Origin of the sequence: Streptomyces sp. NPDC048197, assembly GCF_043202395.1 — a bacterium.
GTDB classification, from domain to species: Bacteria; Actinomycetota; Actinomycetes; order Streptomycetales; family Streptomycetaceae; genus Streptomyces; species Streptomyces siderophoricus.
On sequence record NZ_JBIDAJ010000006.1, the window covers coordinates 283,266 to 338,946 of the forward strand.

A 55,681-nucleotide genomic window follows, 5' to 3' on the forward strand; every position below is an offset into this window, starting at 1 on the left:
GTCGGCGACCGGCCACCGGCGCCGGATCTCCTTCTTCACCCGGACCAGCACCTCCTCTACCTCCTCGCTGTCCAGACCGCCGACGAGGTCGATCCGGGCCGCGACCAGCGTCGACCGGGTGCCCAGCCGCATGGTCAGCAGGGTCGTCACCGCGTCGATCTCCGGCTGCCGGTCCAGGAAGCGCGCGAGCGCCTGGCGCAGCGCCGGATCGGCGGCCTCACCGATGATCCGGCCGCGGGACTCCTTGGCGAGCTGGTAGGCGACGTACATCAGCAGCGCCCCGATGACCACCGACGCCCAGCCCTCCCACGCCACCTCGCCGGTGAGCAGGTGCAGCCCCACCCCGGCCATCGCGACCAGCACGCCGAAGCAGGCGGTGGCGTCCTCGGCCAGCACCGTCCGCAACGCCGGGTCGTCGCCCGCGCGGATCGCGGCCGGCATGCTCCGGCCGGTCTCCCGCGCCTGACCGCGGACCTGCGCCAGCGCACGCAGCAGCGACGAGCCCTCGGCGAGCAGCGCGACCACCAGGACGACCAGCCCGACCGTGTAGCCCGTGCGGCTCTCCGAACCGCCCGAGCGCAGCGCCTCGACGCCCTGGAAGAACGAGAAGCAGCCGCCCATCACGAAGATCCCGACGGCGGCGAGCAGCGACCAGAAGTACCGTTCCTTGCCGTAGCCGAACGGGTGCCGGGAGTCCGGGGCGCGGGTGCTGCGCTTGACGGAGGCGAGCAGGAAGAGCTCGTTGAGGCTGTCGGCGACCGAGTGCGCGGCCTCGGAGAGCAGCGCGGGCGAGCCGGCGATCAGCCCGCCGGCCACCTTGGCCAGGGCGATCACCAGGTTGGCGCCGAGCGCCACGAACACGGTGACCGCGGTCCTGGCGTCCGCCCCGTCCTGCGCCGGACCGTCCTGCGACGGCCCGTGGTGCGTCTCGTCCTGAGTCCCGTTCGACACCATGTGCCTCCGGTGGTCGCGTCGGCCGGCCGACGCGAAGGGTAGCCGCCCGCGGCGCGGCGCGCACCCGGGCCGACCGGTTGGTTCCGACCCGGGGGAGGGGGCAGCCTGGAAGCGGAGGAGACCCGCACCCCGACGACGTCAGGAGCCGGCCATGGGCGGTACATCCGACCGGGCCCTTGCCCGTACGCTGCTGGAACGGCACGGCACGACCTATGCCCAGGAGAGCGGCATCCGGCTGCGCAACACCCCGCAGCCGCTCTACCAGGTGCTGGTGCTGGCCCATCTGCTCAGCGCCCGGATCCGGGCCTCCGTGGCGGTGGCCTCGGCGCGTGCGCTGTTCGAGGCCGGTCTGCGCACGCCGCGGCGGATGGCCGACGCGACCTGGCAGCAGCGGGTCGACGCGCTGGGGGAGGGCGGCTACCGGCGCTACGACGAGCGGACCGCCACCCAGCTCGGGGACGCGGCGGAGGTGCTGCTGGACGAGTACGGCGGGGATCTGCGGCGGATGCGGGACGCGGCGGACGGCGACGTGACCGAGTTGCGCGGCGCGCTGCGCAAGGTGCCCGGCCTCGGGCCCGCGGGCTGTGACATCTTCCTGCGCGAGGTGCAGGGCGTCTGGCCCGAACTCGCCCCCCGCGTGGACGGCAAGGCCCTGCAGGGCGCCGGGCGGCTGGGCCTCCCGGAGGACGGCCGCAGGCTGGCCCGGCTGGTGGGCGAGGACGAACTGGCGGCGTTCGCCTCGGCGCTGGTGCGGGCCGCGCTGGACAGGTCCGTGGTGGACGACGTGCGCGGGGCGGCGGACGGCTGAGGCGGCGGACGGCCGAGGCGGCCGGGAGCCTCCGGCGGCCGGTGACCGCCGGCAGCCGTCAGGCGATCAGGGCGCCCAGCAGGGTGACGCCCGCGAGGAACCAGGCGATGTAGTCGCCGACATGACCGGAGTGCACCCGGCGCAGCAAAACGGTCCAGCGGGCCGGCTCGTCGCCCACCGGCCGCCGCACGGTCCACAGCGCGAGGCCCGCGGCCAGCGCGGTGGCCACCAGACCCCACAGCACCCCGGAGGCGGTCCAGTGCGGCGGGGGAGTGGGCACCGGCTCCGCCGCCCGGCCGTGCAGCACCGCCGCGAGGTAGCCGGTGTGGTCGGTGAAGGCGTCCGCGGCCTGCCCGATGCCGGTCCGCAGGCCGGGGACCAGCCCCACCGCCAGGGCCGCGGCCAGCAGCACCGCCGGCACGGTGAGCATGGTGTCCGGGATCCGGGAGAGCAGACCGCCCCGGGTCTCCGGCTCCTCCTCACCGGTCGTCTCGTCGGCCGGGTGCTCACCGGCGTCGGCCGGCCGGGTGCCCAGACCGAGGAACACCCGGGCCCCGGCCCGCAGCACCGCGCCCCCGGTGACCGCCGACACCAGGACGAACAGCGCGGTCGCCCAGCCGCCCACGGCCTCCTCGGTGACCGCCTTGCCCAGCGCGGTGCCGAACGGCGGCAGCCCGGCCAGCGCCAGACCGCCGGCTCCGAACAGCGCGCCCACCCACGGCAGTTCGCGACCCCGGCCGTGCAGCTGGCGCTCGTCGACGCTGGCGAACCGGTCCAGCAGGATGCCCACGCACGCGAACAGCGCCGCCTTCACCCCGGCGTGCCCCAGGACGTACACCGCGACGCCGCCGACCCCCTCCGGGCTGAGCACCGCGAGACCCACCAGGAACAGTCCGGCGTGCGCCACCGTGGAGTAGGCGAGCAGCCGCTTGAGGTGGCGCTGCTGCCAGCACATCAGCGCGCCCAGGACGGCGGTCAGCACGCCCAGGGCCAGCAGCGCCCGGTGGACGTCCGGCGCCGGCAGCCCGCCCGGACCGGCGAACACCGTCCAGTAGACCCGGGCCGTGCCGTACAGCCCCAGCTCGACCATCACCCCCGACATCAGCATGCACACCGGTGTCGGGGCCACCGCATGGGCGTCGGCCAGCCAGAAGTGGAACGGCACTGCCGCCGCCTTGACCAGCAGTCCGGTCACGACCAGGGTGAAGGCGGCGATCAGCAGCGCGTCCGGGGCGCCGCCGGGCGACCCGGCCAGGGCGTTGCCGATCTGTGCGAAGCCCAGCTCGCCGGTGTGCGCGTAGAGCAGGCCGATGCCCAGCAACGTGGCGTATCCGCCGAGGGAGTTGACCACGCCGAAGACCAGGGCGCCCTGGACGGCCCGGGCCTCCTCCACCCGGTAGCCGGTCAGCGCGTACGCGACCACGCCCATCAGCTCGAAGAACACGAAGGCGTTGAAGAGGTCGCCGGTGAGCGTGAAGCCGCACATGCCGGCCTGGAAGAGCAGCACCAGCGCCGGGAACGAACCGGCGTGCCGGCGCGGCGGCTCGTCGAAGTACCGCCAGGCGTACGCGAGCGCCGCCAGCACCAGCAGCGAGACCAGGGTGGCCAGCCCGAGGCCGGTCCGGTCGCCGACCAGCACGATGCCCACGCTCACCCCGCCGTGCGGCCGCCAGCCGCCCACCCACTCGGCGGGCTGCCCGGCCGACGACCCGGTGGCCGCCAGCGCGAGCAGGGCGAGCACCGCGGCACCGGCCGCGAACAGGCAGCCCAGCGTCTCGGCGGCGTATCGGGGCAGCCGGCGGCCCGCCCCCACCAGCAGCGCCGCACCGAACATCGGGGTGACCACGATCAGCGGCAGGGTCTGTGCGACGCTCACCCCCGCAGCTCCGACAGCTCGTCCGGGTCCACCGTGCGGTGGCGCTTGGCGACCTGGATGACCAGGGAGAGCAGCAGCGCGGTCACGGTCGCGCCGATGACGATGTCGGTCAGCGTGAGCGCCTGCACGACCGGATCGACGACCGGGCGCGAGCCCGGGGCGATGTCGGAGAACACCGGCGCGGTGGCGCCGGAGCGGTAGCCGACGGCCAGCAGCAGGACATAGGTCGACGACTGGCAGACCGCCAGACAGCCCACCGCGTGGATGAGGTTGCGGCTGGTCGCGATCCCGTAACACCCCATCAGGAACAGCCAGCCCGCGACCACGTACGGTGCTGCGCTCATGCCCGGTCCTCCGCCTCCTCGTCCGTACTCGCGATCTCCACCGCCTGGTCCAGGAACCGGGCCAGCAGCACCACCACCCCGGCGGCGACCTCCACGCCGATGGCGGCGTTGAGCAGCGGGACGGTGCCTCCCGAGGAGAGGGTGTTGAAGGTGCCGTAGGGCAGGAAGTTGCCGAGGAACGCCCAGCCCGCCAGCAGCGCCGCCGCGCCCACCAGGACGTACGCCGCCTCGCCCGCGGCGTCCGCGACCTCGTACAGCCCGAGCGGCCGGATCCGTTCCAGCGCCCGGTAGTCCACCGCGATGTAGAGCAGGTGCAGCGAGGTCGCCACCACCACCCCGCCCTGGAAACCGCCGCCGGGGCTGAGCTGGCCGTGCGCGACGATGTACAGCCCGATCAGCAGGGTGACCGGCAGCGCGAACAGCGCGTAGCGGCGCACCGACGGTGCGACCCGGGCCGGCTCCGGCTGCTGCCGGTCCTCGTCCCGGGTCTGCCGCAGCAGCACGACGGTGCCCAGCACCGAACCGAAGAGGATGGACTCCTCGCCGAGGGTGTCCAGGGCCCGCTGGTCGAAGTTGACCGAGGAGATGGTGTTGGCGGTGTGCCGGGCGAGCGCGGCCCGCACCGCCCGGTCGCCGTACGGGTGCCGGTCACCGCCGAACGACGGCAGATCGAGGCAGGCCAGGACGTACAGCACCGCCGCGCCCAGTCCGCCCAGGGCCAGCACCCACATCCGCAGCCGCATGGTCATTCCCGCTCCTCCCGGCGCTCGCTGCGGGCCTTGCGGCGCACCTTGCGCACGGACAGCAGCACCATCAGCGGCGTCAGCGCGGAGCCGACCGCGAGCTGGGAGAGCGCGACGTCGGGCGCCTGCAGCAGCAGGAAGAGGGTGGCCAGCGACAGCCCGAGCAGGGACAGCAGGAAGGACTGGCGGACGGGATCGCGCACCAGGACCGCCCCGGTCCCGGCGGCGGCGACCAGGAGCAGGCCCAGCAGCACCGGCAGTTCACCGGTCATCGGACATCCCCTCCGCGGGCGCGCCCCGCCCGTGCCCCATGGCCGCCGCGGCCTGCACGGCCCGGGTCGCCACCCGGCAGCCCAGCGCCAGCAGCACCCCGATGACCAGCAGCTTCACCATCGCCCGGCCGGGCCCGGTGGCGACGCAGAGCGGCAGGACCACGGCGGCCACCGCGACGTAGTTCACCGCCGTCAGCCCGCGCAGCCACCGCTGCCCGGGCGGATGGTCCGCCAACTGGTCGGCGAGCAGCCGCACGAAGAGCAGCGTCCCGGCCGGGCCCAGCACCGAGAGCATCAGCGCGGTGTCGACGTAGGCCGGCCGGGCGAAGCCCTGCGACAGCAGCAGGAAGACCAGGCTGAGGAACGTGGTCGCCACGTTCTGCGCGGGCACCCGCCGCCGGGCCCGCCCGGTGGCCACACCGCAGGCGGCCGGGGCGAAGCCGCACAGCAGCAGCGCGGTGCCCGCGGCGGTCCAGCCGTTCACCGGTCGCCGACCGCACGCCGGGCCCCGCGGGCCGCCGCGGCGGCGACCAGTCCGGCGCCCGCACCGACCACCCATTCCAGGGTGTCGACGGGACCGATCAGCATGATCCACAACAGGGTCAACGCCGCCCACCAGCCCAGGAGTTCACCCCCGGCCGCCAGCGCTCGCACCATCCGCCACACACCTCCCTGCCGACCGGGTACCCGGGCCTCAGGCTCACATGCGGCGCCCCGGCCGCCCCGTCACCGCGCCGCGCATTACTCCGTCGGGGCGCGGGGCGCGGGGCGCGGGGCGCGCGGCGCGGGTACGGGCGTGAGGCGCGGGCGCCGGGCGGCCCGTCGGCCGGCCGGCCGGTCAGCCGGTCACCCGGACCAGGTCCAGTCGGCGACCTCGGGCAGATCGGTGCCGTGCTCCCGGATCCAGGTGTGGTGACGGGTGCGGACGTCCGCCATCGCCTGGCGCAGCGCGACGGCGCGTACGCCGAGGCCGGGCACCCGGTCGATGACGTCCATCACCAGCCGGTAGCGGTCGAGGTCGTTGCGGACGACCATGTCGAAGGGCGTGGTGGTGGTGCCCTCCTCCTTGTAGCCGCGGACGTGCAGGTTCGGGTGGCCGGCCCGCCGGTAGCAGAGGCGGTGGATCAGCCACGGGTAGCCGTGGTACGCGAAGATGACCGGCTTGTCGCGGGTGAACAGCGCGTCGTACTCGGCGTCCGCCATGCCGTGCGGGTGTTCCCCCGCCGGCAGCAGCCGGGCCATGTCGACGACGTTGACCACCCGCACGGCCAGCTCCGGCAGATGACGGCGCAGCAGGTCGGCGGCGGCCAGCGTCTCCTGGGTGGGGACGTCGCCCGCGCAGCCCAGCACCACGTCGGGCTCGCGGCTGCCGTCCTCGGTGCCGGCCCACTCCCAGGCGCCGGCGCCGCGGGCGCAGTGCGCGCGGGCCTCGTCCAGGGACAGCCAGTCGAAGCTGGGCTGTTTGCCGGCCACGATCACATTGACGTAGTCCCGGCTGCGCAGCGCGTGGTCGGCCACCGACAGCAGGGTGTTGGCGTCCGGCGGCAGGTAGACCCGGACCACCTCGGGGCTCTTGTTGAGGATGTGGTCGACGAATCCGGGGTCCTGGTGCGAGAAGCCGTTGTGGTCCTGGCGCCAGACGTGCGAGGTCAGCAGGTAGTTCAGCGAGGCGATCGGGCGCCGCCAGGGCAGCCGGCGGGCCGTGCGCAGCCACTTGATGTGCTGGTTGACCATCGAGTCGACGATGTGCGCGAACGCCTCGTAGCTGGAGAACAGGCCGTGCCGCCCGGTGAGCAGATAGCCCTCCAGCCAGCCCTGGCACAGGTGCTCGGAGAGCACCTCCATGACCCGGCCGTCGTGCGCGAGGTGCTCGTCGGTGTCCAGCACCTCGGCCTGCCACGCCTTGCCGGTGACGTCGTAGAGCGCCTCCAGCCGGTTGGAGGCGGTCTCGTCCGGGCCCACCACCCGGAAGTCCCGGCGTTCGGCGGTGGCCGCCATGATCCCGGACAGCAGACCGCCCAGCACCCGGGTCGGCTCGTGCAGCACGGTGCCGCGCTTGTCGACCTCGACGGCGTACCGCTCCAGCGGCGGCACCGGCAGGTCCCGCAGCAGCAGCCCGCCGTTGGCGTGCGGGGTGGCGCCCAGCCGGCGCGGCCCCTCGGGGACGCAGGCCAGCACCTCCGCGGTGGGCCGGCCCTGCTCGTCGAAGAGCTCCTCGGGCCGGTACGAGCGCAGCCACTCCTCCAGCTGCCGCAGGTGCCCGGGGTGGTCGCGGACGCCGGCCAGCGGGACCTGGTGGGAGCGCCAGGTGTTCTCGACGGGCTTCCCGTCGACCTCGTGCGGGCCGGTCCAGCCCTTGGGCGTGCGCAGCACGATCATCGGCCAGCGCGGTCGGTCGGTGCGGCCGTCGCTGCGGGCCCGGCGCTGGATGTCAAAGATCCGGTCCAGGCAGCGGTCCATGGCGGCGGCCAGCGCCTGGTGCACCGCCGTCGGGTCGTCACCGGTGACGTGCACCGGCTCGTGTCCGTAGCCGCGCAGCAGCGAGTCCAGCTCCTCCTCGGGGAGCCGGGCGAGCACCGCGGGGTTGGCGATCTTGTAGCCGTTGAGGTGCAGGATCGGCAGGACGGCGCCGTCGTGCACCGGGTCGAGGAACTTGGTGGCGTGCCAGGACGCGGCGAGCGGGCCGGTCTCCGCCTCGCCGTCGCCGACGACGCAGGCGACCAGCAGACCGGGATTGTCGAAGGCCGCGCCGTAGGCATGGGTGAGGGAGTAGCCCAGCTCACCGCCTTCGTGGACGGACCCCGGTGTCTCCGGGGCGACATGGCTGGGGATCCCGCCGGGGAACGAGAACTGCCGGAACAGCCGGGCCATGCCCTCGCCGTCCCGGGTGACGTCCGGATACGTCTCCGCGTACGTACCGTCCAGCCAGGAGTTGGCCACCACGGCGGGGCCGCCGTGCCCCGGCCCCCAGATGCACAGCGCGTCCAGCTCACGGGCCTTGACGACCCGGTTCAGATGGGTGTGCACCAGGTTCAGTCCGGGGGAGGTGCCCCAGTGGCCCAGCAGCCGGGGCTTGATGTGCTCGGGGCGCAGCGGCGCTTCCAGCAGGGGGTTCGCCATCAGGTAGATCTGCCCGACGGAGAGGTAGTTGGCGGCCCGCCAGTGCGCGTCCAGGGTGCGCAGCTCGGCGGCGTCCAGCGGCCCCGGCGCCGCCGACTCCCCCCTTCCGGGCGCTGCCGGGGCGTGCGCGTCGGACATGCTCAGCTCCTCACGACGGTGGTGTGCAACGGACGCTCCCGGTCACAGGTTCCGCAGCGCGGGCAGCAGCTTGGTCTCCGCCCAGTCCAGGAACGGCTCCTGGTGGCCGCCGCCGATCTGCACCAGCGCGACCTCGGTGAAGCCCGCGTCCACGTACGGGCGCACCGCCTCGACGAACCGGCCCACGTCGTCGCCGCACGGAATGGCCTCGGCGACGTCCTCGGGCCTGATGTACTCGGTGGCCCCGGCGAAGCCGTGCGGCCCCGGCAGTTCGGAGTTGACCTGCCAGCCGCCGAGCATCCAGCGGAACTGGTCGTGCGCCCGGGCGACGGCCGCGTCGCGGTCGGCGTCGTAGCAGACCGGCAGCTGGCCGACCCGGGGTTTGCCGGTGCCGCCGTGCCGGTCGAAGGACGTCAGCAGTTCGGCCTTGGGCTCGGTGGCGATGACCAGGTCCCCCAGCTTCCCGGCGATCTCGCAGGACCGCTCGCCCGACACGGCCACGCCGATCGGCGGCGGCTCGTCGGGCAGGTCCCACAGCCGGGCGTGCACCACGTCGAAGTGGGTGCCGTGGTGGGTGACCTCACCGCCGCCGAAGAGCTTGCGGATGATCTCGATCGCCTCGGCCAGCTTGTCCAGCCGTACGGGTGACGCCGGCCAGCCCGCGCCCACCACGTGCTCGTTGAGGTTCTCGCCGGAGCCCAGCCCCAGCCGGAAGCGGCCGCCGGAGAGCAGCTGCATGGTCGCGGCCTTCTGGGCGACGACCGCGGGGTGGTAGCGGGTCGTCGGGCAGGTCACGTAGGTCATCAGCGGGATGCGGGTGGTGGCCTGCGCCGCGGCGCCCAGCACGCTCCAGGCGTACGGGGCGTGGCCCTGCGAGTCCAGCCACGGGAAGTAGTGGTCGGAGGTCACCGAGAAGTCGAAGCCGGCGCGTTCGGCACCGACGACATGACCGACCAGGGCCCGCGGGCCCGCCTGTTCGGTCATCATTGTGTATCCGATTTGCACCATTCAACACACCTTGCTGTCGCGAGACGGGGCCTGCAACCGGGGGCGTGACCAGGGCGGTGTCAGTCGGGCGGTTCGGGCGCGGGATGCTCTCCCGGCTCGGCGCCGGGCGGCTCGGCGGGGGCGGTGCCCGGCTCCTCCGGTTCCGGTTCCGGTTCGGCCGGCACCGGGTCCCGCGGCAGCGGTTCCGGCTCGCTCGGTACGGGCCCCGGCCCCTTGGGTGCGGGTTCAGTGCTCACATGGGTCATAGCGCTCTCCTTCCTCTCCATCCTGCGTCCCATGCGGGTACTCGGCCCGTTCGGGGCGGAAACCTCGTCCACGGAGGGAAGGCGGAGGAAAGGCAGTGGAAAGACAGCGGGAAGGCGGAGGAAGGGCAGCGGGAACCGTCAGTACACGTCCCGCACGTACCGCTTCTCGGCCGCGAGCTGTTTGACGTACCCGGTGGCGGCGTCCTCCGTCAGGCCGCCGTGGGCCACCGCGATCTCGCGGAGCGCGCGGTCGACGTCCTTGGCCATCCGCGAGGCGTCGCCGCACACATAGAAGTGCGCACCGTCCTGCAGCCAGGACCACAGCTGGGCGCCGTGTTCCCGCATCCGGTCCTGGACGTAGACCTTGGCGCGCTGATCGCGGGAGAAGGCGGTGTCCAGCCGGGTGAGCAGCCCGTCGTGGTGCAGCCGGCCGAGCTCCTCCTCGTAGTAGAAGTCCGTGGCGCGGCGCTGCTCGCCGAAGAACAGCCAGTTGGGGGCGCGGTGGCCGCGGGCCCGCCGCTCGTCGAGGAAGCCGAGGAAGGGCGCGACGCCGGTGCCGGGCCCGACCATCACCATCGGCGTGGCCGGGTCGGCCGGTGGCCGGAAGTGTGCGCTGCGCCGCACGAAGATCTCCACCGGGCTGCCGGGCTCGGCATCCGCCAGGAACGCGGAGGCCACGCCCTTGCGCGGGCGGCCCTGCCGGTTCTCGTAGCGGACCACGGAGACCGTCAGCCGGAGCAGCGCGGGGTCGGTCAGCGGGCTCGACGAGATGGAGTACAGCCGCGGCCGCAGCCGGGGCAGGAGCGCGGCCCAGTCCCGCGCGTCCGCCCGCACCCGGTGCTCGGCCACCACGTCGACGGCCTGCCGGCTCCAGGTCCACCGGTCCAGCTCGCCCTTGTTGCCGGGCCGCAGCAGTTTCCGCAGCGTCCGGTCCCCGGTCTGTTCCGCGGCCAGCCGGAGCAGCGCGGGGGTGATCCGGGTGATGTCGAGATGGCGGTGCAGCGCCTCGCCGAACGGCACCGTGCCCACCCCGTCGAGGGCGACCGGGGCCGCCGGGTCCAGACCGGTCAGATCCAGCCACTCCGCCACCAGCTCCGGGCAGTTCAGCGGCTGCACTCCGAGTGCGTCACCGGCCTCGTACGCCAGCGGCACCCCCTCGGCGTCCCGGGTGTCGAAGGTGAACCGGCGCACCTCCTTGGTGGCGCCGGACCGGCTGAGCAGATCGTTGCCGACGAGCCGGGCGGTGACGGTGGGGTCCTTGGCGGGGGCCGCGGGGGCGGCCGGGGCCGGTGGCGTCCCGGTGTGCCCGTCGGTCGCCGGTTCCGCCTGCCCGTCCTCCAGTGCGCGCAGCACCTGGTCGAGCCACTGCCCGGCCGGCTGTGCGTAGTCCGGCTCGCAGTCCGTGCGCGGCGCCAGCCGGATCGCGCCCAGCTCCGCCAGCCGGGCGTCCAGCCGCCGCCCGTGGCCGCAGAAGTCGTCGTACGAGGAGTCGCCCAGCGCCAGCACCGAGTAGCGCAGGCCCTCCAGCCGCGGGGTGTCCGGCGCGTTGAGCGTGTCCCAGAAGCCGGAGCCGTTGTCGGGGGCCTCGCCGTCGCCGAAGGTACTGGTCACGATGAGCAGGTCCGCGGTGCGCGGCAGGGTGGCCGGGGTGCTGTCGGCCATGCTCACCAGCGTCGCCTCCCGTCCGCTGCCCTTCAGCCGGCGGGCGGCGTCCGCGGCGACCTCCTCCGCGTTGCCGGTCTGCGAGGCCCACAGCACGATCACCGTACGGGCAGCGGAATCTGACGACTCGTCATCCGAATCCGAGGGGTCGTGCCGTGCCGCCTCCCCGGTCCGTTCGTCCGCGGTCCGCGAGAACATCCCGGCCAGCACGCCGTTCACCCACAGCGCGGTGTCCGCGCCGAACGGCGCCTGGGCGGGCAGCACCGGCGTACCGCCGGACGGACGGGACGCCAGCCCGGTGAGGAAGCCGGAAAGATAGCGGCGCTCGTGCTCGGCCAGGGCCGGCGGGGCGGGGTCGGTCAGCCGGAACAGATCGGTCAGGACCGCCACCGCGCCCCCTGCGGGCCCCCCTCCTGGGCCGCCCGCCGGACCGCCCCCCGCGCGGTCCGCCGGGCCGCCGGCTTCCGCGTCCGGGCCCGCCGCCGCGCCCGGGAGCGCCGCGCTCTCGCCGTGGCCGGCGCCTCCCGGCACCCTGGTCAGCGCGACCGCACACGCCTTGAACTCGGGCTGGAAGGAGACCGGATCGACCGCGTCATGGGTCACCGCGTTGACGCTCAGGTACTCACCGAAGAGGTCGTTCCAGTGGAACGGCGCGAAGCAGTTCCCGGGCCGTACCCGGTCGGTCACCACGGCCGGCAGCACCGCCCGCCCGCGCCGCGAGGCGACCTCCAGCGCATCGCCCTCCACCACGCCCAGCCGCTCGGCGTCCTCGGGATGGAGCTCCACGAACGGCCCCGGGTTCAGCCTGCCCAGCTTGGCGACCTTGCCGGTCTTGGTCAGGGTGTGCCACTGGTGCGGCAGCCGGCCGGTGTTGAGCAGGTACGGGAAGTCGTCGTCGGGCAGCTCGGCCGCCGGCAGGTGCGGACGGGCGAAGAACGCGGCCCGCCCGCTGGCGGTGGGGAAGACCAGCCGGGGGCGGCTGCCGTCCGGCCGTACGACCGGCTCCCGGCCGGCCCCGTCGTTCAGATAGCGCACCGGATTGCGGTCCGGTCCGTCGGCGGCCGCGCTCGGCCACTGCACGGGCGTCTCGCGCAGCCGCGGATAGCTCACTCCGCGCAGGTCGTACCCGGTCCGCGGGTTGCCCGCGCGCTTGAGCTCCTCGAATATCTCCTCCGCGCTGTCGTAGGAGAAGGCGTGCGCATAGCCCATCTCGCAGGCGATCCGCGCGATGATCCGCCAGTCCGGCCAGGCCTCGCCGGGCGGATCGGCGGCCCGGCCCACCAACGTGAGGTTGCGCTCCGAATTGACCATCACGCCCTCGGACTCGGACCACATGGCGGCCGGCAGCACCACATCGGCGTACGCGGTGGTCTCGGTCTCCGCGAACACGTCCTGCGCCACGACGAACTCCGCGGCCTCCAGGCCCTCGATGACGGTGCGGCGGTTGGCGACCGAGGCGACCGGGTTGGTGCAGATGATCCAGCAGGCCTTGATGTCCCCGTCCGCCATCCGCCGGAACATCTCGACGGTGCCCGCTCCGCCGTCGTCCGCCCGCAGCGTCCCCGGGGCCAGGCCCCACAACTCCTCGGTGAACGCGCGGTCCTCGGCGACCAGCGCGGACCGCTGGCCGGGCAGGCCCGGGCCCATGTAGCCCATCTCCCGGCCGCCCATCGCGTTGGGCTGGCCGGTCAGCGAGAACGGGCCGCTGCCCGGGCGGCCGATCGCGCCGGTCGCCAGGTGCAGGTTGATCAGCGCGTTGGTGTTCCAGGTGCCGTGGGTGCTCTGGTTCAGCCCCATCGTCCAGCAGCTCGTCCAGTCGCCCGCGGCACCGATCCACTCGGCCGCCCGGCGCAGCTCCGCCTCCGGTATTCCGGTGATCCCGGCGACCTTCGCGGGCGGGTAGTCCGCCAGGAACGCGGGCATCTCCGCCCACCCCTCGGTGTGCCCGTCGATGAACTCCTCGTCGATGTCGCCGTTCTCCACCAGCAGGTGCAGCAGCCCGTTCAGCAGCGCCAGATCCGTACCGGGCGCGATCTGCAGGAAGAGGTCCGCCTTGGCCGCGGTGGCGGTGCGCCGGGGATCGACCACGATCAGCTTGGCGCCGGCCTTGACCCGCTCCAGCAGCCGCAGGAAGAGCACCGGATGGCAGTCGGCCATGTTGGAGCCGATGACGAGGAACACGTCGGCGTGGTCGAGGTCCTCGTAGGAGCCGGGCGGGCCGTCCGCGCCCAGCGACAGCTTGTAGCCGCTGCCCGCACTCGCCATGCACAGCCGGGAGTTGGACTCGATGTGGGTGGTGCGCAGGAACCCCTTGGCGAGCTTGTTCGCCAGGTACTGCGCCTCCAGCGTCATCTGTCCCGAGACGTAGAGCGCGACGGCGTCCGGGCCGTGCGCATCGACGATCTCGCGCAGCCGGGCGGCGGTCTGCTTGACGGCGGTGTCCATCGCGGTGGGTACCGGTTCGTCGCCCCGGTCGCCGCGGACCAGGGCGCCGGTCAGCCGGCCGGGCGCGCTGAGCAGTTCGGCGCTGGTCGCGCCCTTGGTGCAGAGCCGGCCGTGGTTCGCCGGATGGGCCTTGTCCCCACTGGCCCGGCGCACGGTCCGCCGGCCGTCCCCGTCCGTCGCGACCTCCAGCACGATCCCGCAGCCGACACCGCAGTACTGGCACGCCGTGCGCACCTGCGTGAGGCGCTCTGCCGGTGTTTCCGCTGCGGTCACGGACGGTCCCCTTCGTGGTCGGAAGCTGGGCTCCGACCCTACGAAGGGCCCGTTAACCGCGTGTCACACGAGGCGATCATCCGTCGTTACGGCGACCACACACCCGGGACCGGGGCCGCGTGAGGCCCGTCCGGGAGACCCGCGCCGAAGGTGCAGCAACACGAAAAGTACAGTCGTTGTACTTTCGCATCCGATGTGCTTTTCTGTGGTCCATGCCTCCCACCACCCCTCCCCGCATCGCGATCATCGGAGCCGGCCCCGGCGGGCTGACCTGCGCCCGGGTCCTCCAGCGGCACGGCCTGCCGGTCACCGTCCTCGACCGGGACGCCTCCGCCGGGGCCCGGCCGCAGGGCGGCACCCTGGACCTGCACGCGGCCACCGGCCAGGCGGCGTTGCGCACGGCCGGTCTGTACGAGGAGTTCGCCGCCCTGGCCCGCCCCGAAGGGCAGGAGATGCGGCTCTACGACCGCGACGCCACCCTGCTCTTCCGGCACGCCCCGGCCGCGGACGTGACCGAGCGCCCCGAGATCGACCGGGGGGAGCTGCGCCGGCTGCTGCTGGACTCCCTCACGCCCGGCACCGTCCGCTGGGGCCACTACCTGCGCGCGCTGCACCCGCTGGGCGACGGCCGGCACAAGGCGGAATTCGACGACGGCCACACCGAGGAGTTCGACCTGGTCATCGGCGCCGACGGCGCCTGGTCGCGGGTCCGCCCGCTGCTCTCCGACGCCACCCCGCACTACTCCGGCGTCACCTTCGTCGAGTTCTCCTTCGACGACGCCGACACCCGCCACCCCGCAATCGCCCGCCTGGTCGGCGGCGGCAGCATGATGGCGTCCGCCGCCGACCGGGCGCTGATCGTCCAGCGCAACAGCCGCGGCCACCTCCGCGGTTACGCCGCCTTCCGGGGCTCGGAGGACTGGGCCCTGGAGGCCGGGGTGACGATGACGGACACCGGGGCGGTACGGGCCGCGCTGCTCGGCCGGTTCGCCGGCTGGGACGACCGGCTGCTGGCGCTGCTGACGGACAACGACGGCGGATTCGCCAACCGGCCGCTGTTCGCCCTGCCGGTGCCGCACACCTGGGCGCACACCCCGGGCGTGACACTGCTCGGCGACGCGGCCCACCTGATGACGCCGTTCTCCGGCATGGGCGCCAACCTCGCCATGCTCGACGGCAGCGACCTCGCCCTGGCCCTCGTCCGGCACCCCGACCGGGACGCGGCCCTGCGCGCCTACGAGGCCGTGCTGCTGCCCCGCTCCGCCGACGCCGCCGAGGCGGCCGCCCGCGGCCTGGCCAACGCCCTCGCCCCGGACGCCCCGGAGGGCTCGCTGCGTCACCTGCGGACGACGGCCGGCAACGCCTAGCGGCCCGACGCCCGCCGGTGCGCGGAGCTCCGGTTGCGGCCCCCGCCCGCCCGTCGGACGATCGGCAGCGTACGGACAGCGACCGGCACCGCACGGAGACGGAACCCACCGTGAAGATCACCGAGCCCACCCCCGGCGCGCCCTGCTGGGTGGAGCTGGGCACCTCGGACGTCGACGCCGCCAAGGTCTACTACCGCGAGGTCTTCGGCTGGCGCGCCGAAACGGACCTGCGCCCGGAGGCCGGCGGGTACACCGTCTTCCTGCTGGGCGCCGCCCCGGTCGCCGCGGTCACCCCGCTCTACGCCCCCGGTCAGCCGACCGCCTGGACCGTCTCGTTCGCGACCCGGGACGCCGATGCGCTGTCCGCGGCGGTCACCGGGGCCGGCGGGCGGCAGGTGATGGCGCCGATGGACGTCTTCCAGCAGGGCCGCTTCGCGGTGCTGGCGGACCCGGAGGGCGCGCTGTTCTCGGTCTGGCAGGCCCGGGACTTCCCCGGCGCGGCACTGCTCAACGCGCCAGGTTCGCTGGGCTGGGTGGAACTCGCCACCCGCGACGAGGAGGCCGCCAAGCACTTCTACACCCAGGTCTTCGGCTGGACCGTGGGCACCCACGAGGACTATCCGCAGTGGGGCATCGACGGCGCCGACTTCGGCGGGCTGAGCGCGCTGGACGAGTTCTACCCCGACGACGTCCGGGCGCACTGGCTGCCGTACTTCGCCGTCTCCGACGTCGACGGGACCGCGGCCCGGGCCGCGGAGTCCGGCGGGATGCTGCTGGTGCCTCCCACGGACGTGCCCGAGGGCCCGCGGATCGCGGTGGTCCGGGACCCGCAGGGGGCCTCCTTCGGCATCCACCGCGCGGGCACCGAAGGCTGACTGTCACACGATCGGCGGCCTGTTCGTCGTTTCACCACATTCTTGGGGTGGTTTGCGCGTAATGTCCACTTCGCACCAATGGGTGGCATCGCGCGTCAAGAACAGGAGACCCCCATGTCCACGACCGAATTCCTCGCGGTCCGCGGCAGGAAGCTCGCCGCCGGCGCGGGCGCACTGACCACGGCGCTCGCCCTCGGGGCGACGCTGTCCGCCATGGCCCCGGCCCAGGCGGCGCCCGGCCCGACCGCCAAACCGTACGGCGTCATCACCGCCAAGATGGGCCTGAGCGAGCGTCAGTACCCCAGCACCGACGCCTCGGTGAAGGGCTACCTCCGGCACCGCGCCCAGGTCAACCTGGTGTGCAAGGTCCGCACCCAGCCCGTCGGCGGCAACAGTGTCTGGTACCTGACCGGCGAGGGGCGCGCGACCTGGGTCGCGGCGAAGTACGTGACCAACACCGGCTCCGTCAAGTACTGCAAGGAAGTGCAGCGTGGCCGGATCGCGCCCCACAACAACGCGGCCAAGCACGCCGTGGGCTGATGGCGCCCGGCACCCAGGCCCGGTCCGGTACCCGCAGGTGCCGCACCGGGCCTTCGTGTGCCCGCCCGTCCGCGCCCTTCCGAATTTCTGCAACAAGTTCTACTGTGCCCCCGATCCGTGAACCGACGGCCCGTCAGTAACGGGCGGCCCGCCGGCCGGACGACCGGAATACCGGACGATCTGGAGGGGCCGTGCACCTCGAATACACCCCCGAGCAGCAGCAGTTGCGCGCCGAACTGCGCACCTACTTCGCCGAACTGGTGCCGAACGACGCCTCCGCCCGCTACGTGGATCCGGCCGGGCAGAAGCGGTTCTACCGCGAGACCGTCCGCCGGCTCGGCGCGGACGGCTGGCTCGGCGTGGGGTGGCCGAAGGAGTACGGCGGACGCGGCATGACGGCGATGGAACAGTTCATCTTCTTCGACGAGGCCGCCCAGGCCGGCGTCCCGCTGCCGCTGATGGCGCTCAACACCGTCGGACCGACGCTGATGCAGTTCGGCACCGAGGAGCAGAAGGCGTACTTCCTGCCGCGCATCCTCTCCGGCGAGATCGACTTCGCCATCGGCTACAGCGAGCCCGAAGCGGGCACGGACCTGGCCGCGCTGAAGACCAGGGCCGTACGCGACGGCGACACCTACGTCGTCAACGGCCAGAAGATCTGGACCACCAACGGCGACACCGCCGACTGGGTGTGGCTGGCCGTCCGTACCGATCCCGACGCGCCCGCGCACAAGGGCATCACCATGCTCCTCGTGCCGACCTCTGACCCCGGCTACTCCTGCACCCTGATCAACACGCTCGCCTCGCACGACACCACGGCGAGCTACTACGAGAACATCCGCGTCCCCCTCTCGCGCCGCGTCGGCGACGAGAACAAGGGCTGGCGGCTGATCACCAACCAGCTCAACCACGAACGTGTCACCCTCGCCGCCCACGGCACCATGGCCATCCGCGCCCTGCACGACGTACAGCGCTGGGCGACCGGGACCAAGCTCGCCGACGGCCGGCGCGTCGTGGACCTGCCCTGGGTCCGCCGCCGCCTCGCGCAGACCCACACCAAGCTGGACGCCATGAAACTCCTCAACTGGCGCATGGTGAACGCCCTCCAGGAAGGCACCCTCACCCCGCAGGACGCCTCCGCGGTCAAGGTCTACGGCTCCGAGGCGCGGCGGGACGCCTACGCCTGGCTCATGGAGGTCGTCGCCGCCGCGGGCGCCCTGAAGGAGGGCTCGGCGGGCGCCGTCCTCCACGGCGAACTGGAACGCGGCTACCGCTCCGCGGTGATCTTCACCTTCGGCGGCGGCAACAACGAGATCCAGCGCGAGATCATCGCCTGGATCGGCCTGGGGATGCCGCGGGTGCGCCGCTAGGGCAGCGTCCAGATCTGGGTCGTCACGAAGTAGAAGACGACGGCCCAGCAGGCCATCACCGCGGCGACGATGCCGAGGCCGACGAGGTTGGTTCTCGCCCGTGGTGCGTCCGGCGGCGGCCGCAGCCACCGCTTGAGCAGCCGGTTCACGTAGTGGGGCATCGTCAGGAAGCTCATGATGAAGCTCGACAGCAGGTTGCCCACCAGCAGCCCGAGCCAGAGCGGCATGCCCAGCGGCGCCAGGGCGAGCGTCAGCAGCACCACGGTCGGGTACAGGCCGACCCAGACCGCGACGGCGGACTTCGTTTCGGAGGGTGGTGGCGCTTGTCTGCCGTTCTCGTCGAAGGCGAACCAGCTGCCGAACGAGTTGTCGATCGTGCGCAGCCTGAAGTCGTTGAACCTGCTGCCCTCGGCGAGCACCTCCTGCCGCTCGGCCGACGTCAGCCAGGCATCGAGGTGCTCGGCGTTGTCGAAGCGGTACAGCGTGGTCCATTCGTCCTGGAGCCCCTCGACCGGACGGAAGAGCTCGGTTCCGCGGAAGCCTTCGAATGCGCTCTCCTCCTGGTCCATGCGGCGCTGCCAGTCGAGGAAGTCGTCCACCTGGCCCGGGTGGACGCGGTGGGTCACCACGACGGTCACCAGGGGGTCCGCCGGCCGGCTGCCGCCGCTGACGACCTGCTGGGTCGCGGGGCCGTCGAAGAACGTGCGGCCGGTGTCGAGGAAGCGCTGCCGGGTGGCGCTGTTGATCCAGGCCTGCAGATGGGCTATCGAATCGAAGCGGTAGACGACGGTCCAGTCCGGCTGTCGGGGCGTCGGCCGGGAGATCTCGGCGCCGAGGAAACCGGCGTAGTGGGCGGCAGCGGCGTTGACGTCCTCCTGCCACGCCTCGTACTCCCGCTCCCGTCCGGGCAGCACCTTCTGGCCGACGATCGCTGTCGCGGCTTCGTCGTCGAGCTTTTGCGTGGTCATCCGCTCAGCCCGTCCAGGTGCTCACGGTGCTCACGGTGCTCACGCCGCCGGTACCGACCGGCTCTCGCCGATCCGGCGGTAGATGCGTTCCGGAGTCAGCGGCAGCGCACGGAAACGGACGCCCGTGGCGTCGTGCAGCGCGTTCGCCAGGGCAGGGGCCACCGGGTTGATACAGCATTCCGCCATCCCCTTCGACCGCAGGGGCCCCACGGAATCCGACGACTCCACCAGCAGCACCTCGGTGCGGGGGACATCGGCGTAGGTGGGGATGCGGTAGTTGCGGAAATTCGGATTGACCATGACGCCGTGTGCGTCGACGTGGTGATTCTCGGTCAGCGCGAAGCCGATTCCCTGGGCGACGCCGCCCTCCACCTGCCCGCGGACCTGTGCGGGATTGATGACCACGGCGGCGTCGGTCGCCTGGACGCTGTGCAGGATCCGGATCTCGCCCGTCACCCGATGGACGGCGATGCGGAACCCCTGCGTATTGGAGGTGACGCTCCGGGGCGATCCGTAGGCCTTGCGGGCGGCGGTGAAGCGGATGCCGCGCGCCCGGGCCAGCGCGACGAGTTCGGCCAGCGACAGGCGCCGTTCGCCGCAGACGACCCCCTCGTCGTGCAACGAGCACAGCACGAGGTGGACGCCCGTGTGGGCGGCGGCGAACTCCAGGATGCGGTCGCGCACGGCATTGGCCGCCCGCAGGACCGCGTTGCCCGCCACGAAGAGCCCCGCACTCGCGAAGGCGCCGGTGTCGAATCCGGTGCGGTCGGTGTCGGATTGGACCAGGCGGATCCGTGACGGTGTCGTGCCCAGCTGGTTGGCCGCGATCTGGACGTGCGCGGTCGACGTGCCCTCGCCGAATTCGACGGTGCCGACGGCGAGTTCGTACACGAGGTCGTCGCCCAGCGTGACCCACGCCTCGGAGACGTGCTCCGTCGGCGGCGCGGTCTCGTGCAGGGAACTCGCGACGCCGGTCCCGACCAGCCACCCGGGGCCGGGGGAGGGCTCGTCGGCCGTCCGGGCCAGGGCGTCGCCCACCAGGTCGAGGCACTTCGCGAGGCCGTCTTCGCTGAACGACACGTCGTCCGGGCCCTCACTCATCGCGATGAGCGGATCACCGGGGCGCACGATGTTGCGGCGCCGCAGTGCGAGCGGATCGATGTGCACGGCGCGAGCCAGCTCGTCCATCGCCGACTCCACCGCGTACGCCGGCTGCGTCATCCCGTAACCCCGCAGTGCCCCGCTCGGGACGGTGTTGGTGTAGACGGAGTAGGCGTCGTACTTCTTGTTGGGGCAGCGGTAGATCATGACGGCGGCGCCGCCCGCATAGAGCGTTTCGCCGCCGTGGTTGCCGTAGGCACCCGTGTTGGACACATTGCGGACCTGGATCGCCGTGAGCGTTCCGTCCGCCTTCGCGCCGAGTTTGACCGTCAACGACATCGGATGCCGCGGGGACGCCGTGGTGAACTCCTCCTCGCGGGTGAATTCGAAGCAGACCGGGCGCCCGGTGTCCAGGGTGGCGAGCGCGGCCAGATCCTCCGAGATCACTTCCTGTTTGCCGCCGAAGCCGCCGCCCACGCGTGCGCAGAACACCCGGAGCTGGTCCGGGCGCAGCGCGAACAGATACCCCAGTTTGGCCTTCGCGATCGACGGCGACTGCGAACTGGTGCGGACGTTCAGCCGGCCGCCGGCCATCCAGGCGATCGAGCCGTGGGTCTCCAGATGCGCGTGCTGCACGCGCGGAGAGAAGTACGTGCCTTCGTGAATCACGTCGGCCGCGGCGAACCCGGCGTCGACATCGCCGACGTGCCCGTGCAGCTCCAAAAGGATGTTGTGGACGGGGTCGCGGACGAAGGGGTCGTGCGAGCCGTGCAGCTGGGGCGCCCCCTCCGCCATGGCCTCTTCCGGGTCGAACACCGCCGGCAGTGGCTCGTATTCGACGACGACCTTCCGGCAGCCCTCTTCGGCCGCCGCGACCGTGTCGGCCAGCACCGCGACGACGCGCTGGCCGACGAAGCGGACCGTGTCGTCGAGGATCCGGGTGTCGTCGGGATCGACGAGATGGTCGGTGTGGATCGCCGTGGTGAAGCGCCGGTTCGGCACGTCCTCCCAGGTGTAGACCCGGTGCACACCGGGGACGGCGAGTGCGGCGGTTTTGTCGATCGACACGATCCGGGCGTGCGCGTGGGGCGAGTGCACCACCTTGAGGTGCAGCATGCCGTCGAGGTGGGTGTCCATCGTGAACTCGGCGCGCCCGGCAACCACTTCGTTGCCCGCCGGCGCTCCGACGCTCGTCCCGACGGCCTTTCCCGGCGCGGCCGTCTCCAGACCGGTGACGCCCTTCACGGCGTCCTCGATCCCCCGGTACCCGGTGCAGCGGCAGAGGTTGCCCTTCAACGCCCTCGGCAGGTCCGCCTTCTGGGCCTCGGTGAAGGTCGCCGACGTCATGATCATCCCCGCGGTGCAGAAACCGCACTGGAAGCCGGGGGCATCGCGGAACTGCCGCTGCACCGGATGCAGATTGCCGGGTGATCCGAGCCCCTCGATCGTCGTCACCTCATGACCGTCCGCGCGGAAGGCCGGGGTGATGCAGCTGTGGACCGGAGCGCCGTCCAGCCACACCGTGCACGCACCGCAATCGCCCGCGTCGCAGCCCTTTTTGACGCCGTGGTGGCCGAGCGAGCGGAGGAACGTGCGCAGGCACTGGCCGGGAACCGGTTCCTCGGCGAAGCGCCGGCCGTTCACGGTGTACGTCATGCCGGGCCCCCAGCCATGAGTTCGCGACGAATCTCCTCGGCGAAGTGCCGTGTCAGATGGCGGCGGTGGTCGGGGGTCCCGTTCGGATCGGCGAACCAGACGTCGGCGGGAATGACGTCGATGCTCTGCTGCAGCGTCCGGGCATCGGGCACCGTGTCGAAGGCGAGGCGCACCGGACGGGTGGTGCCGGCCGTGACGGTGAGCAGCAGGTCGCTCGTTCCCGGCGTCTGCGTACCGATCAGGAACACCGTCGAACGGCCGAGACGGGTCAGCGTGAAGCGGCGGTGTGCGCAGCGTTTTTGCAGGGCGTGCGCCGGGACGGTGATCCGCCGCAGGATTTCGCCGGGAGCGAGGACGTTGCGATGGTCGCCGGTGACGAAGTCGAGGGCGTCGACGGCCCGCGCGGACCCGTCCGGAGCCCACAGTTCGTACCGCGCCTCCAGGGCGACCGTCAGCGTGATCATCGGGCCGGCGGGCAGCGACATGCAGATGTTGCCGCCGACCGTCGCCGCGTTCCAGACCTTGAACGAGGACAGAAACGCCTCGCAGCTCGTCCCGAGGAGGCTGCCCGCCGCCCAATCACCCGGCGGCGCAAAGGCGTACAGGTCGCGGATGGTGCACGTGGCACCGATGTCGAGGCCCGCTTCGCCCGCGACGAGGGGCTCCCAGCGCAACGCCGTCAGATCGATCAGGCGACGCAGGTCCGGCTGCTCCACGGAGAACAGCCACGTTCCGCCGGCGAGCCAGGCGTCGCCCTCGCGCCAGTCCGCGCCCGGCCGGCCGGACGGCCGCCGGACGACTTCGGTGATGGTGTTGAGGTCCATGCAACCGACCTCCGTCGAAGGTCGACGGGTCACCCGCGCGCCAGGGGCACCACACCCGCGAGCGGCACAGCCAAGAGGGTCCGCCGCGGCCGAACCGCGCAGGTGGACCGGCGGGCACACATTCCCTTCAAGGACTTTCAAGGATATGCAGAACGGTTCGGCCTCGCCACGCCAGGGCTTTCCGGGGCGGGGCCGGGGCGCTGGTGGCCGGAGGGCGCCCGGCCGCGCCCGCCGGTCTTCTCCCGGCGGGTGCGGTGTGAGCAAATGGAGGGGTGCGGCCGACGGCCCGGCCGGGTGACGGGCACCTCGGGGGCCGCGCCTGGCGTGGGAGGTGTGGTGGGCGCAGCTGACCCCGGACTCTTCGGCCCCTCGTCGGTGACCTGGCAGATGCACGGTGACCCGTTGATGTGGATCGCCGGGATCCGCGCGCTCTACCTGCAGGCGCTGTACCCCCGCGCGGTGCGGGGCGTCCTGCAGAACTCGGACTTCCGGCACGACGCCTGGGGCCGGCTCATGCGTACCGCGGGCTTCGTCGGCACGACGACGTACGGCACCACCGACGCCGCCGAACGGGCCGGTGCCGCGGTCCGCGGACTGCACCGGAGGCTGACCGCCACCGACCCGGCCACCGGCGAGCGGTACCGCATCGACGAGCCGGAGCTGCTGCTGTGGGTGCACTGCGCCGAGGTCGACTCCTACCTCCAGGTGCTGCGCCGCTCCGGCTGTCCGCTCACCGACGCCCAGGCCGACACCTACCTGCGCGAACAGCGGGAGAGCGGCCGGCTGGTCGGGCTGGACCCGGCCCGGGTCCCCGGCGACCGCGCCGCGCTCGCCGCGTACTTCGCACGGGTCCGGCCCCGGCTCGCGGCGACCCCCGAGGCCCGGGAGGTGGACGCGTTCCTCCGTCGTCCGCCGGTGCCCGCCGGGTTCGTCCCGGCCCGTGCGCTGCTCTGGCCGTGGGTCGCCCGGCTCGCCTACGGCTCCCTCCCGGCGTACGCCCACCGGCTCTACGGGCGCCCGGCGCCGCCGCCCGCCACCGTCACCCGCCGTCTGCGCGCCACCGGCCGCCTGCTTCGCGCCATTCCGCCCACCGTCCGCTGGCAGCTGCCGCCCCGGCACATCCTGCGTGCCGTCGCCCGACTCGGGCCCGACACCCGCCCGTCGGCCTACAAGCTGCGCCGCGCCGCCGCCATACTGGACGGGCAGGGGGAGCGACGCGGCTGGTCGTGAGGGCGGGGACGGGGGCGGCGACAGACGATGGCGGAGAACCGGCTGATCCAGGGGCGGTACCGGCTGCTCGGCACCATCGGGCGCGGCGGCATGGGCGAGGTCTGGCGGGCCCGCGACGAAGCACTGGGCCGGCAGATCGCCGTCAAGTGCCTCAAGCCGCTGGGGCCCCGGCACGAGCGGGAGTTCCTCGACGTGCTGCGCGAGCGCTTCCGCCGCGAGGCCCGGGTCGCGGCCGCCCTCCAGCACCGCGGCATCACCGTCGTCCACGACTTCGGCGAGGACCAGGGCACCCTCTTCCTCGTCATGGAGCTGCTCACCGGCCGCAACCTCAGCCAGCTGCTCGACGACAACCGGCGCCAGCCGCTGCCCGTCCCGGACGTCATCGACATCGCCGAACAGGTCACCGCCGCCCTCGCCTACACCCACGGGCAGGCCGTGGTGCACCGCGACCTGAAGCCGGCGAACATCGTGCGCACCGCCGACGGCACGGTCAAGATCTGTGACTTCGGCATCGCCCGGCTGGGCCACGACATCGGTTTCACCGCCCGGCTCACCGGCACCGGCGTCGCGATGGGCAGCCCGCACTACATGTCGCCCGAGCAGATCGGCGCGCATCCCGTCGACCACCGCAGCGATCTGTACTCCCTCGGCTGTGTGCTGTACGAACTCGCCACCGGCGTCCCGCCGTTCGACCTCGGTGATGCCTGGGCGGTGCTCGTCGGACACCGGGACACCGCGCCGACCCCGCCGCGCTCCCTGCGCCCCGACCTGCCCGCCGCCTACGAGCGGATCATGCTCCAGCTGCTCGCCAAGGACCCCGACGAGCGGCCCCGCGACGCCGACGACCTGGCCAAACGCCTCGCCGACGCCCGTCAGGACCACGGCGGCACGGCCCCCGCCCTGCCGGCCTGGACGGAGGGCATCACCCCCGGTTCACCGGCCGGCCCCGCCCACCGCCCGCCCCGCTCGGTACCGAGCCGCGCCGGCACGGTCCTCACCGACGCCTGGACCGGCGGCGACGACCCCCGGTCCGGCGACGCCGCGGTGGCCGCCGGGATCGCCAGCCCCGCGCCCCCGGACGACCGCCGCACCGCCCTCGCCGCCCGTCTCGCGGCCGGCCGGGCCCTGGGCGAGGACGGCCGGTACTTCGAGGCCCACCAGATCTACGCCGAGGTGCTGGCCGCTCAGGAACGCACCCTGGGACCCGACCACCCCGACACCCTCGACTGCCGTCACCACCTCGCCCGCAACCTCGGCCGGCTGGGCCGGCTGGAGGACTGCCGGGCCATGACGTGGGACGTGGCCGCGGCCCGTGCCCGGGTCCTCGGTGCCCACCACCCCGACACCCTCACCACCTGCCACGAACTCGGCCATGTCCTCGGCCGGCTGGGCAAGTGGGCCGAGGCGCTGCGCACCTACCAGGAGGTGACGGCGGCCCGTACGGCCACGCTCGGCCCCGACCACCCCGACACCCTCGACGCCCGATCCGAGGTCGGCATCGGCCTCGGCCGGCTCGGCCGCAGCGCCGAGGCGCTGATGCTCTACCACGACCTGGTCGCCGCCCGCACCCGCACCCAGGGCGACGACGACCCGGACACCCTGCGCGCCCGGCACGGCCTCGGCGTCAACCTCGGGCGGCTGGGCCGCTGGCCGGAGGCGCTCGCCGAGGCCAAGGAGGTGGCCGCGGCCCGCGAGCGGGTGCTCGGCCCCGACCACCCCGACACGCTGGTCAGCCTCCGGGAGACCGCCGTGGCCCTCGGCTGGCTGGGCCGCTGGGACGATGCGCTGGACCGCTACCGCCGGGTCGCCGACGCCCGCACCCGGGCGCTGGGCGCCGCCCACCCCGACACCCTGGCCAGCCAGAGCGACCTCGCCCAGTGCCTGGAACAACTCGGCCGCCAGGACGAGGCGGCCGCCCTGCACCGCCGGATCGCCGCCCTCCGCCGGGAGCGCGCGGCGCACCGCCCGTAGTGGTCCGCTCAGTCGGCCGGCGTCACCCGGTACAGCACCGTGCCGTGCGCCGGCACGTCGCGCGCCACGATGTCCCCGTCGCTGTGCCTGCGGTGACCGGTGACCAGATCGTGCAGGCGGTACGAGGACGCCTCCGGCAGCCCGGCCGCGCCCGCGGTGACCGACAGCGTGCGCGGCGTGTCACCGGAGTTGAACAGCGCCACCGCCCGGTCGCCGTTCTGCAGCGGCTTGGCCAGGACGGCCGAGTGGTCGTCCTGCGCGACGATGCGCCCCTGGACCCCCAGCGGATCCTGGTCGACGGCGATGACGTGCGCGTTCCCCAGTACCGCAAGGGCCTCGGGCGAGAGCTTGCCGAGGTCCGTGCTGGAGATCAGCGGCGCCGCCATCATCGCCCACAGCGACATCTGGCTCTGCATCTCGTCCCGGCTGAGCCCCGAGTCCCCGGCCAGCAGGAAGTCCGGGTCGTTCCACCGTCCGGGGCGCTGCAGATCGGCGAGGTTCGCGTTGTAGTGGAAGTTGTAGACGATGGAGGACCACTTGGCGGCCGGGGTGCTCTGCTGCAGCGCCACGTCCCTGCCGCCCCGCCACAGGTTCCCCAGTTCGGACGACCAGCCGATGACCCGGTGCCAGACGCCGTCGCCGTCGAACTGGAAGTAGGCCGGCGCGGACACGGAGAAGGTGATCGGCCGGCCGCCGGCGCGCAGCGCGCGGCTCATCTGGCCGTACAGGTTCCGGTAGGTCTCCTCCTTGCTGTGTCCCGGCGTGGTGGGCACGTTGCAGCCGTCCGCCTTGACGTAGTCCACCTGCCAGCTCGCGAACAGCTTCGCGTCCTCGGTGAAGTGGCCGAGACTGCCCGGGTACTTCTCACAGGTGAGCGTGCCGACGTCCTCGTAGACCCCGAACTTCAGCCCCATGGCGTGCAGTTGCTGCCCCAGGTGAGCCATGCCGTGCGGGAACTTCACCGGGTCCGGCAGCAGCTCGCCCTTGGGGCCGCGCTGCTTGGCCATCCAGCAGTCGTCCACCGTGACGGTCCGGTAGCCCTTGTGCGCCAGCCCCGAACGGACCAGTGCCCGCGCGTTGTCGAGCACCACCTTCTCGTCGACGTGGCAGGTGTAGTACGACCAGTTGTTCCAGCCCATCGGGGGAGTGGGCGCCAGGTTCGGGTACGGCCCGGCGGCGGGTGCCGGGTCGGACGCGCGGCCCGGTTCGGGGGCGGCGGAGGCGGGCGCCGGGGAGGCCAGCAGCCCGGCCGAGCAGGCGGCGACGGCGGTGAGTCCGGCGACGGTGCGGCCGATGCGGGGTACCGAAGGACGGGACACGGGTCACCTCACGGGTGTGCGGGACGGCCTGACGGGGGGACAGCCGGGGCGGTGCCGAGGTGGAGCACGGCCGGACGCTAGGAGCAGCCCCGGACCCGGTCAAGAAGCCGCACCGCCCGGAGTGGAGGTTTCAGCCGCGTGCACCTGGCCTCCGCGATCACCGCGTGCTACCAAGGGGCATGCCGGAACGGACTTCGTACGACGCGGTCATCGTCGGTGGCGGGCACAACGGACTGGTGGCCGCCGCCTATCTCGCACGCGCCGGTCTGAGCGTGCTGGTGCTGGAGCGGCTGGACCACACCGGTGGTGCCGCCGTGTCGACCCGGGCCTTCACCGGTGTCGACGCCCGGCTGTCCCGCTACTCCTACCTCGTCAGCCTGCTGCCGCCGAAGATCGTGCGGGACCTCGGGCTGCGCTTCGCGGTCCGCAAACGCACCATCTCCTCCTACACCCCGACCGTGCGCCACGGCCGCCCCACCGGCCTCCTGGTCGGCGGCGGCGAGGCCCGCACCCGCCGCTCGTTCGCCGAACTCACCGGTTCGGACCGGGAGTTCGCCGCCTGGGAGCGCTTCTACGGCACCACGCGCCGGCTCGCCGAGCGGGTCTTCCCCACCCTCACCGAACCGCTGCCCACCCGCGCCGCGCTGCGTGCCCGGGTCGACGACGACGCCACCTGGCAGGCCGTCTTCGAGCGGCCCCTGGGTGAGCTGGTCGAGGAGACCTTCACCGACGACCTGATCCGCGGGGTGGTCCTCACCGACGCCCTCATCGGCACCTTCGCCACCGCCCACGACCCGTCACTGCGCCAGAACCGCTGCTTCCTCTACCACGTCATCGGCGGCGGCACCGGCGACTGGGACGTCCCCCTGGGCGGTATGGGCGCCCTCACCGACGCCCTGGCCGACGCCGCCCGCCGGGCCGGTGCGGAGATCGTCACCGGCTGCCCGGTGACCGCGCTCGCCACCGACGGCCGCACCGCCGAGGTCACCTGCGAGCGGGGCACGATCGGCGCCCGCCGGGTCCTGGTGGGCGCCTCGCCGCGGGAACTCGCCCGCCTCCTCGGCGAGGCGCCACCACCGCCCGCCGAGGGTGCCCAGCTCAAGGTGAACATGCTGCTCACCCGGCTGCCCCGGCTCCGCGACACCGGGGTGGACCCGCGGGAGGCCTTCTCCGGCACGTTCCACATCGCCGAGGGCTACGACCAGTTGGAACGGGCCTACCAACAGGCCGCCGCCGGCAGCCTGCCCGCCGCCCCGCCCTCCGAGATCTACTGCCACTCGCTGACCGACCCCTCCATCCTCGGCGCCGACCTGGTCCGCCGCGGCTACCAGACGCTCACCCTCTTCGGGCTGCACACCCCCGCGCGGCTGTTCGCCGAGGACACCGCCGACCACGCCGCCACCCGCGACCGCCTCCTCGCGGCCACCCTCGCCGAACTGGAGAAACACCTCGCCGAGCCCCTCGCCGACTGCCTCGCCCGGGACGCCGACGGCCGCCCCTGCGTCGAGGCCAGGTCCCCGCTCGACCTGGACCGCGAACTCGGCCTGCCGGGCGGCAACATCTTCCACCGCGAGCTGGCGTTCCCGTACGCGGATCCGGAGGCGGAGGCTCCGGTCGGCGCGGCGGCGCGCTGGGGGGTGGCCACCGGCCACGACAACGTCCTCCTGTGCGGCGCGGGCGCGGTGCGGGGCGGCGGGGTGAGCGGCATCCCCGGGCACAACGCCGCGATGGCGGTGCTGGAGGAACGGTGCTCAAGCGGGGCGTGACGGCCCGGAAAGGCGCGGCGAGCCCGGACCGGCCGGGCCCGTGACAGTTTTCTGACGCTGCATCAGAAAATCTCTTCCCTCGAACGGCGCCCTGCGGCATCCTGCGCGCATGCAGACGGAGCTGAGCAACAGGCTGGGCGCGGAGCACGCCGTCTTCGGGTTCACCCCCTTCCCCGCGGTCGCCGCGGCGATCACCCGGGCCGGCGGGTTCGGGGTGCTCGGCGCGGTCCGCTACACCGCGCCGGACGCCCTCGCCCGCGACCTCGACTGGATGCAGGAGCACACCGACGGGCTCCCGTACGGGCTCGACGTGGTGATGCCCGCCAAGAAGGTGGCGGGCATCAGCGAGGCCGACGTCGAAGCGATGATCCCGGACGGGCACCGCCGGTTCGTCGACGGACTCCTCGACACATACGGCGTACCGCCGCTCGCCGAGGGCGAGGCGTCCGGCTGGCGGATCACCGGCTGGATGGAACAGGTCGCCCGCACCCAGCTCGACGTGGCCTTCGACTACCCGATCACCCTGCTCGCCAACGCCCTCGGCCCCCCGCCCCCCGACGTCGTCCAACGCGCCCACGACCAGGGCATCCTGGTCGCCGCACTCGCCGGCAGCCCACGGCACGCCCGGCACCACAAGGCCGCCGGCATCGACATCGTCGTCGCCCAGGGCTACGAGGCCGGCGGACACACCGGCGAGATCGCCACCATGGTCCTCACCCCCGAGGTGGTGGCCGCCGTCGACCCGCTGCCGGTGCTGGCGGCCGGCGGGATCGGCAGCGGCGAGCAGATCGCCGCCGGACTCGCCCTGGGCGCCCAGGGCGTCTGGCTCGGCTCGATCTGGCTGACCACCCGCGAGGCCGAACTGCACTCCCGGCGGCTGACCGCCAAACTGCTCGCCGCCGGCCCCGGCGACACCGTCCGCTCCCGCGCCCTGACCGGCAAACCCGCCCGCCAGCTGCGCACCGAGTGGACCGACGCCTGGGACGACCCGGCCGGACCCGGCCCACTGCCGATGCCGCTGCAAGGACTGCTGGTCGCCGAGGCCAACTCCCGCATCCAGCGGCACGAGGTCGAGCCGCTGCTGGGCACCCCGGTCGGCCAGATCGTCGGCCGGATGACCAGCGAACGCAGCGTCCGGGCCGTCTTCGACGACCTGACCCGCGGCTTCGAGCGGGCCATCGATCGCATCAACCGCATCGCCGGACGCGCATGAACCCGAGGAGGACAGCGGAATGACCAACTCGCCACCGCCCAACGGCTTCTGGGCACAGGCCGCCGCCGACCCGGACCGCACGGTGCTGATCGCCCCGGACGGCGAGGAGTGGACCGCGGGCCGGCTGCACGCCGCGAGCAACCGGCTGGTCCACGGGCTGCGCGCGGCCGGCCTGGAACGCGGCGACGCCTTCGCCGTGGTCCTCCCCAACGGCGTGGAGTTCTTCACCGCCTACCTCGCCGCGTCCCAGGCCGGCTTCTACCTCGTCCCGGTCAACCACCACCTGGTCGGCCCGGAGATCGCCTGGATCGTCGCCGACTCCGGGGCGAAGGTGCTGATCGCGCACGAGCGGTTCGCCGACGCGGCCCGCCAGGCGGCCGACGAGGCCGAGCTGCCGGCCACCCGGCGCTATCTGGTCGGCACCGCGGACGGCTTCCGGCCGTACCGCGAACTCCTCGACGGACAGCCTGGGTCGGCGCCCGAAGGCCGGACGCTGGGCTGGGTGATGAACTACACCTCCGGCACCACCGGACGGCCGCGCGGCATCCGCCGCCCGCTGCCCGGCACCCCGCCCGAGCAGGCCCATCTCGGCGGATTCCTCGGCATCTTCGGCATCAGGCCGTTCGACGGCAACGTCCACCTGGTCTGCTCACCGCTCTACCACACGGCCGTCCTGCAGTTCGCCGGTGCCTCGCTGCACCTCGGCCACCGCGTCGTCCTGATGGACAAGTGGACCCCGGAACACATGCTGGCCCTGATCGACCGGCACCGCTGCACCCACACCCACATGGTGCCCACCCAGTTCCACCGCCTGCTCGCGCTCCCCGAGGCGACCCGCGCCGCCTACGACGTCAGCTCGCTGCGGCACGCCCTCCACGGCGCCGCGCCCTGCCCCGACCACGTCAAACGCGCGATGATCGACTGGTGGGGCGGCTGCGTCGAGGAGTACTACGCGGCGAGCGAGGGCGGCGGCGCCTTCGCCACCGCCGAGGACTGGCTGAAGAAACCCGGAACGGTCGGCCGGGCCTGGCCGATCAGCGAACTGGCCGTCTTCGACGACGACGGCAACCGCCTGCCGCCCGGCGAACTCGGCACCGTCTACATGAAGATGACCACCGGCGGCTTCCGCTACCACAAGGACGAGGGCAAGACCCGGAAGAACCGGATCGGGGACTTCTTCACCGTCGGCGACCTCGGGTACCTCGACGAGGACGGCTACCTCTTCCTCCGCGACCGCAAGATCGACATGATCATCTCGGGCGGGGTGAACATCTACCCCGCCGAGATCGAATCCGCCCTGCTCGGCCACCCCGCCGTCGCCGACGCCGCGGCCTTCGGCATCCCGCACGACGACTGGGGCGAGGAGGTCAAGGCCGTCGTCGAGCCCGCCGAGGGCCATGAACCCGGGCCCGGCCTGGCCGCCGACATCCTGGCGCACTGCGAGCGCCAACTCGCCGGCTACAAACGGCCCAGGTCGGTCGAGTTCATCGCCGTCATGCCGCGCGACCCCAACGGCAAGCTGTACAAGCGCAGGCTCCGCGACCCCTACTGGGAGGGCCGGGAGCGCGCCGTGTAGCGGTACTTGACCTCGCACCGGGCCGCCCGCAGGATCCCGCCATGACTGATGTGCGCAGCAGCACGGTGGACGGGATCCTGCGGCGGAGCGCCCGGCGGGTGCCGCACCGCACCGCGGTCCGGTACGGCGACCGGGAGTGGACCTACCGGGAGCTCGACGAGGCTGTGTCGGCCGCGGCCGCGGTGCTCCGCGGGTCCGGCCTGCGCCCCGGCGACCGGGTCGGCTCCTACGGCCACAACTCCGACGCCTACCTCATCGGCTTCCTCGGCTGCGCCCGCGCCGGGCTGATCCACGTCCCCATGAACCACCACCTCACCGGCGACGAACTGCGCTACCTCGTCGAGCAGTCCGGCAGCTCCCTCGTCCTTGCCGATCCGCAGCTCGCCGGACGGCTGCCGGACTCCGCGCGGGTCCTGCCGCTGCGCGACACCGACGACTCGCTGCTGGCCCGGCTGCGCACCGCGCCCGCGGACCCGGAGCCCGCGGCGCCGGACGAAGGCGACCTGGTCCAGCTGCTGTACACCTCCGGAACCACCGCACTGCCCAAGGGCGCGATGATGACCCACCGCGCCCTGGTGCACGAGTACGTCAGCGCGATCACCGCCCTGGACCTCGCGGAGACCGACCGCCCGGTCCACTCCCTGCCGCTGTACCACTCCGCGCAGATGCACGTCTTCCTGCTGCCGTATCTGGCGGTCGGCGCGGAGAACACGATCCTCGACGCGCCCGACCCGGAGCGGATCCTCGACCTGGTCGCGGCGGGCCGGGCGGACAGCCTGTTCGCACCGCCCACGGTGTGGATCGGCCTGTCGCAGCACCCCGGCTTCGCCGACCGCGACCTGAGCGCGCTGCGCAAGGCGTACTACGGCGCCTCGATCATGCCGGTGCCGGTCCTCGAACGGCTCCGCGCCCGGCTGCCCCAGCTGGCCTTCTACAACTGCTTCGGGCAGAGCGAGATCGGCCCGCTGGCCACCGTACTGGGCCCGGACGAGCACGAGGGGCGGATGGAGTCCTGCGGGCGCCCGGTGCTCTTCGTCGAGGCGCGGGTGGTCGACGAGACGGGCCGGGAGGTGCCCGACGGCACCCCGGGCGAGGTCGTCTACCGCTCCCCGCAGCTGTGCACCGGCTACTGGGACAAGCCCGAGGAGACCGCCGAGGCGTTCCGCGACGGCTGGTTCCACTCGGGGGACCTGGCCGTCCGGGACGCGGAGGGCTACTTCACCGTGGTGGACCGGGTCAAGGACGTCATCAACTCAGGTGGCGTGCTGGTCGCCTCGCGCCAGGTGGAGGACGCGCTCTACGCCCACCCCCAGGTGGCCGAGGTCGCGGTCATCGGGCTGCCGGACGAGCGGTGGATCGAGGCGGTGACCGCCGTGGTGGTGCGGCGCCCGGACGGGGGAGCGGTCGGGGAGCAGGAGCTGATCGAGGCGGCCCGGGCCCGGCTCGCGCCGTTCAAGGCCCCCAAACGGGTGGTGTTCGTGGACGCGTTGCCGCGCAACGCCAGCGGCAAGGTCCTCAAGCGGGAGCTTCGGGAGCGGTTCGCGGCGTCCTGAGCCGTGCGGCGCGGTGCGCACCGCGCGGCGCGCGGGACGTGTGCGGAGGGCGACTGTCAGTGCCCCCTGCCATGCTGAAAACGTGGCCGGGGAACAGCCGGCCGACGGCCCTGCACGTCTCGTTCCGTACGACGGAGGACACCATGCTGACCACCCGTTACGTCCCCGGCACCCCCAACTGGCTCGACCTGGGGACGCCCGATGTCGACGCCGCCGTCGCCTTCTACTCCGCCGTGTTCGGCTGGAGCTTCGCGTCCGCCGGCCCGGAGGCCGGCGGCTACGGCTTCTTCCAGCTCGACGGGAAGACCGTCGGCGCCGTCGGCCCGCTCACCGAGGAGGGCGCGAGCCCCGCGTGGACGGCGTACTTCCACACCCCCGACGCGGACGCCACGACCAAGGCGGTGGAGCAGGCCGGCGGCGCGGTGCGGGTCCCGCCGATGGACGTCTTCACGGCCGGCCGGCTGGCCGGCTACACCGACCCCACCGGCGCCGACTTCGCGGTCTGGCAGCCCGGTGACGTGCAGGGCCTGGAGCGGGTCATGGAGCCGAACACCCTGTGCTGGACGGAGCTGTACACCACCGACGTGGCCATGGCGAAGGGCTTCTACCGCTCGGTGTTCTCCTGGAGCTTCCAGGACATGCCGATGGGCGGCGACCGGTTCTACTCGATCGTCTCCTCGCCGGGCGGCGGCGAGGGCGAGGACACCGGCCAGGGCGGCGTGCTGCAGCTGGCCGAGGAGAATCTGGCGGCCGGCTCGGCCTCCGAGTGGCACCCGTACTTCGGCGTGACCGACTGCGACGCGACCTACGCCACCGCCCTCGACCACGGCGCCACGGTCCTCATTCCGCCGACCACCGCCCCCGGCGTCGGCCGGCTGGCGATGGTCACGGACCCGGCCGGTGCCCCGTTCGCCCTGATCAAGGGGGACCCGGAGATGACCTGAGCGGTCAGGCGGGGTCCCGCGGCCGGGCGTCCACGATCCGCTTGATCTTGCCGACCGAGCGCTCCAGCGTCTCCGGATCGACGATCTCCACGGCGACCGAGACCCCGATGCCCTCCTTCACCCCGCGTGCGATCAGCCCCACGGCCGCCGTACGCGCCTCGGGGCCGGCATCGGGGCGGGCCTCGGCGCGTACGGTCAGCCGGTCCATCCGGCCCTCGCGGGTGAGCCTCAGCTGGAAGTGCGGGGCGACACCGGGCGTGCGCAGCACGATCTCCTCGATCTGCGCCGGGAAGAGATTGACCCCGCGCAGAATGATCATGTCGTCGCAGCGTCCGGTGATCTTCTCCATCCGGCGGAAGGCCGGCCGGGCGGTGCCCGGCAGCAGCCGGGTCAGATCGCGGGTGCGGTAGCGGACGACCGGCATCGCCTCCTTGGTGAGCGAGGTGAAGACCAGCTCGCCGTGTGCACCGTCCGGCAGCACCTCACCGGTGACCGGGTCGACCACCTCCGGGTAGAAGTGGTCCTCCCAGACGTGCAGCCCGTCCTTGGTCTCCACGCACTCCTGGGCGACCCCGGGGCCCATCACCTCCGACAGCCCGTAGATGTCCACGGCGTCGATCGCGAACCGCTCCTCGATCTCGTGGCGCATCTGGTCGGTCCAGGGCTCGGCACCGAAGATGCCGACCTTCAGCGAGGTCGACCGCGGGTCGATGCCCCGCCGCTCGAACTCGTCCAGCAGGGTGAGCATGTAGGACGGCGTGACCATGATGATCTCGGGCCGGAAGTCCTGGATGATCTGCACCTGCCGGCCGGTCATCCCGCCGGACGCCGGGACGACCGTGCAGCCCAGCCGCTCCGCGCCGTAGTGCGCGCCCAGCCCGCCGGTGAACAGCCCGTAGCCGTAGGCGATGTGGATCGTGTGGCCGGGACGGCCGCCGGCCGCGCGGATCGAGCGGGCGACCACGTCCGACCAGTGGGCGAGGTCGCGTTCGGTGTAGCCGACGACGGTCGGGCGGCCGGTGGTGCCGCTGGAGGCGTGCAGGCGCCGCACCTCCTCCTTGGGGACCGCGAACATCCCGAAGGGGTACTGCGCACGCAGATCGTCCTTGACCGTGAACGGGAAGCGGGCCAGGTCGCCGAGCGTCCGGCAGTCCTCGGGGCGGACCCCGGCCCGGTCGAACGCCGCGCGGTAGAAGGGCACGTGGTCATAGGCATGGCGCAACGAGGCGCGCAGCCGGGTCAGCTGGAGGTCCCGCAGGGCGTCCGGCGAGAGCCGTTCCGCGTCGTCGAACGCCGTACTGTCCGTCGCCCTGCCCGTGGCCGCTTCCGGCATGGGGTGTCACCGCCTCGTCTCCCTACCGATCATTCGGTAGCTGCATGCTGATCCAAGTAATCAGCGCGCGGCGAACACGTCAAGGGGCGTGCCGCAGCCGGCCCCCGGGTAGCGTCCAGCGCATGAGTGACGTCCGGAAAGTGCAGGTGGGTGACGTTCGGCTGGCGTACCGGGTGTGGGGAGAGGAGGACGCGCCCCCGGTCGTGCTGCTGCATTGCCTCGGCGAGGACGGCGAGGACTGGCGCGGTGTGGTCGGCCGGCTCGCCGGCACCCACCGGGTCTTCGCCCTCGACCAGCGCGGCCACGGGCACAGCGACTGGCCGGGGGAGTACGGCTTCGCCCGCTGGCGGGACGATGCGATCGGCTTCCTCCAGGCGCTCGGGCTGAAGCGGGTGACGCTCGTCGGCCACTCGGCCGGCGCGCTGACCGCGCTGCTGGTGGCCGCCGACCGGCCCGAGCTGGTGGACCGGCTGGTCCTGGAGGAGGCCGCCCCGCCGCTCCCCGCCGACCCACCGCAGGAGGCACCGGAGCAGCCGGCCGGCCCGCCCGCCTTCGACTGGCGCGCCAAGACGGCGGTGGTGGCCGAACGCAACGCCCCCGACCCGCAGTGGTGGGAGTGCCTGCCGCGGATCACCGCCCCCACCCTCGTCATCGCCGGCGGCCCCACCAGCCACATCCCGCAGGACCACCTCGCGCAGATGGCCTCGCTGATCCCCGACGCCCGCCTGGTGACCGTCGAGGGCGCCGGCCATCTCGTCCACGAGGACCGCCCGGGCGAATTCCTCGCCGCGGTCACCTCGTTCCTGCCGCCCCCGCGGTAGCCGGCCGCGCGGACCCGGGGCCGGCGGCCGCGCACGTCCCTTAGGCTCGCGGCCGTACGCCTCCCCGCGTACGGCCCGCCGGGGGAACTCTCCCCGGCAGCCTGGATGTTCGAGAAAGGCCGACCGTGCAGCTGACCCTCTCGACGCGTCGTGCGCTGATCGCCGGCGCCGCCGCGACCCTGCTGCTCACCGGGGCCGGTGGCGCGGTCGCCGCGCCCGCAGCCCCCTCACCCGCCGCCGCGGCCGCCGCCCGGGGGCACTCCCCGTACGCCGCGCTCCGGCCGCTCGCCGCGCTGTCCGCGGAGCGGCTGGCCACCGGCGATCTGGTGGCCGCGGCGAAGTGGGGCACCGGCAGCCCGATCGACGATCCGGCCCGCGAGCAGCAGGTGCTGGACGCGGTGGCCGAGCAGGCCCGGCAGCTGGGCGCCGACCCGGCCGCGACGGTGCGGATCTTCCGGGACCAGATCGAGGCCAACAAGATCGTGCAGCGCGGCCTGCACCGCCGCTGGGACGCCGATCCGTCCCAGGCCCCGGCCGAGCGCCCCGACCTGGGCGAGGTCCGCAAGGAGATCAACCGCATCAACACGGAACTGGTCCGCGCCATCGCCGCCTCCGCGCCGGCCCGCTCGGCACCGTCCTGCCACCCGCTGCTGACCGTGGCCGGCGCCGGGGTACGCCACGCCCGCCACCTGGACCCGCTGCACACCGTGGCCCTGGCCCGCTCGCTTGCGTCGGTGTGCGGGGCGGCCGGCTGAACGGCGGACTCCCCGGCCGACGACCGGGGCGGTCCGGGCGGTCGCACCGCCGCGGGCCCTCACGCCCGCCGTTCGCCCGCCGCCACCGCCTTCGCCCAGCGGTAGTCGGCCTTGCCGCTCGGAGAGCGCTGGATGCGGTCGGTGAAGACCACCGCGCGCGGGACCTTGTAGCCGGCCAGTCGAGTACGGCAGTGGGCCTGGAGGGCGGCCAGGTCCAAGGGCCCGCTCCCGGCGCGGAGTTGTACCACCGCGGAGACCCGGTTGCCCCACCGTTCGTCCGGGACGCCCGCCACCAGCGCGTCGTAGACGTCCGGATGGGCCTTCAGCGCCTGCTCGACCTCCTCCGGATAGACCTTCTCACCGCCGGAGTTGATGCACTGCGAGCCCCGTCCGAGGACGGTGACGATGCCCTCCTCGTCGACGGTGGCCATGTCGCCCAGCAGCACCCACCGGTCCCCCCGCGCCTCGAAGAAGGTCTCGGCGGTCTTCGCCGGGTCGTTGTAGTAGCCCAGCGGGACGTGACCGCACTGCGCCAGCCGCCCCACCTCGCCGGCCGGCACCGGCTCGTGCGTCGCCGGATCGACCACGGCCGTACGGGAGTTGACCCGCAGCCGGAACCCCTTCGCGGGACCCGAGTCGTCGGTGGCGGTGCCGTTGAAACCGGACTCCGAGGAGCCGAAGTTGTTGAGCAGCACCGCGTTCGGCACCAGCGCGGTGAACTGGGCGCGTACGGTCTCGGAGAGGATCGCGCCGGAGCTGCTGACGCTGAACAGCGAGGAGCAGTCGGTGCCCTTGAGCGGCCCGGCGAGCGAGTCGACGAGCGGGCGCAGCATCGCGTCGCCCACCAGCGACACACTGGTGACCCGCTCCCGCTCGACGGTCCGCAGCACCTCCTCGGGCACGTACTTGCGGTGCAGGACGACCTTCTGGCCGAAGTGGAAGGCGATGAACGCGGTCAGGGTCGAGGTGCCGTGCATCAGCGGGGGAGTGGGGAAGAAGACGATCCCCTCGCCGCCCGCCGCGACCCGTTCGGCCAGTTCCTGCGGCCGGCCGACCGGGTCGCCGGTCGGGGCCCCGCCGCCCATGCCGGAGAAGAAGAGGTCCTCGTGCCGCCACATCACGCCCTTGGGCATCCCGGTGGTGCCGCCGGTGTAGATGACGATCTGGTCGTCGGCGGAGCGCGGCCCGAAGCCGCGGTCCGGTGAGCCGGCCGCCTCGGCGTCCGCGAGCGCGACCGGCGCCAGGGCCGGTTCGGGGGCGCCGTCCGGCGGGGTGCCGACCCGGACCAGGTGCCGCAGCCGCGGCGCCCGCGGCAGGGCGGCGGCCACCCGGCCGGTGAACTCCGCGTCGAAGACCAGCCCCACCAGGTCGGCGTCCCGGTAGAGGTACACCAACTCCTCTTCGACATAGCGGTAGTTGACGTTCACCGGCACGGCGCGGATCTTCAGGCAGGCGTACACCGCCTGGAGGTAGGGGACGCCGTTGTAGAGGTGCAGCCCGACGTGGTCCCCGGGGCCGATGCCCCGGCCGGCGAGGTGGTGGGCCAGCCGGTTGGCGGCGCGGTCCAGCTCCGCGTAGGTCAGCCGCCGCTCCGCACCGGTCCCCGGGTGGTCGAGGTACACCAGGGCCTCGCGGTCGGGCACGGTGTCCACGATCGACTCGAAGAGGTCGGCAAGGTTGTACTCCACGTCTCCTCCAGACCGGGCGGCGTCGGCGCAGGGGAGGCCCGTGGCTCCGGACCCCGGCGGTCATTAGAGCGCCGCGGGCAGGAGCAGGGAAGGGGCTCGGCACAAGTAATCTGACTACCTGTCAGAAAAGCCTTGAACTCACCGTGCGGCTACTGCAACCTGTTCTCGTTCCTGCAGACGGGAGACCGCAATGGGTGGGACGGAACACCTCACCGTGCAGCGCGAAGGCGCCACACTGGTGCTCACGCTCAACAGGCCCGACGCCAAGAACGCACTCTCGCTCCCCATGCTCGTCGGCCTCTACGACGGCTGGGTGGCGGCCGACGAGGACGACGCGATCCGCTCGATCGTGCTCACCGGCGCCGGCGGATCGTTCTGCGCCGGGATGGACCTCAAGGCCCTGGCCGGCAAGGGCATGGCGGGGCAGCAGTACCGCGACCGGCTCACCGCCGACCCCGACCTGCACTGGAAGGCGATGCTGCGGCACCACCGCCCCCGCAAGCCGGTGATCGCCGCCGTCGAGGGCCACTGCGTTGCGGGCGGCACGGAGATCCTCCAGGGCACCGACCTGCGCGTCGCAGGCGAATCCGCCACCTTCGGGCTCTTCGAGGTCAGGCGCGGACTGTTCCCCATCGGCGGCTCGACGGTCCGCCTGCAACGCCAGATCCCGCGCACCCACGCCCTGGAGATGCTGCTCACCGGCCGCCCGTACACCGCCCGCGAGGCCGCCGGCATCGGCTTGATCGGCCAGGTCGTCCCCGACGGCACGGCCCTCGCCAAGGCCCTGGAGCTCGCCGAGCAGATCAACGCCTGCGGGCCGTTGGCGGTGGAGGCCGTCAAGGCGTCGGTGTACGAGACCGCCGAGATGACCGAGTCCGACGGGCTCGCCGCCGAACTCAGGCGCGGCTGGCCGGTCTTCGACACCGCCGACGCCAAGGAGGGCGCCCGCGCCTTCGCGGAGAAGCGACCGCCCGTGTACAAGCGCGCCTGACCGAGGAGCCAGTGATGCCCGCAGTCCTCAAAGCCCCGCTCGTCGTCGAATTCCCCTTCACCCGCTCCCTCGGGCCCGTCCAGAGCGCCTTCCTCACCGGACTGCGCGAACGCGTCGTCCTCGGCGTGCGGACCCGCGACGGCCGCACCCTGGTCCCGCCCGTCGAGTACGACCCCGTCACCGCCGAGGAGATCGGCGACCTGGTCGAAGTGGCCCCCACCGGTACGGTCACCACCTGGGCCTGGAACCCCGAGCCCCGCCGCGGCCAGCCCCTCGGCACCCCGTTCGCCTGGGTCCTGGTCCGTTTCGACGGCGCCGACACCGCCCTGCTGCACGCCCTCGACGCCCCCGGCCCCGAGGCCGTACACACCGGCATGCGGGTCCGCGTCCGCTGGGCGGCGGAACGCACCGGCGCCATCACCGACCTCGCCTGCTTCGAACCGTACGACGGCGACCCGGCCGAACCCACCCGCCCCACCGGCGAGTTCGCGGACCCGGTCACCGGCATCGTCGCCCCCGCCCGCCTCGACTACGTCTACTCGCCCGGCCGCGCCCAGACCGCCTACATCCACGCCCTCTCCGAGCGGCGGACGGTCGGCGAACGCTGTCCGTCCTGCCGCAAGGTGTACGTCCCGCCCAGGGGCGCCTGCCCCACCTGCGGCGTCGCCACCTCCGAACAGGTCGAGGTGGGCCCGCGCGGCACCGTCACCACCTACTGCATCGTCAACATCAAGGCGAAGAACCTGGACATCGAGGTCCCCTACGTCTACGCCCACATCGCCCTCGACGGCGCCGGCCTCGCGCTGCACGGCCGGATCGCCGGCATCCCCTACGACCAGGTGCGGATGGGCCTGCGCGTCGAGCCGGTGTGGACCGAAGGCGGCCGCTACCCCGACCACTACCGGCCGACCGGCGAGCCCGACGCGGAGTACGACACCTACAAGGAGCTGCTGTGACCCGTGACATCGCGGTCGTCGCCTTCGCCCAGACCGACCACCGGCGCACCAGCGACGAGCTCTCCGAGGTGGAGATGCTCCTCCCGGTGCTGCACGAGGTCCTCGACCGGACCGGCCTGCGGACCAGCGACATCGGCTTCACCTGCTCCGGCTCCTCCGACTACCTCGCCGGTCGCGCCTTCTCCTTCACCATGGCCCTCGACGGCGTGGGCGCCTGGCCGCCGATCTCCGAGTCGCACGTCGAGATGGACGGCGCCTGGGCCCTGTACGAGGCGTGGACCAAGCTGCTCACCGGCGACGCCGACACCGCCCTCGTCTACGCGTACGGCAAGTCCTCACCCGGCTCCGTGCGCGACGTCCTGACCCGCCAGCTCGACCCGTACTACGTCGCGCCCCTGTGGCCGGACTCCGTGGCGCTCGCCGCGCTCCAGGCACAGGCGCTCATCGACGCGGGCGAGACGGACGAGCCCGCCCTCGCCGCGATCGGGGCCCGCAGCCGCGCGGACGCCGCCGCCAACCCCCATGCGCAGCTGCGTGGTCCGGTGCCGCACGGCGACTACGTCGTACGGCCGCTGCGCACCGGCGACTGCCCGCCCATCGGCGACGGCGCCGCCGCGGTGATCCTCGCCGCGGGGGACCGGGCCAGGGAGCTGTGCGCCCGGCCCGCCTGGATCCGCGGCATCGACCACCGCATCGAGGCACACGGCCTCGGCGTCCGCGAGCTGACCGACTCGCCGTCCACCCGGCTGGCCGCCGAGAAGGCCGGCGCCTTCCAACGGCCCGTCGACACCGCCGAGTTGCACGCACCCTTCACCGCGCAGGAGGTCGTCCTGCGCAAGGCGCTGCGGCTCGGCGACGAGGTGTGCGTCAACCCGTCCGGCGGGGCGTCGGCCGCCAACCCGGTCATGGCCGCCGGCCTCCTCCGCATCGGCGAGGCCGCCGCCCGCATCCACCGCGGCGCGTCCGACCGCGCCCTCGCCCACGCCACGTCCGGCCCCTGTCTGCAACAGAACCTGGTCGCCGTCCTCGAAGGGGATCCCCGATGAGCAAGGAGCCCGTGGCCGTCGTAGGCATCGGCCAGACCAAGCACGTGGCCGCGCGGCGGGACGTGTCGATCGCCGGACTCGTCCGCGAGGCGGCTCAACGCGCCCTGGACGACGCCGAGTTGGCGTGGGCCGACATCGACGCCGTCGTCATCGGCAAGGCGCCCGACTTCTTCGAGGGCGTCATGATGCCCGAGCTCTACCTCGCCGACGCGCTCGGCGCCGTCGGCAAGCCGATGCTGCGGGTGCACACCGCCGGCTCGGTCGGCGGCTCCACCGCGCTCGTCGCCGCCAACCTCGTCGCGGCCCGCGTCCACGGCACGGTCCTCACCCTCGCCTTCGAGAAGCAGTCGGAGTCCAACGCGATGTGGGGCCTCTCGCTCCCCGTCCCCTTCCAGCAGCCGCTCCTCGCCGGCGCCGGCGGCTTCTTCGCCCCGCACGTCCGCGCCTATCTGCGCCGCACCGGCGCCCCGGACCACGTCGGCTCCCTCGTCGCCTACAAGGACCGCCGCAACGCCCTCAAGAACCCCTGGGCCCACCTCCACGAACACGACATCACCCTGGAGAAGGTCCAGGCCTCGCCCATGCTGTGGGACCCGATCCGCTACTCCGAGACCTGCCCCTCCTCCGACGGCGCCTGCGCGATGGTCCTCACCGACCGGGCCGGCGCCGCGCGCGCCCCGCACCCGCCGGCCTGGATGCACGGCGGGGCGATGCGCAGCGAGCCCACCCTCTTCGCCGGCAAGGACTTCGTCTCCCCGCAGGCCGGCAAGGACTGCGCCGCCGACGTCTACCGCCAGGCCGGCATCACCGACCCGCGCCGGCAGATCGACGCGGTGGAGATGTACGTCCCCTTCAGCTGGTACGAACCCATGTGGCTGGAGAACCTCGGCTTCGCCGACGAGGGCGAGGGCTGGAAGCTCACCGAGTCCGGCGTCACCGAGCTCGACGGTGACCTCCCGGTCAACCCCTCCGGCGGCGTCCTGTCCACCAACCCCATCGGCGCCTCCGGCCTGATCCGCTTCGCCGAGGCGGCGCTGCAGGTACGCGGCCGGGCCGGCGAACGCCAGGTCGACGGTGCGCGCAGGGCACTCGGACACGCCTACGGCGGCGGCTCGCAGTTCTTCTCCATGTGGCTGGTCGGCGCCGCACCGCCCGCCACCTGACGGTTGTGCCGGCCCGCCCCGCCACGTCCTCTGTCCGTCCCCGGGCACAGTGGCTAGGCTGACCGCGGACGACGAACCGGGAGGAGCGGCGACGTGGCCGACAGCATCACCGAGCAGCGGCTCGCGGGCGGGCCCAGGCCCGATCTCGACCTGACCCAGGCCGAGTGGCAGTCCAGCAGCCAGGGCGTGGGCGACGTCCAGATCGCCTTCGTCGAGGGCTACATCGCGATGCGCAACCGCCGCAGCCCGGAGATCCCGGCGCTGATCTTCAGCCCCGCCGAGTGGCGCGCCTTCGTCCTCGACGCCCGCGACGGGGAGTTCGACCTCACCTAGGGCGGCGGCCGCCGTCAGGTGAGCACCACGCACCCGTTCGCGCGCAGCGCCCGGACCGGCTCCGCACCGTCGTCCACGGCGTTCCAGCGCAGATCCAGTCTCTCCAGCGACACGAGCCCAGTGATCCACCGCGGCAGCTCCGCGATCCGGTTGCCGCGCAGATCGAGCCGGGCCAGCCGGGGGAGCGCACGCAGCGCCCCCGGCACCCCGGGCAGGGCGTTGTCGCGCAGCTCCAGCACCCGCAGCTCGTGCAGCGCGGAAACGCCCGCCGGCAGCCCGGTCAGCGCATTGCCGCCCAGCCACACTTCACGCAGCCGCCCGAGCCGCCCCACCGCCGGCGGGAGTTCGGTCAACCCGGCCCGCTGGGCCCGGAGTTCGACCAGCGAGGCCATCCGGCCCAGCGCGTCCGGCAGCCGGCCGAGCGGGTTGTCGCCGACGTTGAGGTAGCCCAGCCGGTCCAGCCGGCCGAGCGCCTCCGGCAGGGCGGTGAGGCGGTTGTCGTGCAGATAGAGGTAGCGGGTCAGCCCGGTCAGCTCGCCGATCTCCTCGGGGACCGCGGTCAGCGCGTTGTGGCCGAGGTCCAGGGTGTGCAGCGCCCGCAGCCCGCCCAGCGCCGCCGGGACCGAGGTCAGGGCGTTGTCGGCGAGGATCAGCACCTCCCAGTCGGCGCGCCGCCACACCTCGGGCGGGACCGAACTCAGCCCGGCCTTCCAGAAGTTGAGCGTGCGGGGCCCGGTGATCACGAGGGGGTCCCTTCAGGGGGGTGAGGGCGGTGCGGTCGGCTGCCGACCGGGCGGGCACGTCGCTACGGCCAGTCGAGCAGCTCCGGCAGTGCGGCGGGGCGGCCCGACCGGCGGCAGTCCAGCGGCCGGTGCGGAGCGCGGCCGGCCAGCCAGGCCGCCAGGTCGGTGAGGTGGCCGCGGACGGTCACCTCGGGCGCGCCGGCGGCACCGTACTCCCGCCGGAACGCCTCGTCGGTGGCCTCCAGCACGAGAGGCACGTCCTTCGGGGCGCGCGGCGCCAGATGACTCAGCAGGTGGTGGCACAGCCCCTGCGGCCAGTCCTGCGGGCCGTGGCCGAGCCGGGCGTCCGCCGTGTGGATCTCCAGCTCCCGCCACCAGGCCCACAGCACCGTGCGCAGATCCCCGTCCCGGTAGCGCACCGGGCGCGACCAGTCGGCCGGGCCCACCGCCGCCCAGGCCGCCGAGGACTCGTCCAGCGCGGCCCCCACCGCGTCCCGCAGCTGTGCCGCGTCCCGCACCGCACCGGCCTCGATCCCGGCCGCCCGCTCCGGGCGCCCGCCGTCGTACAGCTCGACCAGCTCACCGCGCAGCGCGTAACGGGCCTGCCGGGCGGTGGCCCGTGCGATGCCCTCGATGTGCGCCAGGACATGGGCGCGGGACCAGCCGGGCAGCGCGCTCGGCTCGCGTACCGCGGGGTCCGTCAGTCCGGGCAGCAGCGCCCGCAACCGCTCCTGGCCCGCCCCGATCGCCTCGCGGACCGCCTCGGCCGACAGGGTGGGTTCCTTCGTCACGGCCACAGCAGCTCCTTCCTCCGGTTCTCGCCGGTCCGGCGGTGGGCCGGCCGGGTGTGCCTGCGTTCCACCGGGTCGCCGGGCGGGTCCACCGGATCAGAGATCGGCAGTGCACCCGCGAACACCGGGCGCGCGCACGGTAGTTGACGGAGACCGGGCATGTTCCCCCTGGGCTCCCCCGACGAACTTAATGGTTGGCGGCGACGTTACCATTAGCTCCATGACCGCAACACGGCTCGCACTGGATCTCGCCGTCACCATCCGCCACGACGGCCACGGCGGTGTCACCGACGACCTGACCGACCCGGCCGGACTCACCGCCTGGATCGCCGACCGGACCGCCCTGCTCGACTGCGCCGCCGACCCCGTCACCGCCGACCCGGCACTCCACACCGCCGTACGCGAACTGCGCGCCGCGGTCCGCACGCTCTTCGCCCGCGCCGTCCGCCCCGGACCGCCCAGCTCCGCCGACGCCCACCGGCTCCTCCCCGAAGACACCGCACTGCACCGGCTGAACACCGCCGCCGCCCTCGTCCCCACCTCCCCCCGCCTCAGCTGGGAGCCCGACGCCCCGCCCGCGCTGCGGCTGCACCCGCACGGCACCCCGCCCGCCGCCGACCGGATCGTGGCCGCACTGGCCCGCGCCGCCCTCACCTTCCTCGCCGGCCCCGACCGCGCCCGGCTGCGTGCCTGCCCCGCCCCCCGCTGCGTCCGCTACTTCGTCAAGGACCACGCCCGCCAGGAATGGTGCAGCCCCTCCTGCGGCAACCGCGCCCGGGTCGCCCGCCACCACGAGCGGCACAAGGAAGGACGGCACCACCCCTCGTAAGGTGGGCGGCATGACCGGTGAACGCGATCTTGTGACCCTGCTGAGCGGGATGCGCCCCGAACTGAACGAGGGCCGGTACGTCTTCACGACCGTGCGCGGCGCGATCCCCGCCGGACTCGCCCCGGTCGTCACCGTCGCCGAACCCGAGGGACTGACCCTCGTCCTGCGCCAGGAGGAAGCCGACCGCACCGGCCTGCCGTACGACTACGTCGCCGGCTGGATCACCCTGCGGGTGCACTCCGCACTGGACGCGGTCGGGCTCACCGCCGCCGTCGCCACCGCCCTCGCCGACGCCGGCCTCAGCTGCAACGTCGTCGCCGGCTTCCACCACGACCACCTCTTCGTGCCCCACGAGGCGGCCGACGAGGCACTGCGCCGCCTCGGTGAACTGGCCGGCCGGGCCTGAACCCCGGCACCCCGGGCACCGCCCGCCCGACCTGCCCGTACGCCGCCCACGACCCCGACGTCCGGCGCGGCGGGCCCGGCCGGGCCACGTACGATGGCGGCATGTCCTTCCTCCGCCGCCGCAGCGCAGCCACGCCCGCCGGTCCCGACTTCGACGTTCTCGCCATGGACCCGGGGGACTGGCCGGGCAATCTGGGCGCCGGCCTGCTGCCCGCACCCGACGGGAGCTGCCAGGGAGTCTTCCTCCGCTACGACCTCTTCGGCGGCCGCGGCCCCGCGATGATCATCGGCAACCTCCCGGAGGGCTCCCCGGCCCGCGAGCTGGAGGACGACCAGGTGCCCTTCGAGGTCGCCCAGCTGCTCGCCGCGCTCGGCAACGACGACCCGGTCACGGTCGTCGAGAGCGAGGACACCCCCGTGATGCACGACGACAACCTGCTGATCGTCAAGCGCATCAAGTGCTCCGAGAGCCGCATCTCCTGCGCCCAGTTCGACCGCAGCGACGGCGTCCTGGTCACCATCGCCAGCTGGGACCGGCCGATCACCGACGACCTCTACGCGCTGCTCAAGCCGCTGCCGGCGGAGCTCTTCCAGCAGGGCTGACACCCCGGGCGGGGCAGCACTGCGCACCCGGTGGACGGCATCCCGTCCACCGGGCGCGCGCAGCTCACCCGCTCACCCGGGCGCCCGGGTCACGACGCCGACCGCCGCACGTCCACGTCGGCCGCCCGCACATAGCCCACCCGGTGCCCCAGCTGGATCTCGTAGTAGACGTCCTCACCCCGCACGATCGTGTGCTTCGAGACGTCGAACGTCGGCGCGTAGAAATACTCGCCGGTCACCCGGCCGCCGACCGCGTACCGCTGCCCCGCGCCGATCGTGTACGGCAGCGGGGAAACCGACTGGTACGGCACCCCGGCCGGATAGGCGGCCTTCTCCGGGTACGCCCGGCCGTAGACCGGGATCTCCTCCCGGCCAAACTTCGGCGTGGCGATCAGCCCCTTGGCGTTCACCGCCGTCGGCGCACCGTGCGGATTGCGGAACCACGCCACCTGCCCGAGGTACCAGATCGCGGTCCAGTCACCGTCCCGGCCCGCCAGCGCGAACCGCTGCCCCGTCGTGGCCCGGGCCCCGGTGTCGTTCACACCGTCCGTCGAGTCGCTGCCGTCCTGGTGCAGCCCGACGTCCTTGACCAGCGGAGCGCTCGCACTCGGCGCGGTGTGCAGCCGGACCGCCGCGGAACCGTGCGGCGCGCAGGCGTCCCCCGGCTTCTCGCAGCCGCAGTAGCGCGGCCGGTTGCGGTCGTAGTCGGGAAGGATGGTGACCAGCCCGCCGTGCTTGCCCGCCGTGGCGTGGAACGGCTTGCCCAGCAGCTCGAAGTAGTGCGCCCAGTCCCAGTACGGCCCGGGGTCGGTGTGCATCCCCGGGATCGTGGCCGTCGTCGTGCCGGGCACATTGTCGTGGCCCAGGATGTGCTGCCGGTTCAGCGGCACGTCGTACTTGCGGCTCAGGTACTTCACCAGCCGGGCCGAGGACCGGTACATCGCCTCCGTGTACCAGGCGTCCGGCGCGGCCAGGAAACCCTCGTGCTCGATGCCGATGGAGTGCGAGTTCACGTACCAGTTGCCGGCGTGCCAGGCGACGTCCTTGCCCGGTACGTGCTGGGCGATCAGCCCGTCCGAGGACCGCACGGTGTAGTTCCAGGACACGTACTTCGGGTCCTTGATCAACTTCAGCGTGACGTCCCACGACCCCTCGGTGTCATGGATGACGATGGTGTCGACCTTCTGGTCCCGCGGCCGGCCCGCCTTGTCGTGGTTGCCGTAGTCGTGGTCACCGAACTCCTCGTACGGCGCCGGGACCGACTCGCACGCCACGTTCCGCGGGCACTCCGGCCCGCGGTCACCGCCCGGCGCCGAGGCCCTGGTGACGGCGCTGCCGAGACGTTTCTGCTGCCCCGCGTCGGGAACCAGCCCCGGGACGGCGGGCAGACCGACCCGCTGCCCGGCATCCGTCGTGCGCGCCTCGCCCCGGCGGATCACCGAGAACACCTCGTCCGCGAACGCCTTGCCGGCGCGCGGATCGTCCTGACCGCCGTAGCGCGCCACCGCCGCGTACCACCGCGCCGGATCGTCCTCGGCGGACAGCCCGAGGCCGCGCTGCTCCGCGGCGAGCAGCGCCGCACCACCGAGCACGTTCGCCGCCGGATCCGTACGCAACCGCCCGGCCGGCAACCCGGTCAACCGGGCCGCGGCCGGCAACGTACGCAGCCGGGCCGGGAGTTCGGCGGGCAGCACGGCCTGCTGTGCCGCACCCGCCGGCACCCGCCTGCGGGCGCGCGAGGCGTCGCCCCGGGCGTCCTCGTCACCCTCGCTGAACTCCGGCGCCCGCGCCAGCGCCGTCCGGGCATCGGTCAGATGCATCGGGCCGTAGCCCCCGGAGACACTCGGCGCGCCGCCGTGGCCGTCCCACCGCGACTCCAGGTACGAGACGCCGAGCAGCACACTGCGCGGCACATGGAAGCGGGCGGCGGCCTTGGAGAAGGCCCGCTGCAGGGCGTCCGTCCGGGGCTGCCCGGCGCTCGCCGACGGGGCTCCGGTGAGCGGGAGCAGCAGCACCGCCGCCGCCACCGCGGTGGTGGACCTGCGCAGGACGGGGCGATGGGTTCTCTGGTCTTCCGGGGCGGATCCTCGCACAACAGCCTCCTCGAGCCGGCCCGAGCCGGGCGGTGTGACGGATGGTGCACCAACGGCCGTACGGGGTGGACCCGAGAGTAGAGCCCCAGGGGGCCCAGAGCCATAGGTGGGCCGACGGCCCGTCATATACCGCACCGGATCGGGATTTCGCATGTCAGGGCATCTCCAGAGGAGCCTTCCCGGACCGCCGCCCGGCCTGCGGGGCGTCAGTGGAATGGACCAATGACCGCGCAGCGCACATGGGTGAGCGGCGCCTCCCGCACAACGGGTGCGCCGCTCACAATCCCCCGCGGGGAAGTGCCTGCGGACAAAGGCACTCCCCCTGGGCGGTCAGCGGGTGCCGACCGCCGCCCGTACCGCACGACGGGCCATCTGGCAGTCGTCGTGCAACCGGCGCAGGAGCAGCCGCTGCTCCTCGCCCGCCGTGGGAACGCCGGGCTGTCCCGGGCCCTGCGTCCCCGTCGGCGTGGGTTCGCGCATGGTCCGCTGCACGGCGGTTTCGTAGCGCCGGATCTCCCGGGTGAGGATCAGCATCAGATTCACCAGGAAGGAGTCTCGCGAGGCGGGACCGGCGTTCTGGGCGAGCTGGCTGATCTGACGGCGCGCCACCGGGGCGTCGCCGAGCACCGACCACAGCGTCGCGAGGTCGTAGCCCGGGAGGTACCAGCCGGCACTGTCCCAGTCCAGCAGCACCGGGCCGGCCGGCGACAGCAGGACGTTGTTCAGCAGCGCGTCGCCGTGGTTGAACTGGCCCTGGACGTGCGACAGACCGTGCATCAGCTTCTGCAGGTCACCCAGGTCGCGGTCGGTGAGCAGCCCCAGGTCGTGGTAGCGGCCGATCCGGCCGGCGTAGTCCAGCGGGGCGTCGAACAGCCCGGCCGGCGGACGCCAGTGGTTGAGCTGGCAGACCGCGCCGATCGCGGCGCGGATGTCGGCCCGGGGCGGCGCCTCGGCGGGGTGGCGCGTCAGGGCCGCGACCCGGCCGGGCATCCGCTCCACGATCAGCGTGCAGTTGTCGGGATCCGCCGCCACCAGCCGCGGCACCCGTACCGGCGGACGATGCCGGACGAATGCGCGGTATGCGCTTATTTCCTGCCGGAACCTTTCCGCCCACGCGGGGGACTGGTCCAGTAAACACTTGGCGACCGCGGTCATACGGCCCGTCGTGCCGACGAGGAGCACGGATTTCCCGCTCCGGCGCAGCACCTGGACCGGATTGAACTCGGGACAGATGCGGTGCACCGAGGCGACCGCGGCGCGCAGCTGTGCGCCCTGGGGCCCGGACAAGTCGAGTCTCCCGCTGAGCGGTTGGGTGCTCGTCCCCGGTGTCCGCCGGGTTCGGCCGCCGGGGAGACCGGGAACCGCCCCCGCGGAAGGAGCGGGGGCGAGATACGGCCCGCTTCCTGTCGGGTGCGGGCGGTGCGGCCGGGTGGGGGCGGTCACGGCGGACGATGCTGCATACATGGGTGAGACAGATCCCTTCGTGCGCCGACGAGTTGCGTGCGCTCCCCGGCCCGGTGGAGGGAACCCGTGAACGGGCCCCGTGCAGGAGGCCGATCCAGGGTCCCTGTGAAGGGCGCGCACCCTGGGGAATGCGGTCCCGCCACCGGGCCGGGGGCGGCACGTCTACAGAACACTCGGCTGCGGGTGGCAGACCATCTGGCGTGCCCTGGCGAACCCTGGCGAATGGTCGCAGCGCATGTCACCGGCGGTTACTGTCAACTCAGTCGAGGAACCTGGGGGCTTGACGTGGACAGGCAGCCGAACACCCGTCTCGCGGACCTTTTCGGCCTGGCCGGCTGGTCCAAGGGAGAGCTGGCGAGGCTCGTCAACCGGCAGGCGGCGGCCATGGGCCATCCGCAGCTGGCGACCGACACCTCGCGAGTGCGGCGCTGGATCGACATGGGGGAGACCCCCCGGGATCCCGTGCCCAAGGTCCTGGCTTCACTGTTCACCGAGCGCCTCGGCCGTGTCGTAACCATCGAGGACCTCGGGTTCGCCAGAACCGGTCGCTCGGGGAAGCGGCAGGCCATGGACGGTCTGCCGTGGGCTCCCGAACGGACCGCCGCGGTCCTCACGGAATTCACGGGAATGGACCTCATGCTCAACCGACGCGGCTTGGTGGGTGCGGGCGCGGCGCTCGCCGCGGGCTCCGCACTCACCGGCGCCATGCACGACTGGCTGCACACCGATCCGGCCCCCCTCGGCGCCTCCCGCCACGACGACCCGTTCGCTTCCGACTCCTTCGACGACTTCGACCAGATCGGCCTCGACCGCTACGAGGCGGCCCCCGTGGGGTCGCAGGAAATCGACGCGCTGGAGCGCTCGGTGGAGGTCTTCCGCGCCTGGGACGCGGCCCGCGGCGGCGGCCTGCAGCGCAAGGCGGTGGTGGGCCAGCTCAACGAGGTGGGCGGCATGCTCGCCTACCGCCATCCCGACCACCTCCAGCGCCGGCTGTGGGGCGTGGCCGCCAACCTCGCCGTGCTGGCCGGCTGGATGTCGCACGACGTCGGCCTGGAGCCCACCGCCCAGAAGTACTTCATCATCGCCGCCCATGCGGCCCGTGAGGGCGGCGACCGCCCGCGCGCCGGTGAGGCACTCTCCCGCGCCGCCCGTCAGATGGTCCATCTGGGCCGCCCGGACGACGCGCTGGACCTGATGAAACTCGCCAAGTCCGGCTCCGGCGAGGAGACCCTGCCCCGCACCCGCGCCATGCTGCACACCATCGAAGCGTGGGCCCAGGCCTCCAAGGGGCAGAGCCAGGCGATGCGGCGCACCCTGGGCGAGGCCGAGGAACTGTTCGTCTCGGACAAGGGCGACGTCCCGCCCCCGTGCTGGATGCAGATGTTCGACGAGGCGGACCTGCACGGCATGCAGGCGCTGGCGTTCCGCACCCTCGCCGAACACGACCCCGCGGCCGCCAAGATCGCCCAGCACCACGCCAAGCAGGCCCTGGCCCTGAGGGAGGGCGGCCGCCAGCGGTCGCAGATCTTCGACTACATCTCCATGGCCTCGGCCTGCTTCATCGGCGACGACCCCGAACAGGCCGACCGTTACGCCCGGTTGGCCCTGGTGTCCATCGGTGAGAACTCCTCCCACCGCACCTGGGACCGGCTCCGCGAAATGTTCCGGCTCACGGGCCAGTACGCGAACTACGCCAAGATCCAGGACCTGCGCGAGGAGATCCAGCATGTCCTGCCCAAGCCCCGGCCGAAGTCCAAGGAAGCACGGCTGGGCCCGGGCATCGGCACGGACCTGGGGCCGAACCTCTCGGTCTGACGCCCGCCGACCGCCGCTGCCCCCGCTCCGTCACCCCAGGGCCCCTTGCGCTACAGGTCCGACGGCCCCTTGGCTCACGGCCCCTTGGGCCACGGGCCACTTGGGCCACGGGCCTCACGGGCCCGTCCACCGACGGCTTCTCGCCTCATGCGGGCGGGGCGGCCGGCTCGCGCGATGCCGGTCCGCCCCCAGCTGCCGCGGTGTGTGTCAGTCGCCGACCCTGGCGATCAGCACGCACGCGTCGTCCTCGCGCTCGGCGCTGCCGAACTCCTCGACGACGATGCGGACGCTGTCCTGCGCACTGCGGGCCGCGGCGAACCGCGGTGCCAGTGCCAGCAGCCGCTCGGCACTCTCCAGGACCGTGCCGGTGCCGTACGTCCGGCTGGGCGTCAGCCCGTCGGTGTGCAGCACGAGCAGGTCACCGGGCTCCAGTTGCTCGGAGCGCTGGGTGTACGCGGCCCCCGACGTCGCCCCCAGCAGAACGCCCTCGGGCGGGTCCAGCGCGCGCCCCGTGCCGCCGCGGAAGAGCAGCGGTGCGGGGTGCCCGGCCTGGGCCCACTCCAGCGTCCGGGTCCGCGGATCGAAGGTGCCGCACACCGCACTGCCGAGCGCCGGCTGGGCGGCGGTGTCCAGCAGTTGGTTGAGCAGCCCCATCAACTGCTCGGGCCGGTGGCCGGCGACCGCCATCCCGCGCAGCGCGCCGAGCACCATCGCCATTCCCGAGGTGGCCGCGACGCCGTGCCCGGTGAGGTCGCCGACGCTCAACAGCGTCCGGCCGTCCGGGAGTTGCATCGCGTCGTACCAGTCCCCGCCGATCAGCGTGTGGGTGCCGGACGGCAGATAGCGCCCGGCCAGGTCGAGGGTGACCCGACCGTCCTGCGGGAACCGCAGGGAGCCCCGCCACGGCGGCAGCACGGCCTCCTGCAGCTCGACCGCGAGCCGGTGCTCGGTCTCCGCGATCTGCCGCTCGCGGTGCAGTGAGTCACGGGTCTCGCGCACCGTCTGCTGGCTGCGGCGCAGCTCGCTGACGTCCCGCAGTACGGCCCACATGCAGGCCGTACTGCCGTCGGTGTCCAGCACCGGCTCGCCCACCATGTGCACCGTGCGCAGGCTCGCGTCCGGACGCACGATGCGGAACTCGCCGTCGATCGGCCGGCCGTCCACCAGGCAGTCGGTGACCATCGTGGCCAGCCCCTCCTGGTCGTCCGCGTGCACCAGGGACGGCAGTTCGTCGAGGGTCAGCGGGCCTTCGGCGGGGGACCGGCCGAAGATGGCGAACAGCTCGTCGGACCAGCTGGCCTCGTCCGTGAGCAGATTCCACTCGGCGCTGCCCACCCGGCGCAGCAGCGCACCGCGCGCGGGGGCCTCGGCCTCGGCCGGGATCACCGGTTCCTCGACGGCCGGCTCCAGGACATCGTCACTCTCGGTGGGCAGGCCCTCTCTCAGCTGGTCGAGATGGCCCCCGAGATCGTCGAGGTGATGCACGGCGAGATCGCACAGCGCCCGCTGCCAGCGCAGCTGCGGGTCGGGGGCGAGGCCGGTGTCCACCGTGGACTCCCGGCGCACCGCGTCGAGGTCGCCGCGCAGGCGGCGCGCCTGCGTGATCAGGGCCTCGACCGTGTCGCGCTCGGGGGGCCGGTCGGCTGGATGGTCCGCGAAGAGAGGGGACGGCATGACGTACTCCGTGATCAGGCGGCGCCGGGCTGAAGGGCCGGTAACGACTGTTGCACAGGCGGCGACCGTGCGTAAGGGATTTGGCACTACCCGATACGGTGGTGCAGCTGACATATGCCCCCGGCCTCCCTTGGCAGGCCGGGGGGAATCGGCGGAATGACAGGTTCCAGGCTAGGCTTCGGCCGCCGTACTGCAGGCGTTGCTGCCTATCCATGGTGGGAACGAGGCATACGGCCCGTGGTCACCGGCAAGAATGCCGGTCAGCGGAAATCCCGTTGCCAGCCCGTCCCCCGCACCGGATGCTGACCTCATGTTCGATCCAGACATAGCGCCCAGTGGCACCCTGCTCGGCCTCCTGCAGCGAGGCCGCGGCGACGGGACCCTGCACGCCCTCGCGGCCCCGAGGGCCGAGGCGCTCGGCGCGCTCAACGACAGCGTGCTGCGCGACCCCCGGCGCGACTGGCAGGTGGAGAACCGCTCGCTGTACTACGCGCGCCTCTACATGCAGCTCGACGGCGGGCTCGAGGAGATCGAACGCCACCTCTTCCACCCCGACGACCGCACCGACACCGGTGAGGAGCGCACCGGCCTGGCCCTCGCGGTCCTCGGCCACCTCGCCGCGTACGGCAAGGACGCCGCGCGGCTGCTGCTGCGCAGCTACGCCGCGGTCGGCAGCAACTGGCGCTGGGCGCTGGACGAGCTCGCGCTGCGTGACGACGACGCCGGGCTGATGTCGCTCGCCCCCGCCGTCCTCGCCCGCTTCCCGGAGAACGAGCAGGGCCGGGCCGACCTGGCCGCCGCCGTCCGGGACGCCTTCGAGCCCCGCCCCTGGCGGCTGTGGGCCGAGGACCCCCGGTACGGCCCGCGGCTGGCCGCCGCCGGCGAGCAGGGCTCCTTCGACCGCTGGCAGCGCCAGCTGCGGCCGCGCGGACCGCGCCCCGGCTGGAGCGTCGCGGACGTCCTCCGCTGGGCCGAGGAGGGGCTGGAGCTGGAGCCCGCGGAGCACCGGTACCTCGCCGCCGCCCGCTGCCTGGCCGCCGTCGTCGGCCCGGACGACCGCCCCGAACTGCTCCGGGCGGCCCGCAGCGGGCCGGACGCGGCGCGCGCCGCGGTGCTGCACCACCTCGCCGAGCGCGGCGACCCCGACGTCCTCGACCTGATCGAAGCCGCCGTCACCTGCCCCTTCTCCTCCGAGCCGCTGGTCACCGCCGGGCTCTCCGCCTTCGAGCGGATGCGCAGCGCGGCCGCCGTCGAGCGGGCCCGCAGCTGGGCGCCGCGAACCGACCGGCTGGGCGCGTCGGCCGCCGCCGTGCTCGCCCGTCGCGGTGCGCAGCACGACGCCGACCTGGTCCTGGCCGCGCTGCGCCGGACCGTCCGCGAGGAGGGCCCGGACGCCGCCGGCCTGTGGGAGCTGGTCGACGGCACCGGCCGCCTCGGCGTCGCCTGCGCCGCCCCCGTACTCCGGCACATCTACCGCGAAACGTCCTCCTCCCAGCTGCGCGGCCGGGCCGCCGCCGCGCTCGCCGTCACCGACCCCGGTTTCGCGGCCGGTTTCGCCGTCGAGTGCCTCTGGGACTGCGAGGAAACCACCCGCGAACTGGCCGCCCGCCATGCCGCCACCGGCGACGACCGGGTCGTCGAACAACTCCGCCGCCTCGCCGCCGACCCGGCCGAGGAGGCCGAGGTCCAAACAGCCGTCCGCAGCAGATTCGGCCCCGACGCGTCTGCTGTTTGACGCCCACGTACTTGTCTGCGGCGCCGCGCTGGTTGCTCGCCGTTGTGCTGTGCGGCGCCCCGCACGTACCCGTCTCTCGCGCCGCGGGGCTTGTTCGCCGTTGCGCTTTGCGGCGCCCCGTACGTAGCTGGCCGTCCCGCCGCGGGGCGTCTCGCCGTTGCGCTTTGCGGCGCCCCGTACGTAGCTGGCCGTCCCGCCGCGGGTGTTGTTCGCCGTTGCGCCTGCGGCGGGCTGGGTGGGTGTTGGGTGCGGTGCCAGCCCTACAGACTTCGTCCTCCGGTC

The 55,681-nt window shown here is 73.2% G+C and carries 46 protein-coding genes (1 of these 46 running past the window's edge); 24 read left to right on the forward strand and 22 right to left on the reverse strand.

Annotated features, from left to right (window positions below; all coding sequences use genetic code 11):
• Nucleotides 1–954 carry the 5' portion of a cation diffusion facilitator family transporter gene (locus tag ACGF4C_RS11700; protein WP_393565391.1) on the reverse strand. The gene continues 177 nt to the left of window position 1, outside the view, so the window shows 954 of its 1,131 coding nt (coding positions 1–954); it begins with the start codon at nucleotides 952–954; its stop codon lies beyond the left edge, outside the window.
• 151 nt (nucleotides 955–1,105) lie between these two features.
• Between ACGF4C_RS11700 and ACGF4C_RS11705 the strand changes: the two genes are divergently transcribed.
• On the forward strand, nucleotides 1,106–1,762 hold the full coding sequence (locus ACGF4C_RS11705; protein ID WP_393565393.1) for an endonuclease: 657 nt from the start codon (nucleotides 1,106–1,108) through the stop codon (nucleotides 1,760–1,762).
• Nucleotides 1,763–1,820: 58 nt separating this feature from the next.
• Here the strand turns inward: ACGF4C_RS11705 and ACGF4C_RS11710 are convergent, their stop codons facing one another.
• The 10 genes from ACGF4C_RS11710 to ACGF4C_RS11755 form a co-directional block, all read right to left on the reverse strand.
• Nucleotides 1,821–3,638, reverse strand: a complete 1,818-nt coding sequence (locus ACGF4C_RS11710; protein WP_393565395.1) for a complex I subunit 5 family protein — start codon at nucleotides 3,636–3,638, stop codon at nucleotides 1,821–1,823.
• Nucleotides 3,635–3,982 (reverse strand): sodium:proton antiporter, encoded by a 348-nt coding sequence (locus ACGF4C_RS11715; protein ID WP_030411270.1) that lies wholly within the window; start codon nucleotides 3,980–3,982, stop codon nucleotides 3,635–3,637. The genes ACGF4C_RS11710 and ACGF4C_RS11715 overlap by 4 nt, the downstream gene beginning before the upstream one ends.
• On the reverse strand, nucleotides 3,979–4,731 hold the full coding sequence (locus ACGF4C_RS11720) for an MnhB domain-containing protein (RefSeq protein ID WP_393565397.1): 753 nt from the start codon (nucleotides 4,729–4,731) through the stop codon (nucleotides 3,979–3,981). The genes ACGF4C_RS11715 and ACGF4C_RS11720 overlap by 4 nt, the downstream gene beginning before the upstream one ends.
• Entirely contained in the window at nucleotides 4,728–4,997 is a 270-nt protein-coding gene (locus ACGF4C_RS11725) for a hydrogenase subunit MbhD domain-containing protein (protein WP_393565399.1), read from the reverse strand. Before ACGF4C_RS11725 ends, ACGF4C_RS11720 begins: the two co-directional genes overlap by 4 nt.
• Nucleotides 4,987–5,481, reverse strand: coding sequence for a monovalent cation/H+ antiporter complex subunit F (locus tag ACGF4C_RS11730; RefSeq protein ID WP_362137876.1), 495 nt, complete (start codon nucleotides 5,479–5,481; stop codon nucleotides 4,987–4,989). Before ACGF4C_RS11730 ends, ACGF4C_RS11725 begins: the two co-directional genes overlap by 11 nt.
• Nucleotides 5,478–5,654 (reverse strand): hypothetical protein, encoded by a 177-nt coding sequence (locus tag ACGF4C_RS11735; RefSeq protein ID WP_385857492.1) that lies wholly within the window; start codon nucleotides 5,652–5,654, stop codon nucleotides 5,478–5,480. Before ACGF4C_RS11735 ends, ACGF4C_RS11730 begins: the two co-directional genes overlap by 4 nt.
• Before the next feature lie 189 nt (nucleotides 5,655–5,843).
• On the reverse strand, nucleotides 5,844–8,255 hold the full coding sequence (locus ACGF4C_RS11740; protein WP_393565401.1) for a phosphoketolase: 2,412 nt from the start codon (nucleotides 8,253–8,255) through the stop codon (nucleotides 5,844–5,846).
• 42 nt (nucleotides 8,256–8,297) lie between these two features.
• Complete coding sequence (locus ACGF4C_RS11745; protein ID WP_393565403.1) at nucleotides 8,298–9,263, reverse strand: LLM class F420-dependent oxidoreductase; 966 nt, start codon at nucleotides 9,261–9,263, stop codon at nucleotides 8,298–8,300.
• 59 nt (nucleotides 9,264–9,322) lie between these two features.
• On the reverse strand, nucleotides 9,323–9,508 hold the full coding sequence (locus ACGF4C_RS11750; RefSeq protein WP_030411276.1) for a hypothetical protein: 186 nt from the start codon (nucleotides 9,506–9,508) through the stop codon (nucleotides 9,323–9,325).
• Between the two features lie 138 nt (nucleotides 9,509–9,646).
• Nucleotides 9,647–13,888, reverse strand: a complete 4,242-nt coding sequence (locus ACGF4C_RS11755) for a molybdopterin-dependent oxidoreductase (RefSeq protein ID WP_393565405.1) — start codon at nucleotides 13,886–13,888, stop codon at nucleotides 9,647–9,649.
• A gap of 212 nt (nucleotides 13,889–14,100) precedes the next feature.
• Here ACGF4C_RS11755 and ACGF4C_RS11760 point away from each other — a divergent pair, with 212 nt between their 5' ends.
• The 4 genes from ACGF4C_RS11760 to ACGF4C_RS11775 all read left to right on the forward strand — a co-directional run bounded on the left by ACGF4C_RS11760 (nucleotide 14,101) and on the right by ACGF4C_RS11775 (nucleotide 18,040).
• Nucleotides 14,101–15,255, forward strand: coding sequence for an FAD-dependent oxidoreductase (locus tag ACGF4C_RS11760; RefSeq protein ID WP_393565406.1), 1,155 nt, complete (start codon nucleotides 14,101–14,103; stop codon nucleotides 15,253–15,255).
• Nucleotides 15,256–15,365: 110 nt separating this feature from the next.
• Nucleotides 15,366–16,130: a VOC family protein gene (locus ACGF4C_RS11765; RefSeq protein WP_393565408.1), complete on the forward strand. Its 765-nt coding sequence runs from the start codon at nucleotides 15,366–15,368 to the stop codon at nucleotides 16,128–16,130.
• Between the two features lie 114 nt (nucleotides 16,131–16,244).
• The gene (locus ACGF4C_RS11770; protein WP_393565409.1) at nucleotides 16,245–16,670 is read left to right on the forward strand and encodes an SH3 domain-containing protein; all 426 of its coding nucleotides are present in this window, start codon (nucleotides 16,245–16,247) and stop codon (nucleotides 16,668–16,670) included.
• 191 nt (nucleotides 16,671–16,861) lie between these two features.
• Nucleotides 16,862–18,040, forward strand: coding sequence for an acyl-CoA dehydrogenase family protein (locus ACGF4C_RS11775; protein ID WP_393565410.1), 1,179 nt, complete (start codon nucleotides 16,862–16,864; stop codon nucleotides 18,038–18,040).
• On the opposite strand, the gene ACGF4C_RS11780 is transcribed toward ACGF4C_RS11775, so the two are convergent.
• Genes ACGF4C_RS11780 through ACGF4C_RS11790 form a run of 3 tightly spaced genes read right to left on the reverse strand, consistent with a single transcriptional unit; the run spans nucleotide 18,037 to nucleotide 22,589 of the window.
• Complete coding sequence (locus ACGF4C_RS11780; RefSeq protein WP_393565412.1) at nucleotides 18,037–19,008, reverse strand: antibiotic biosynthesis monooxygenase; 972 nt, start codon at nucleotides 19,006–19,008, stop codon at nucleotides 18,037–18,039. The genes ACGF4C_RS11775 and ACGF4C_RS11780 overlap by 4 nt on opposite strands.
• A 39-nt stretch (nucleotides 19,009–19,047) precedes the next feature.
• Nucleotides 19,048–21,765: a molybdopterin-dependent oxidoreductase gene (locus tag ACGF4C_RS11785; RefSeq protein ID WP_393565414.1), complete on the reverse strand. Its 2,718-nt coding sequence runs from the start codon at nucleotides 21,763–21,765 to the stop codon at nucleotides 19,048–19,050.
• The gene (locus ACGF4C_RS11790; protein WP_393565416.1) at nucleotides 21,762–22,589 is read right to left on the reverse strand and encodes an FAD binding domain-containing protein; all 828 of its coding nucleotides are present in this window, start codon (nucleotides 22,587–22,589) and stop codon (nucleotides 21,762–21,764) included. The genes ACGF4C_RS11785 and ACGF4C_RS11790 overlap by 4 nt, the downstream gene beginning before the upstream one ends.
• Before the next feature lie 387 nt (nucleotides 22,590–22,976).
• Here ACGF4C_RS11790 and ACGF4C_RS11795 point away from each other — a divergent pair, with 387 nt between their 5' ends.
• Entirely contained in the window at nucleotides 22,977–23,819 is an 843-nt protein-coding gene (locus tag ACGF4C_RS11795) for an oxygenase MpaB family protein (protein WP_393565479.1), read from the forward strand.
• A 27-nt stretch (nucleotides 23,820–23,846) separates the two neighbouring features.
• The gene (locus ACGF4C_RS11800) at nucleotides 23,847–25,790 is read left to right on the forward strand and encodes a tetratricopeptide repeat protein (RefSeq protein WP_393565418.1); all 1,944 of its coding nucleotides are present in this window, start codon (nucleotides 23,847–23,849) and stop codon (nucleotides 25,788–25,790) included.
• Between the two features lie 8 nt (nucleotides 25,791–25,798).
• On the opposite strand, the gene ACGF4C_RS11805 is transcribed toward ACGF4C_RS11800, so the two are convergent.
• Nucleotides 25,799–27,109: a glycoside hydrolase family 27 protein gene (locus ACGF4C_RS11805; RefSeq protein ID WP_393565420.1), complete on the reverse strand. Its 1,311-nt coding sequence runs from the start codon at nucleotides 27,107–27,109 to the stop codon at nucleotides 25,799–25,801.
• A 179-nt stretch (nucleotides 27,110–27,288) separates the two neighbouring features.
• On the opposite strand from ACGF4C_RS11805, the gene ACGF4C_RS11810 reads away from it, so the two are divergent.
• From ACGF4C_RS11810 to ACGF4C_RS11830, 5 genes are all read left to right on the forward strand, one after another.
• The gene (locus tag ACGF4C_RS11810; protein WP_393565422.1) at nucleotides 27,289–28,875 is read left to right on the forward strand and encodes a phytoene desaturase family protein; all 1,587 of its coding nucleotides are present in this window, start codon (nucleotides 27,289–27,291) and stop codon (nucleotides 28,873–28,875) included.
• A 109-nt stretch (nucleotides 28,876–28,984) separates the two neighbouring features.
• Nucleotides 28,985–30,088: an NAD(P)H-dependent flavin oxidoreductase gene (locus tag ACGF4C_RS11815; protein ID WP_393565425.1), complete on the forward strand. Its 1,104-nt coding sequence runs from the start codon at nucleotides 28,985–28,987 to the stop codon at nucleotides 30,086–30,088.
• 19 nt (nucleotides 30,089–30,107) lie between these two features.
• Nucleotides 30,108–31,664, forward strand: coding sequence for an acyl-CoA synthetase (locus tag ACGF4C_RS11820; protein WP_393565427.1), 1,557 nt, complete (start codon nucleotides 30,108–30,110; stop codon nucleotides 31,662–31,664).
• Nucleotides 31,665–31,705: 41 nt separating this feature from the next.
• Nucleotides 31,706–33,217, forward strand: a complete 1,512-nt coding sequence (locus tag ACGF4C_RS11825; protein WP_393565429.1) for an acyl-CoA synthetase — start codon at nucleotides 31,706–31,708, stop codon at nucleotides 33,215–33,217.
• 143 nt (nucleotides 33,218–33,360) lie between these two features.
• The gene (locus tag ACGF4C_RS11830; protein WP_393565430.1) at nucleotides 33,361–34,161 is read left to right on the forward strand and encodes a VOC family protein; all 801 of its coding nucleotides are present in this window, start codon (nucleotides 33,361–33,363) and stop codon (nucleotides 34,159–34,161) included.
• Nucleotides 34,162–34,165: 4 nt separating this feature from the next.
• On the opposite strand, the gene paaK is transcribed toward ACGF4C_RS11830, so the two are convergent.
• On the reverse strand, nucleotides 34,166–35,494 hold the full coding sequence (gene paaK, locus ACGF4C_RS11835; protein ID WP_393565432.1) for a phenylacetate--CoA ligase PaaK: 1,329 nt from the start codon (nucleotides 35,492–35,494) through the stop codon (nucleotides 34,166–34,168).
• 122 nt (nucleotides 35,495–35,616) lie between these two features.
• On the opposite strand from paaK, the gene ACGF4C_RS11840 reads away from it, so the two are divergent.
• Nucleotides 35,617–36,315, forward strand: coding sequence for an alpha/beta fold hydrolase (locus tag ACGF4C_RS11840; RefSeq protein WP_393565434.1), 699 nt, complete (start codon nucleotides 35,617–35,619; stop codon nucleotides 36,313–36,315).
• Nucleotides 36,316–36,440: 125 nt separating this feature from the next.
• Nucleotides 36,441–37,070: a chorismate mutase gene (locus ACGF4C_RS11845; RefSeq protein WP_393565436.1), complete on the forward strand. Its 630-nt coding sequence runs from the start codon at nucleotides 36,441–36,443 to the stop codon at nucleotides 37,068–37,070.
• A gap of 59 nt (nucleotides 37,071–37,129) precedes the next feature.
• On the opposite strand, the gene ACGF4C_RS11850 is transcribed toward ACGF4C_RS11845, so the two are convergent.
• A complete protein-coding gene (locus ACGF4C_RS11850; protein WP_393565438.1) occupies nucleotides 37,130–38,758 on the reverse strand; it encodes an acyl-CoA synthetase in 1,629 nt (542 codons plus the stop codon).
• A gap of 190 nt (nucleotides 38,759–38,948) precedes the next feature.
• Between ACGF4C_RS11850 and ACGF4C_RS11855 the strand changes: the two genes are divergently transcribed.
• The 5 genes from ACGF4C_RS11855 to ACGF4C_RS11875 all read left to right on the forward strand — a co-directional run bounded on the left by ACGF4C_RS11855 (nucleotide 38,949) and on the right by ACGF4C_RS11875 (nucleotide 43,247).
• Nucleotides 38,949–39,749 (forward strand): crotonase/enoyl-CoA hydratase family protein, encoded by an 801-nt coding sequence (locus tag ACGF4C_RS11855; RefSeq protein WP_393565440.1) that lies wholly within the window; start codon nucleotides 38,949–38,951, stop codon nucleotides 39,747–39,749.
• 14 nt (nucleotides 39,750–39,763) lie between these two features.
• The gene (locus ACGF4C_RS11860) at nucleotides 39,764–40,705 is read left to right on the forward strand and encodes a Zn-ribbon domain-containing OB-fold protein (RefSeq protein ID WP_393565442.1); all 942 of its coding nucleotides are present in this window, start codon (nucleotides 39,764–39,766) and stop codon (nucleotides 40,703–40,705) included.
• Nucleotides 40,702–41,751 carry a thiolase domain-containing protein gene (locus ACGF4C_RS11865; protein ID WP_393565443.1) on the forward strand — a complete coding sequence of 350 codons (1,050 nt, stop codon included), beginning with the start codon at nucleotides 40,702–40,704 and terminating at the stop codon, nucleotides 41,749–41,751. Before ACGF4C_RS11860 ends, ACGF4C_RS11865 begins: the two co-directional genes overlap by 4 nt.
• Nucleotides 41,748–42,914 carry a thiolase domain-containing protein gene (locus ACGF4C_RS11870; RefSeq protein WP_393565445.1) on the forward strand — a complete coding sequence of 389 codons (1,167 nt, stop codon included), beginning with the start codon at nucleotides 41,748–41,750 and terminating at the stop codon, nucleotides 42,912–42,914. Before ACGF4C_RS11865 ends, ACGF4C_RS11870 begins: the two co-directional genes overlap by 4 nt.
• 93 nt (nucleotides 42,915–43,007) lie before the next feature.
• Nucleotides 43,008–43,247, forward strand: a complete 240-nt coding sequence (locus tag ACGF4C_RS11875) for a DUF397 domain-containing protein (RefSeq protein ID WP_030798778.1) — start codon at nucleotides 43,008–43,010, stop codon at nucleotides 43,245–43,247.
• 14 nt (nucleotides 43,248–43,261) lie between these two features.
• Here ACGF4C_RS11875 and ACGF4C_RS11880 read toward each other — a convergent pair whose 3' ends face one another.
• Nucleotides 43,262–43,987, reverse strand: a complete 726-nt coding sequence (locus ACGF4C_RS11880; RefSeq protein ID WP_393565481.1) for a leucine-rich repeat domain-containing protein — start codon at nucleotides 43,985–43,987, stop codon at nucleotides 43,262–43,264.
• Nucleotides 43,988–44,052: 65 nt separating this feature from the next.
• The gene (locus ACGF4C_RS11885) at nucleotides 44,053–44,781 is read right to left on the reverse strand and encodes a maleylpyruvate isomerase family mycothiol-dependent enzyme (protein WP_393565448.1); all 729 of its coding nucleotides are present in this window, start codon (nucleotides 44,779–44,781) and stop codon (nucleotides 44,053–44,055) included.
• 220 nt (nucleotides 44,782–45,001) lie between these two features.
• On the opposite strand from ACGF4C_RS11885, the gene ACGF4C_RS11890 reads away from it, so the two are divergent.
• The 3 genes from ACGF4C_RS11890 (at nucleotide 45,002) to ACGF4C_RS11900 (ending at nucleotide 46,618) form a co-directional block, all read left to right on the forward strand.
• Nucleotides 45,002–45,610 carry a CGNR zinc finger domain-containing protein gene (locus tag ACGF4C_RS11890; RefSeq protein ID WP_393565450.1) on the forward strand — a complete coding sequence of 203 codons (609 nt, stop codon included), beginning with the start codon at nucleotides 45,002–45,004 and terminating at the stop codon, nucleotides 45,608–45,610.
• A 10-nt stretch (nucleotides 45,611–45,620) separates the two neighbouring features.
• Nucleotides 45,621–46,016, forward strand: a complete 396-nt coding sequence (locus ACGF4C_RS11895) for an ACT domain-containing protein (protein ID WP_030411305.1) — start codon at nucleotides 45,621–45,623, stop codon at nucleotides 46,014–46,016.
• Nucleotides 46,017–46,117: 101 nt separating this feature from the next.
• Nucleotides 46,118–46,618, forward strand: coding sequence for a hypothetical protein (locus tag ACGF4C_RS11900; RefSeq protein ID WP_030411306.1), 501 nt, complete (start codon nucleotides 46,118–46,120; stop codon nucleotides 46,616–46,618).
• Nucleotides 46,619–46,707: 89 nt separating this feature from the next.
• Here ACGF4C_RS11900 and ACGF4C_RS11905 read toward each other — a convergent pair whose 3' ends face one another.
• Nucleotides 46,708–48,711 carry an N-acetylmuramoyl-L-alanine amidase gene (locus ACGF4C_RS11905; RefSeq protein WP_393565452.1) on the reverse strand — a complete coding sequence of 668 codons (2,004 nt, stop codon included), beginning with the start codon at nucleotides 48,709–48,711 and terminating at the stop codon, nucleotides 46,708–46,710.
• A 330-nt stretch (nucleotides 48,712–49,041) separates the two neighbouring features.
• Nucleotides 49,042–50,175: an aminoglycoside phosphotransferase family protein gene (locus tag ACGF4C_RS11910; protein ID WP_393565454.1), complete on the reverse strand. Its 1,134-nt coding sequence runs from the start codon at nucleotides 50,173–50,175 to the stop codon at nucleotides 49,042–49,044.
• 285 nt (nucleotides 50,176–50,460) lie between these two features.
• Between ACGF4C_RS11910 and ACGF4C_RS11915 the strand changes: the two genes are divergently transcribed.
• Nucleotides 50,461–51,990, forward strand: coding sequence for a hypothetical protein (locus tag ACGF4C_RS11915; protein WP_393565456.1), 1,530 nt, complete (start codon nucleotides 50,461–50,463; stop codon nucleotides 51,988–51,990).
• 207 nt (nucleotides 51,991–52,197) lie between these two features.
• Here ACGF4C_RS11915 and ACGF4C_RS11920 read toward each other — a convergent pair whose 3' ends face one another.
• A complete protein-coding gene (locus ACGF4C_RS11920) occupies nucleotides 52,198–53,664 on the reverse strand; it encodes a PP2C family protein-serine/threonine phosphatase (RefSeq protein WP_393565458.1) in 1,467 nt (488 codons plus the stop codon).
• Between the two features lie 310 nt (nucleotides 53,665–53,974).
• On the opposite strand from ACGF4C_RS11920, the gene ACGF4C_RS11925 reads away from it, so the two are divergent.
• Nucleotides 53,975–55,399 carry a HEAT repeat domain-containing protein gene (locus ACGF4C_RS11925; RefSeq protein WP_393565460.1) on the forward strand — a complete coding sequence of 475 codons (1,425 nt, stop codon included), beginning with the start codon at nucleotides 53,975–53,977 and terminating at the stop codon, nucleotides 55,397–55,399.
• The last annotated feature ends 282 nt before the right edge of the window (nucleotides 55,400–55,681 follow it).

Excerpts from the sequence above, each read along its gene's own strand:
- ACGF4C_RS11740 (WP_393565401.1), bottom strand. The coding sequence starts at position 8,255 with ATGTCCGACGCGCACGCCCCGGCAGCGCCCGGAAGGGGGGAGTCGGCG.
- ACGF4C_RS11920 (WP_393565458.1), bottom strand. The coding sequence starts at position 53,664 with ATGCCGTCCCCTCTCTTCGCGGACCATCCAGCCGACCGGCCCCCCGAG.
- ACGF4C_RS11725 (WP_393565399.1), bottom strand. The coding sequence starts at position 4,997 with ATGACCGGTGAACTGCCGGTGCTGCTGGGCCTGCTCCTGGTCGCCGCC.
- ACGF4C_RS11715 (WP_030411270.1), bottom strand. The coding sequence starts at position 3,982 with ATGAGCGCAGCACCGTACGTGGTCGCGGGCTGGCTGTTCCTGATGGGG.
- ACGF4C_RS11900 (WP_030411306.1), top strand. The coding sequence starts at position 46,118 with ATGTCCTTCCTCCGCCGCCGCAGCGCAGCCACGCCCGCCGGTCCCGAC.
- ACGF4C_RS11870 (WP_393565445.1), top strand. The coding sequence starts at position 41,748 with ATGAGCAAGGAGCCCGTGGCCGTCGTAGGCATCGGCCAGACCAAGCAC.
- ACGF4C_RS11770 (WP_393565409.1), top strand. The coding sequence starts at position 16,245 with ATGTCCACGACCGAATTCCTCGCGGTCCGCGGCAGGAAGCTCGCCGCC.
- ACGF4C_RS11895 (WP_030411305.1), top strand. The coding sequence starts at position 45,621 with ATGACCGGTGAACGCGATCTTGTGACCCTGCTGAGCGGGATGCGCCCC.
- ACGF4C_RS11830 (WP_393565430.1), top strand. The coding sequence starts at position 33,361 with ATGCTGACCACCCGTTACGTCCCCGGCACCCCCAACTGGCTCGACCTG.
- ACGF4C_RS11825 (WP_393565429.1), top strand. The coding sequence starts at position 31,706 with ATGACTGATGTGCGCAGCAGCACGGTGGACGGGATCCTGCGGCGGAGC.
- ACGF4C_RS11750 (WP_030411276.1), bottom strand. The coding sequence starts at position 9,508 with ATGACCCATGTGAGCACTGAACCCGCACCCAAGGGGCCGGGGCCCGTA.
- ACGF4C_RS11780 (WP_393565412.1), bottom strand. The coding sequence starts at position 19,008 with ATGACCACGCAAAAGCTCGACGACGAAGCCGCGACAGCGATCGTCGGC.
- ACGF4C_RS11840 (WP_393565434.1), top strand. The coding sequence starts at position 35,617 with ATGAGTGACGTCCGGAAAGTGCAGGTGGGTGACGTTCGGCTGGCGTAC.
- ACGF4C_RS11800 (WP_393565418.1), top strand. The coding sequence starts at position 23,847 with ATGGCGGAGAACCGGCTGATCCAGGGGCGGTACCGGCTGCTCGGCACC.
- ACGF4C_RS11790 (WP_393565416.1), bottom strand. The coding sequence starts at position 22,589 with ATGGACCTCAACACCATCACCGAAGTCGTCCGGCGGCCGTCCGGCCGG.
- ACGF4C_RS11820 (WP_393565427.1), top strand. The coding sequence starts at position 30,108 with ATGACCAACTCGCCACCGCCCAACGGCTTCTGGGCACAGGCCGCCGCC.
- ACGF4C_RS11785 (WP_393565414.1), bottom strand. The coding sequence starts at position 21,765 with ATGACGTACACCGTGAACGGCCGGCGCTTCGCCGAGGAACCGGTTCCC.
- ACGF4C_RS11735 (WP_385857492.1), bottom strand. The coding sequence starts at position 5,654 with ATGGTGCGAGCGCTGGCGGCCGGGGGTGAACTCCTGGGCTGGTGGGCG.
- ACGF4C_RS11925 (WP_393565460.1), top strand. The coding sequence starts at position 53,975 with ATGTTCGATCCAGACATAGCGCCCAGTGGCACCCTGCTCGGCCTCCTG.
- ACGF4C_RS11795 (WP_393565479.1), top strand. The coding sequence starts at position 22,977 with ATGCACGGTGACCCGTTGATGTGGATCGCCGGGATCCGCGCGCTCTAC.
- ACGF4C_RS11705 (WP_393565393.1), top strand. The coding sequence starts at position 1,106 with ATGGGCGGTACATCCGACCGGGCCCTTGCCCGTACGCTGCTGGAACGG.
- ACGF4C_RS11720 (WP_393565397.1), bottom strand. The coding sequence starts at position 4,731 with ATGACCATGCGGCTGCGGATGTGGGTGCTGGCCCTGGGCGGACTGGGC.
- ACGF4C_RS11910 (WP_393565454.1), bottom strand. The coding sequence starts at position 50,175 with ATGTATGCAGCATCGTCCGCCGTGACCGCCCCCACCCGGCCGCACCGC.
- ACGF4C_RS11860 (WP_393565442.1), top strand. The coding sequence starts at position 39,764 with ATGCCCGCAGTCCTCAAAGCCCCGCTCGTCGTCGAATTCCCCTTCACC.
- paaK (WP_393565432.1), bottom strand. The coding sequence starts at position 35,494 with ATGCCGGAAGCGGCCACGGGCAGGGCGACGGACAGTACGGCGTTCGAC.
- ACGF4C_RS11745 (WP_393565403.1), bottom strand. The coding sequence starts at position 9,263 with ATGGTGCAAATCGGATACACAATGATGACCGAACAGGCGGGCCCGCGG.
- ACGF4C_RS11810 (WP_393565422.1), top strand. The coding sequence starts at position 27,289 with ATGCCGGAACGGACTTCGTACGACGCGGTCATCGTCGGTGGCGGGCAC.
- ACGF4C_RS11890 (WP_393565450.1), top strand. The coding sequence starts at position 45,002 with ATGACCGCAACACGGCTCGCACTGGATCTCGCCGTCACCATCCGCCAC.
- ACGF4C_RS11855 (WP_393565440.1), top strand. The coding sequence starts at position 38,949 with ATGGGTGGGACGGAACACCTCACCGTGCAGCGCGAAGGCGCCACACTG.
- ACGF4C_RS11815 (WP_393565425.1), top strand. The coding sequence starts at position 28,985 with ATGCAGACGGAGCTGAGCAACAGGCTGGGCGCGGAGCACGCCGTCTTC.
- ACGF4C_RS11760 (WP_393565406.1), top strand. The coding sequence starts at position 14,101 with ATGCCTCCCACCACCCCTCCCCGCATCGCGATCATCGGAGCCGGCCCC.